Raw genomic sequence first — 57671 nt, 5'->3', positions numbered from 1 at the left:
AAGACATGATTCCCCTCGCATCCGAAATTAAGTTTGCCATTCAAAACTTTGGAGAAAAATTACGTGATCCAGATATCGAAAGCAAAGTTATCTATTGGCGTGATATCTGTAAAAAGGAAAACATCCGCTTTATTCTTGAAGGAATAGAAGACGAAAAAGATGATGCCCTAGCTGATAAGTTAGAGATAGATTTACGTCAGGGGTATTATTACGGAAAGCCTAGACTGTTGAAGTTAAAAGCCGATGACGATGAATTCTAAAGGGCAAAGTAACTCATTTCCACTATTCAACATAGAACTATAGTTATTAAACAAAAATTCAATGGTTATCAATATCAGACAACCAAACCAAAAAAGGAGATGCCAACAAAAATTGGCATCTCCTATTATTATTTCAAAAAAATTATTTTGCTTTACGTTCCTTAGCCACAGCCATTTGAGCGACCAAGTTCAAATAGTTAAATGGATTATCATAATTAGGTTGGAACAACATATCCATAAAGGCCAAATCATCAATCGTATTCTTATTTTGAATACATACTGACAAAGTATTAGCCGATTGGGCAACTTCGTGCTTACTGAACAACTGACCACCCAAAATCAAGCGTGTGTCCTTATCATAAACTAATCTGATAGTTAACATTTCAGTCGTTGGCATATAATCTGGACGATAGTAGTCATGGTATTCAACTACATCAGCATTCAAACCGTGCTCTAAGGCATGTCCTAATGTTAAACCTGTGGAAGCAATAGTGTAACCAAACAATTCCATGGCTGAAGTTGCTTGTGTACCCATGTACTTCTGAATATTGCCAAATACGTTGATACCAGCTAAAGCACCTTGTCTAATAGCATTAGTTGCTAAAGGCATATAGGCATGCTCATGCGTAGGATTAAAGTAAACTGTACATGCATCTCCCGCAGCATAAATATCAGGATTAGATGTCTGAGTATAATCATTGATAATAATGGCTCCACGACGGTCCATATCCACTTGTCCGCGAAGTAAATCAGTATTAGCTACAAAACCTGTGCAGACAATTACTAAATCGGCTTTATGATCTTCTTTATTCGTTTCAATAACAACATTGTCATCATCATCACGATTGAAACCAGTAACATTTTCATTTAAATAAACATTAACATTATGTTCCTTTAATAAATCAACCACTTTATCAGACATATCAGGATCAATATAGTGATTCAATACTTGGTCTCTTGATTGAATCAAAGAAACTTCATGATCAGTGTTAGCATAACTTTCAGCTAATTCCACTCCAATATAACCACCACCAACAATAGCAATATTCTTGTATTCCTTAGCTGTATCATGAATTGCTCTTGCTTGTGCATAACTCTTGCACATCAAAATTCTTGAATCAGAGATTCCCATAATAGGTGGTACTACTACAGTTGAGCCAGTTGTCATAATTAACTTGTCGTAAGTATCATTAATTATTTCATGTGTTTCCATATTTTCGCACATCAACGTCTTTTTCTCTGAATCAATCTTTAAGACATCATGTTTCATTTTAATTGTGGCACCGAGTTTCTCCAAATCCTTAGGACTAGCATAAAACATATCTTCTAGACGTTTTACTCTGCCTCCTAAGTACAAAGCAATCCCACATGATAGAAATGAGATGTTGTCATCACGTTCATATACGGTAACTTCTGTATCGGGATGTTCTTGAAGAATCTGTTCTACTGCTGCTGTTCCAGCATGTGTACACCCTACAACTACTACTTTCATTCGATATTTCCCCTCTCAAAAATTGAGTAAAATTCATATTAAAAAACGAATAATCAAGCATAACTTTAAAAATATATGCTGTCTCACTCATCATTATAAACCTATAATATTATAAATAAATACGTGTATACTGATATGTAATATTGTTTAAACATTAAATAACTTATAATACTACAATATGATTCTATGAGCATCACTTTTCTTAATCGTTAAAAATAATTTGGAGGGGATAACTTTGAACATCCTAAAAGGGATCACCGATAACTATATTAATCTCACTTCAACCATTATTACTTTAGTCACAATTGGTCTGATTACCGTTATTACTATTATTACTTATGGTTTAGAAAGACGCCTTAATGACAAATCACCTTTTTATCTCAAACTTTTCACTCACTTAGTAGAAGGTGCGCTTTTAGCAGGTAGTATGATCATTCTTCAACAAACTTTTCATGTATTAAACAATGGAGCTGTTAACAACGGCTGGCTATATGCTAACGCCCAATTAACCATTCTGCTCTATGCCATGTACCTTCTACGAAATAAGATAACTCTACTGATTAATTTATTAATGCCTTTCGCTTACCACCACTCGAGTAACATTGAACGATTGGGGAGCAGTCGATGGCCCTTCTTTCTTATTTCATACATTTTTCTGGTGATTATCATCTTTTATATTTATTGGCAGACTAACAGTCTTAAAGACAGCACAATTAAGTATCTTACCTTACAAATTCTTTATGGAGCTGCATGGTGGATATTGCTCTGGGTCGATCATAGTTTTTCAATCTCCAATATTCTTAACATGCTAGTGGTCTTCGTTATCTATATGGCTATTATTAGATACTGTGAGCATAAGATGCAGTTGACCTTAAACGGCTATGACACACTTAAAAAAGCTGTCAATTATGATGAGTTAACCGGAATTAGAAATCGTTCTAATCTGGATAAAAATTCCCAAGAAATATATGAACAATATTCACACGAAGACAATGTTCCTTTATCTATGGCAATGTTTGATATCGACCACTTTAAACTCTTCAATGATCAATATGGTCACTCAACTGGTGATGAAGTTCTACGTCACGTTTCTCACACAATGGAACGTGAACTATATTTAAAAAAAACGCACGGACAAATTTTCCGCTTTGGTGGAGAAGAATTCATCATCATTTTTCGTGGTAAAAACGCTGATGAATGCAAACCAATCATTATTGATTTAAGAAATACCTTACTTCATTCACCACTCTTCTTTAACGGTAAAAAGCTGAACGTCAGTGTATCATTCGGTGTTTCTGAATTAAAACCAACTGACTCTGGCTTTGCAGATTTATTCAATCGAGTTGATAGTTACCTTTATAAATCTAAAAACGCTGGCCGCAATAAAATGACTATTGAAAATGTTACCTATAATTTTGATGAGACCACAAAATAAATATAGCATCTATTCAAATTTATTCCCCTTATGGCAAAGATACCTTTGTTAAGAATAAACCTGAATAGATGCTATTATTTTTTCTTATTGTTAACATAAAATCATTCACTAATTTAACCTGATAACATCGTCTCATCCGGCAAAAAGATACTACTTTTTATATTTTTGGACAAAAAAATAGTGAGAAATTAATCTCACCGTCGGGAAGGAATCAGTTGTTTTTAAATCTGGTAGTCCCTATATGTCATAGTAAACCATGTTTGCTCTGACCGCAATAGTATAAATTAATAATCTTAACTCTTTTTTTAATAACTTACATTATTTTTAAAATATCTTTTTATAACAATCAAAATGAATAATGATGTTTCAGTGATGGGACAACTATTTTATCCGAAATTCCAATAATGATACCCTGGCAGAACATTGCTAGAATAGTTCCGATTCCTACTGACAAGATATGTCCCGTTAATATGAAGCAAATTATCATGATGATCACTGGTGGTGTGTAGCTGACCAACTGGCCCCATCCAGCTGAACCATGTAAATATTTAAATCTCAAAAGATAGGCCATCTCATCATTGGGATGTTGAATCAAATTACATCTTTGATAGATCGAAGTTCCCATTGAAACAAAAATCAAACCCAATAGATCAACTAAAAAACGTGAATAAATAGGAAGATAATTTAAATTTAGTGGATTCAAAATGTCGCTGAAAAAACCAACTAAATAACTAAATGGTAATGAGAATAGCAAATTAGAAACGAAGATATGACCATCAAACTTTCCCAATAACAGTTGATTCACAATAGTTACAATAACAGCATATATAAATAATGTCGTCCCATAACTGGTGTGTAGTAATGTCGAAATATTAACCGCTGAAGCTGTCCACACAGCACTTCCCATGTTACTGTCAATCATTAAAGCGTTGGCAAAAGCATCCAACACAATTGCAAAAATCAAGAATCCTAAACGCTTCTTAAAGCTATTATCTTCCAATTTCCTATCCCCCAAAATAAAAATAGACAATGCCAACTTTGTAATTGGTATTGTCTATTTGTTTACAGCCTAATTACTAAGAATTAGTTTAAAGTAGACTGAAAACGTTGTCAATGAGACTTTATTTATTCTTTGGGTGATTCATTTCATCCATACTCAATAGATGGTATTTGTGTTCATGGTCAGGATCATAAGCTTCAATCTGTGCCATCATCCCTGTGTCTTCGTGTTCTAGAATATGACAGTGATACATGTAGACACCAAATTTAGTGAACTGAACAGCAATTCTAACTGTCTCACCAGCATTGACACCTACAGTATCTTTCCAACCATGTTCGTTAGGATATGGTTCTTTACCATTACGACTGATAACAAGGAATTGGCAACCGTGCATGTGGAATGGATGAATCATTCCGCCATCCATCTCATTGGTATTTACAACATCCCAAAGAACAGTATCACCAATCTTTTGACGGCGGTCGATTCTTTGCATATCAAAGAGTTTGCCATCAAGTCTAACTTGATCATCCATTCCTGACATAACTGTACGAGTGACAGGTAGTCCAGGTGTTACCTTTGGTGCATTGATTGTCGTTAGATGTTCTGGAAGCTTTGTATCATCTGGAGCATATTGACCAATCTTAAATTTCATAATTGGCATATCATCACTCATTAAAGTAACCACATCACCTGGCTTCTTGTCACCAAAGTCCAAGATCACTTCAGCACGTTCAGCACAAGTTAACATCAACTTAGTTAATTTAACTGGTTCTGGCAAAGTACCACCATCTGAAGCGATTTGAGTAAATTCATGATTATCATCAAAATGAAGACGCCATTCACGACGATCAGAACCATTCAAGATTCTTAAACGAACTCGTTGTGTTGTTACATCGAAAACACCGTTGATCGTACCATTAACTAAAGCGTATTTACCCAATGTACCATCGACATCATAATCTTTCTTGTAATCCAATTGATTGTCGTGATAACTTCTGTCCTGCAAAATAACTGGAATATCATCGACTCCATAATTGCGTGGGAAAGGTAATTTAGCTTCCTCATCATCAGTTACCACAACAGCTGCAGCCAGACCATTCCAGACTTGACGGGCTGTGTTTGGACATGGATGTGGATGAATCCAATCAGTTTGTGCGGGTTGATCCAAGGTAAAGTCAATATCACGACTACCACCTGGATAAACTGGAGCATGTGGACCACCATCAACAATAGGTCCTGTAACATTTAATCCATGCCAATGGAAAGTAGTAACTTCTGGTAATTCATTAACAAGATGTACATGATAATGAACTCCTTGCTTTAAAACAATTGTTTGACCTAACAATGAAGCATTGTAGCCCCATGTTTTGGTCTTGGCACCAGGCAAAATCTGAGTTTCACCCTCTTGTGCTGTAATTGTGTAATAAACATCATTTCCCTCTACCCTGTCTGGCTTCAAAGCAGCAGGGATATTCAACGGATGATCAGGCATATCCACTTTTTCTAGTGGTACATAACCCCCATCGTGCAAATCAAATACTGGTTCATCAAAGAAATAATCATTGTAAACTTTTGTTTCTGACATTCATAATCGCCACCCTATTTAGTTTTTGATTGAAACGTACAAACACAATTTACTAAAGCCTCAACAAACATACCGATACCCATCATATACATGGCTATCATGTTTTTATCAGCAAAGATAAAATACAATAAAATTGCATAAAAAATTAGCATGATTAATGAGAAAGCCTTAGAACCACTTGCCATATTTATCACCACCAAAAATTATTACAACTTCATTTTAGTACAGTTACCCTCTTATGAAAATGGATTTTTGGCTAACCTAAGAAAATTAATATTTATATATAATTAATTCACCATTAATGTAATTAGCCATATAAACTTCTGCCACATCCAAATGACGTTTCTTTAATTCTTCTTCAACCCAAGCTTCATCTTTACCCGAAGTTGACAATTCATCCATATCAATTTTGCCATCCAAAATCAAAGGATACTTGAAACTATCTTCATCTTTTAAAATAATGGTTAATTGTCCATTACGCTCAAAGACAGCTCGTTTAACATTTCTAATATCCAAGACCCCAGCCTGACGTAATTTAAAAGATAAATCATTAGCTGACAAGCCATTTTTCAAGGCCAAATTAACATCAATATGACCATTTTTTACAATTATTTGTGGAGTACCTTCAATGACCTTTTTAAAGAAGTTATTGTGATTAGTCAAAAATTTAGCAATAAAGACTACCAATGTCCAGATCAACAAAACTAAGGTAAATTGCAAAATTGTAATACTAGAATTGTAAATCATACCACCAACAATTCCACCAAGGACATAGTTTTGAAGTTGATCAATTGCACTTGTTGGAGCAATATTTCCACGTCCAAACAGATTGATCTGTAAGACCATGAATAAGAATCCTATAATAAATTTTAGAGTTAAATCGCCGTATTGTAATACCATTATGTCACCTATTTCTTAATCAATTGTATTTTTTGAGAGCTAATTATATTGGCCTTTGAAAGTGTATAACTGCTCAAATTATTATCAAAACTGACACGATAAATATCCTTACCCGCCTTGATCAACATTCCTTCTGTCAAACTGGAGCTGTTGGAATATAGCTTATTCTTCGAAACTTTTTTATCCTTAGCAACCGATTGCATTAAGCTCAAAGTCTGATTAGTTTTATTATTGATATCCAACTGTTGTTCATAATTATTGTAATTAATACCAATAAATAAAAAGATTCCCAATCCAAAGATAATCAACAAATCACGATATTTATTGTCAGATCGATTCTTAAAATACAAGTAACTAGTTACAAAAATAGCTGCTGCCAGTACTAGAATCCCTATAATGAATAAGAAATTCGGTTCATTATTATGTTTCACCAAATATTGATATGAATAAAAACTCATTTATATCCCCTCAACTATTTTTTTATTTACGATTAGTATAGCAAAAAGTTGTCGTCATAGATTTATCAAACAATTCATTAATAAAAATTATTTTCTTGCGCAAGCAATAGATTTGTTCCATAATACATAAAAGTTAATATCTAATGTTAGGGGTGACAAATATGAATCATACTTCAAATCTATGTACTTGGTTAAACATGAAACATTTCGAAAATGATGTTCAGATGGAATTGGAAAAAGTCTTAGCTAAATATGATTTATCACCCGTTGAATTCAGCTTCCTACACTATCTCTACGACCAATATGATTCCAAGGCTAGCTTGCTGGAAATTAAAGATTCTCTCAAATTAAGTGCAGCTGCTGTCTCACGAATGGCTGTACGTTTAGAAAATAAAGATTGCAAACCAATTATTCGTTATCATAGTGATGACAATCAAAAAGAAGTTTGCCTAAAGATCACTAAATCTGGTATTGAACATTTTAAAGAAGCTTCTGAGGTGGTCAATAACTCACTGAATAAATCCTTCTCAAGTCAAGATTTTCAGTCTTTGCGAGAGGAAATTTTAACTACAGAAACTAATTAAAGAATCCTCGTGGTTCTTTTTTCTTTGTCCAAAAAGGGGAAATCATGCATAATTACAAATTTCAAACTACAATTCTAGTACTATTATCATTCGTTCTTGGCAATAACGAATTCTTAGTCATGGGAGTTCTTTCTAATATTTCTAAAACCTACCATGTATCGATTGCTAACGTTGGCTTGCTGATTACCGCCTACGGATTAATTTATGCTATCAGCACTCCAATCATTACTTCATTGTTAGGAAATTTTAATCGTTATTATACTTTGATCGGTCTGACAGTAATCTTTATTCTAGGTAATACTCTGAGCGGATTTGCTAACAGTTATACTGTTTTAATCATTTCTCGTGTTATTGCTGCTTCCGTCGCTGGAGCAATTATTTCTCTATCAATGACTTTCTCAAATGTTATTGCTCCACGTTCTAAACAAGGGACCGTTGTATCATGGATTTTTTCTGGATTCAGTATTGCCTCAGTCTTCGGAGTTCCCTTCAGTACCGCCATTAGTACTGTCTTTGATTGGCGTATGACCTTTTTTATTATTTCACTAGTCAGCGTTATAACGCTTATTTTATTGATGATCTCTTTACCTAGAGAATTTGAACAAATCAATAGTCCTTTGAAAAGTCAATTTAAGTTGATTAAAGATCCCCGCATTTACGTTGGATTTTTCTTACCATTCTTTGCCATTGCAGCTATCTACGTTATCTATAACTTTACGGTACACTCGGCTTCTCAAAAACCAGTTTAAGTATTTTCCTAGCTGTCTTCGGACTTGCTTCTTTAGTAAGTAATCAATTATCCGGTCGAATTGCTGAACACGGTGGCCTCAAATTTATGCCCAAAGTCTATACAGTTGAATTTTTCATTCTCCTAGCTGTTCCTTTTCTGATTCACAATAAATATTCTGGCTTAGTTAATTTACTTATCATCGGTGTCGTCATGTACTTGATCAATGCCCCAATTCAAATTCATTTTCTAAATATTGCTGAAGAGTCCTATCCTCAAGCAGTTGCTTTGGCATCCTCATTAAACCCTATTGCTTCTAATCTAGGAATCTCATTAGGATCAGCTGTTGGCTCTTTAATTGTTGGTAATTTTGGACTCTATCAAGTTGGATTTGGTGGTGCCATTTTTGCTTTAGGTGCCCTATTGATTAATTTAAAATTAAATCAAATCATTTCCCAAGCATAAGAAAAGACGCAGATTATTATTCTGCGTCTTTTTTGGATTGCCATGGAAATTGCAAACTAATATTTTTATTAAATCCTTCTTGTGCCAACAACTTCTTAAAACGTTCACCTTGACGTTCATGGTAACCGCTACAAACATATTCAGCCTCTGCATTATCAGGAGCAATCCTTGGCAAAAAGATATCTTCATCCGTTACGACAAAAGTAGAAAAACAAGTCAATCCCAAGAAGCGTCTCCCCGTTTTCAAATGTTCACCAATAATCTTTGTAAACACTTCAATTGAACTTCTACCTACTCCGGAAACATAAGATTCCGTACACATTGAATCCTGTAACTTAAATGGCAAAATAAAATTAACTTGATCAATCGATGCTGTAACCGTTTCAATTCGAGCTATTCGTGAAGCTGAAATCGAAGAATTATCATCAATGGTCATTAAAGTTTTACCACCAAACACAGTCCCATGTTCATTTAAATCAGGTGAAAACACACGATGATTGCTAATAGATAAAGTATCACTACATTTAATCTCTCTCATAATTTAACCTCGTTATAATAATAAAAAACTCATATCTAATTCACTAGACATGAGTAATTCATTTATTTGTTCTAAAGAAATTCAAAAGCTCCGTTTTCTTTTCAGAAGATAGTTTTGTATAAGGAACCCCTTGAATGGCACCTTCCAGAGAGTACAACATTTGGATACAATAAAATCTATCTGGAGCCTTCAAAGACTTTAATTTTAAATAAACTTTTTGACTACCTAACTTTTTCAAAGTAACCACATCAGTTACATTAATTTTAGAAAGTTGTTCATTCAAAACCTTACCAATATTGGGCAAATCCGTTAACTTTTCGATATTAAATTCATCTCCAATATTTTTCATACACTTAAAACAATGATCCCTCCCGGGATCGAACCGGGGACCTACTGCTTAGGAGGCAGTTGCTCTATCCAACTGGGCCAAGGGACCAAGATCTAATTAACCAGCAAAAACGGCTATAAGAAAATTATATCTCACATACATAATTATTCAATACTGGAAAATGATAATAGAACCATTTACCCATTCAAAAAAAATAGTCCCTATTAAGTACTCAAGACATATACCATGTACTTGAATTTCTTAATAGAGACTGTTCTTATTTAATCAAACTTGCAAAAAAGCTTATTTATTATTATGACGTTTACCCTTATTCTTTTGATCACGTAAACGCTTCTTAGCCTTAGGTTTATCCTTATGACTGACCACAGCCTTTTTACGAGCAACAGGCTTATTAGATAGTGTTCCGTCACTCTTAAGATAAGCTTTATTTATTTCAACATTAGTAAATTCACGCATGTTCTTCAAATCATGACTATTACCAAAAGTAAGAACAACACCGCTCTTACCCATTCTACCGGTTCTACCAGAACGATGAATATATTCATTCTCATCCCTAGGAACCATGTAATTAACAATCGTTGTAATGTTATCAATATCCATTCCACGGGCAGCTACATCTGTTGTTAACAACAAATTAACTTTCTTAGTGGAAAAGAGTTTAATAGCCGACTTACGTTGTTGCGATGACATTTTACTATCCAAAGAAACGAAATTAGTCTTATTATGATTCAAATCACTGATAGCCTTATGCAGTGAACGGGAGTTATTGAAAAAGACAATTCCCAAGAATTTCTTGTTATGAGCTAACTCACGAACTAGTGCATTTTTGATAAATTCACTGTTAGCATCAATAAAGTAATGCTTAATACCTGCCGTATAGCTAGTATCATTACGTTGATCAATAACGTCGAAATCCTGTCCAAACCATTTATGCATGTCTTTAAAGATTTCATTACCAGTAGCTGAGAAGAAAGTCATTTGGACATCAGCTGGCATTTGAGCAATTGTCTGACGAACCGTTTCCAATTTTGATTCGTTCAACATTTCATCGGCTTCGTCCACAATAACAGTGTTCAACTTACCTAATTTCACCTTACGGGCTTGTGTTAATTCATTCAATCGTCCCAAGGTAGCAACAATGATTTCTGGCTTTTCTTTCAATTTTTTCAATTGACGTTGGGGATTAGCTCCACCAGTAATTGCTTGTACTTTACAGTCTACTAATTTAGCTAGAGGTTGAATAACGTCCCTAACTTGCATTGCTAATTCTTGGGAAGGTTCTAAGATCAGCACTTGCAAACCATCTTTTGGTACTAATGTTTCCAGCATTGGCATTACAAAACCCAGAGTTTTGCCGGAACCAGTTGGTGCCATAGCAACAAAGTCTTTACCTTCTTTAAAAGGTAAATAGACTGCCTCTTGAATCTTAGTTAACGCACTAAATTGATTTTGTTTAAAATAATCTTGATATAATTTTGGTATTTCCACTTTACTTATCCTCATCTGCTCCAAAAACAAGTCCTGCACTTGTTCGGGCTTGTTCTAGAATTCTATTTACAATTCTAGCGTACTTCAAGAGATTTTCATAAGTTTCTTGATCATTTTCATTCATAATTCGTGCAAATTCTTTTGCTTCGGAGTCCATTGGGTTCTCACTCTTAACAGTTGGAATCGTTGTTATATTCTTATTATCATCAGCTAATTGAACATGAGTAATGTCACCACCACTGTCCATCAACAAAGTTTTTTTATCAAAATAAATTTCTGAATCAGTGTATGAATTTTTAGTTTTACCGATCAAAATATTAACATCAAATTCAGGATACTTCAGAGTCAAACTTCCGCTTCCGTCGATGCCAGATGAAAGTATTTCGGCGACATATTTTACAGAATCAGGTTGTCCAAACAATACAACGGCGTCATAAACTGTGTAAACACCTAAATCATATAAGGCCCCACCTGAAAATTTAGGATTGAAGATGTTAGGCAAGTTTCCAGCCTTGAAATCGTCGTAACGGCTTGAGTATTTCATATAGGAAAATGTGGCTCCACTCAATTCATCACGATTATCTTCAACATAATTCTGAATTTTTTTGAAGATTGGTTCATGAATATGACGAGCAGCTTCGAATAAAAAGAGTCCCTTTTCATGTGCCAGATCATCTAATATTGTAAATTCTCTAACAGTTGAAGTACTAGGCTTTTCTACAATAACATTCTTCCCGTGTTCCAAGGCTAACTTGGCTTGTTGGAAGTGTAGTCCATTGGGAGAAGCAATATAAACTGTTTCAAAGTCATCGCTACTAAAGAACTTTTCCAAATCGGTGCTAATAGCAATATTCTTCTTTTGAAGATCCTCAATAAACTTATTTGCTTTAATTTCAGTTCTGGAATAGACATGTGTTAACGAAAAAGCTTTCGTCTCATCTGTCGCATTAACGAATTGTTCTGTGATCCAATTTGTTCCTATTATTCCTAAATTTATCATAAAATCACCTCGCCTTAATTTTACTTATATGTAAGCGCAATTACTACTAAAAAAGTACCTGAATTCTATCAATATGGTATATAATTGCAATTTAAGCCATTTGAGGGGGTAGTTTTGCTTTATGAACGAGGAAACAAATAAATTCAGTCTGAAAAGGGATCTTGGTTTCTTTTCAGCACTATCAACGGTAATGGGGCTCGTTATCGGTGGTGGAGTTTTTTTCAAAATTTCTAGTGTTACTGCAGCCACCGGGAGTGCTAGTTTAACCATTTTTGTTTGGTTACTTGCCGGTTTTATCACGATCAATGCCGGTTTAACTATCGCTGAATTAGCCTCAGCTATTCCGGTTGCTGGTGGTATTTATAAATACATCGAATATATTTATGGAAAAGTTCCAGCCTTTCTACTTGCTTGGGCACAGTCAGTTATCTATTACCCAGCAGGAATCTCTGCTCTATCAATCATCTTTGCCACACAAGTTATGAATCTATGCAATATTTCATCTGTTTGGCAAATACCGATTGCTATTTCATTGGCCGTCTTTCTTTATCTTGTTAATCTACTAGGGGCTAAAGTCGGTGGTACGATTCAAACAATCTCTTTAATTGCTAAATTGATTCCCATCGCTTTAATCATTATTGTAGGTATTTTTACACCTTCAAGTAATCCGATCACACTATTTCCAATTACTTCTGGTAGTCATGCTAACTTCTGGTCCTCGCTGGGTGGCGGGCTGTTAGCGACCATGTTTGCCTTTGACGGCTGGATGAATGTTGGTAGTTTAGCTGGTGAAATGAAACGTCCTGAAAAAGATTTAGCTAAATCAATTATCGTAGGATTATTCGCTATTACATTGATTTACGTTCTAATCAGTTTTGTATTTATCAAGGAATTACCATTCCATTTAATTCCAGGTAATCAAAATGCTGCTTCTGAATCTGCCGTTCGTATCTTCGGTGAAATTGGTGGAAAAATTGTTACCATTGGTATCCTTATTTCCGTTTTCGGATCAGTTAATGGCTATACCATGACTGGTGCCCGTGTCCCTTATGTTCTGGGAACTGATGATGAAATTGTTTTTTCAAAATTCTTTGGTAAATTAACTAAGAATACACGTGTTCCAGCTAATGCTGGCTTAGTACAAACAGTTATCGCTATTGCCATGATTTTTATGGGTAGCTTCGATTACTTAACCGATATGTTAGTTTTCGTTATGTGGATTTTTTCAGTAATGATGTTCATTGGTGTCTTTATTTTAAGAAAGAAAGAACCTGAACTAACACGTCCTTACAAAATTAACTTTTATCCAATTCCACCAATCATTTCCTTAGCTGGTGGTGCTTATATCATTATCTCCACTTTGTTCCGTCAACCAGGATTAGCTGCAATGGGAATTGGAATTGCCTTATTAGGTTTACCAGTTTACTATATTCATTATTTCAATAAAAAGAGGTCGCTATGATGGCGGCTTTTTTTATTTGCGTTATACTTTTCCTGATATATATAACGAGTCAATGCAGGTGTTCTTTATGAAAATTCAATTCAACAATAAACTTGAAAAACAATTAATTTTAGGAACTCTTAAACTTCAAAAATTTTTTATCTATCGTGTAATCCAACGTACATTACTTTTGATTTTTCCCTTTGCTCTATTTGGAAGTTTTGTCAAAATAATTCAAACCGTCGTTATTGGTAAGGAAGGCTTTTTAACCGATGTTTTCCCTGACTTGAGTAACGACTTTATTTATCGACAAATTGATAATATTGCCACCGGTTTATACAACTTGTCCTTAGGCTGGATCTCAGTAATTGCCATTTTCGGAGCCGCTAAATATACCGCTAAACACTTCAATCGTGATGACCAATTGGCCGGTATCACAGTCGTAAGTGCCCTATTGATCATTGATTATACTTATTCCAAAGTTCAAACTTTCTCCTTTCATCCTCAAATACTAGGGATGCGTGGCCTACTTTTAGCCATTATATTGGGAATATCCATTGGTTGGATTTTTAAGAAAACCAGTCGTCCCGTACCTGATTATGTAAAACTGGGCGGCGCACCAAGTGTTATTGAACGCTCCTTTATTTCTGCCAAACCAATTATCGTTTCACTTCTAATTGCAATGCTATTCAGTACCTTGATCAACGTCACCTACTATGCTGAAGCTCCTGGTAATTACATTAATACCCTAGCTTCGGAATATACCTCAAAGAGTCCTCTAGGCCAGTTACTTAAAACCTTTATTTTTTCTATTTATACTTTAATCATGTCATTCTTCGGCTGGTCCGGTACTTATTCATCTGCAGGTACTGAAAAAATGGACACTCTTTCAACTGTTAATTTAAATTACGCTCTAAATAAACACACTGCTTGGAACGCCCCTAATCCATTTACCAGTTCAGCTCTCTACCATGCTTTTGCTACTTTTGGTGGAACTGGTGCTGTTTTAGGTTTAATTATTGCTATTCTAATAGTCGCTAAGGATGAAGATTTTCAAACAGTAGCTCGCTGGGCTATTATTCCTAGTCTTTTCAATATTAGTAGCGGTCTCATGACCGGTATACCAATTCTTTTCAACATTATCTTTCTAATTCCTTTTATATTGGCACCTATTGCTAATATGACCATGGCCGCCTTAGCTATTCAATTGCATTTAATGCCCCCTAGTGTCTATCCTGTGCCAATTGGAACCCCAGGTCCACTAATTGCCTTCATTGGGACAAATGGTAGCTGGCAGGCTCTAATATTCTCTATTTTAGCTATCATAATTTCCGTCTATATTTATATTCCCTTTGTTAAAATGGCCATTAAAGTTAAGGACCTTGATAATCTAAGTCTTGAAGAAGGTGCTAACTGATGCGCACACGTACTTTAAGAAAGAACAAAAATTTTAAATATTTAATTGCTATGTTGCTATTCTTTATTATTTTAGGAATCCCATCTTACATTTGGACTCGAAAGAATGTTACAACTTTAGCTGGTCGCTACAATTCACCAATGACTCCTATCATCATGATTCCTGGTAGTAGTGCCTCTGCCAACCGTTTCGATGATTTAGTTAAAACCGTCAATAATAAATACGGCGAACACCACAGTCTTTTAAAACTGACCGTTCACACCGATGATTCAATTACATATAGCGGTAAAATTCGAGCCAATGACACACAACCTTTTTTCGTTGTCGGTTTCCAAAATAACGAAGATGGTTATTCCAATATTAAAAAACAAGCTCGCTGGTTCAATATCGCATTTAATGCGATTAAAAAGCGTTACCGTTTCAACAGTTTTAATGCCTTAGGCCATTCTAATGGTGGTTTGATTTGGACAATGTTTCTAGAAAATGATTTCAACGACTCTAATTTAAGTATCAATCAATTACTAACGGTCGGAACACCTTATAATTTTGAAGAAAAGAACACTTCTAACCACACTCAAATGCTTAATGATTTAATCAAAAAGCGTGATAATATTCCTCACAATATGACTTATTACTCAATTGCTGGAACTCAACTCTATTCTGATGATGGAATCGTTCCACTAGGCAGTGTTGATGCTGGTAAATATATTTATGAGGGTCAGGCAAAACATTACACGTTAATTACTTTAACTGGTAACAAAGCTCAACACTCTGATATGATTGCCAGCAACCAATTTATCACCATCTTCCATCAATATATAATTGGTAATGGTGTCAACAACCCTAATTCACCTGACAGTAAACAAAGTGCCATCGCCTCGCAATAAACCTTGTGCTAGTCCGTTTTTTTAAATACAATGAGTCTATGGTATATATAGACTGGCAACTCGAATGGATTGCAAACTTTTTCATGCTGTTCGCAATTTTACAATTAAAACATTATTTTATTAGAAAATTTTCTTTCAAATTTTTTCTTGCCGATATAGCCTTAGCTTTAATCTTTGGTTATATCGGTTTATTTTTTGATGAACTTTTTGTGCTCTTTTTTATTGGCGCTATTCTGATCTTTAATTGGTGTGTCAAAAAATATCGAGCCAATATACAAAATTCAATTGCTCTGATCATGGCAGCCAATATTGAATTGGTTCTATTTAGTTTGGGAACTTACTCAGCTAGGATTCTCTTCTTCATTGCTTATAACCAGTGGCGTCTAACACTTTTGGAAACATACCAAGAATACTTTATTCCAATTTCTCTAGTCATCAATTTGCTCTATTTACTTATTATCGTCTTAGTTTTTGAACGTTTTCGTTATCAAACCATCAAATTATGGCTTCAGATTGAAAAATATCATTTGGGAAAACGTGTTTTAGTTTTATCATTGGGAATCTTTATTTCATTCATGGTTATTATGATCATTAGTGATCTCCAATCCGTGACAGCTACTATTCAAGCTAGCTTAATTATAATTTTCTCAATCCTCTTGATTTTCGCCTATTATCAATTGACTGTCTTTGTTCATGCAATTGCGATTCAGAATGAGGCTCAGGAAAAGTTAACCTACAATAAGCAATTGAATGAATATCTAACCAGTGTGCAACAACAATACACTGAACTTCGAAAGTTTAAACATGACTTTCAAAATATCATGTTGGCTATTAAACCAATCGTTGATCAAAGTGATTCTCAAGAACTAAAGGATTATTATCGTGACATCACCAAAGAAAAAAACGAAATGTCATTGGTCAGTCGAGGGAATATTTCTCAAGCCCAAGCTATCGATAACGATCTAATTCGTGGTCTTATTATTCAGAAATTCTTTATTGCCAAAAGTCGCCAAATCGATTTTCATCTAGAATTGAGTCAAAAGCATTACCAATTTGAAAGTGAAGTTTTAATCATTGTCCGTATTCTGGGTATTCTGATTGATAATGCATTTGAGTATGCTGAGGAACTTGCTGATAAAGAAGTTACTTGCGCTATCACTCAAACTGAAAACACTACTGAGATTACAATTGATAATCCCTTGAATGAAAATATCAGTCTGAAAGATATTTTTCAAAGTGGCTATTCTACTAAAAGAAATCACTCAGGTTTCGGTTTAGCCAATGTCAGAAAATTGATCAATGAATCCGAAAATCTTTACCTAGAAACAAAAATAGTTCATAGTCATTTCATGATGACACTAATCATTGTTGGGGGGTGATTGAATGTATCCCATTTACTTACTAGAAGACAACAAACTACAACGAAATAAATATGCCGAATTCATTCATAATGGTATTTTAATTAACGACGCTAATATGACTTTAGAAGTAGTTGCTGGAACCGTTGATGATTTTTTCAAGCAATATGATTCCAAAAAACAGGCACTTTACTTCTTAGATATGGAAATACTGGACGATAAAATTGCCGGTTTAAAGATAGCCGAAAAAGTTCGACAGAATTCTCCACTTTCTCAAATAGTTTTCATAACAACTCATGACGAATTATCCTTAACAACGCTGGAACGAAAAATTGCTCCAATGGATTACATTTTAAAAGATAACGGTTTGGAAAATATCAAACAGAGTATCACTGACGATATTGAAAAAACTCAACAAGAATTGCGAGAATATAATCATTTATCGAAGAATGTACTAGATTATAAAATTGGCAGCCGTTATTTCTCCATCTTAATGGACGACGTCATTATGCTTTACACCAATAAGGATGTACCCGGAAGAATTTTCATTGTTACTAAATATCAACTAGCTGAGTTCAATGGTTCATTAAATACTTTCGAAAAGGATTATCCTAATCTCTTTCGTTGCAATCGAGGGTTCTTAGTTAATGTCGACAACGCCATCAATTATGATAGTAAGACCAGAATATTATCTTTTATTGACGGCTCAACCTGTGAAGTTTCATTCAGAAAAAATAAAGAACTAATCAAATTAATGTCTAAAAATGATTAAAGCCTCCCATTCAGAGTATTTACAAACTCTAAATGAGAGGCTTATTTAATTACTATTTTAATTTTTGAAGTAATGTTATCTACCAACCAAAGTATCTAAACTAACTCCATAAACATCGGCAAACCGCATCATCATATAGATATCGGGAGTTCTAGTATTATGTTCATATTTAGATATGGTCGTAATATCTACATGCAACATTTTTGATACTTCACGTTCTGATAAATTACGTTGCTTACGACATTCTCTTAAATTATCACCTAAAAAAATCTTATTACGATCCAATATAAATTCTTTCATAATGTTCCCTCGATTCTTGATCATGAAAACATTATATTTCAGAAATAATAAGTGAAACATAAAATACTTATGAACGTAGCAATTCTACCGATTAACGTTAATGAAAGAGTCGAAGAATACCAAAAACAATGGCAAAAGCTCCAAAAAGCATACTAAAAATTACCGCAATCAATGAAAATATCATTGGTGCTGATTGTTTTTTCATATTATCGAAATATTGCTTAGAAACTATCAACTGCCAAATACCTAAAGCTATGGCACCGATGCCAATTATATAATTCATCTTATCATCCCTAATTCAAGAATTTCCTCAATCAAATACTACACGATTTTTACCCTTTTATGAATAAATTTGCTGAGGAAATATGCCGTCCTCCACAACAAGTTCGATTGGTCTTGTTGTTCCGGACTAGTGAACTGTTCTATTCCCTATTTCTTCTTCTCAATTTTGAAACAAATAAAAAAAAGTGTTTATATTAACTCGTTTAAACAATTCCTATTCAAATTTGGTTAAAGTATGTTTAATACGTAATTTTGCAAAACGCTTTAGTCTAGTAAGACAAAAACGGCTTCTATTAAGAGATTCAAGTAAAGGATATCTTGAATACTTAATAAAAGTCGTTCTTTTGATTTAAAATTCCTATATTCATAAATATACTAAAACACCAGATAGTATTAGAACCAACGAACCAGTCGGTAGTAAAAAGTCCCCACGTTCCAGCGGCCCACAAATTTTTTACGGACGACGGCATATTTCAACTATATTAGTTGGTATTTAGTCTGGAGTAAGAATTGGAAGTTTAAACACTTTCACACTCTATTTCTTTGTTAAAGCAACAACACTTTCAATATGATTTGTCATTGGGAACATATCAACTGGTGTTACATCACCAATATTATATGTATCACTTAACAATGAAAGATCACGTGCTAGAGTTGCTGGATTACAGCTAATATAAACGATCTTCTTTGGTTTGATATTCTTCAATGAGTCCATCAATGAATTTGCCAAACCTTTACGTGGAGGATCAACCATCAAGACATCAACTGACATCTTGTTTTTAGCCCACTCATCCAAAACATCTTCTGTCTTACCAACAACAAAGTCAGCATTTTCAATACCATTTAATTTAGCATTTTGATCAGCATCTTTAACGGCATCTTCAATTACTTCGATACCAGTAACATGTTTAGCTTTGTTAGCTAACGAAAGTCCGATTGTACCAATACCTGAATAGGCATCGACTACTTCTTCTTTGCCGGTCAATTCAGCTTTATCAATGGCTAATTGGTAAAGATTTTGTGTTTGAACTGGATTTACTTGGTAGAAAGATCTTGGGGAAATGCGATACTTGTGTCCTAAAATCTTATCATCAATATACTTCTTACCAGCTAATAAAGTCATTTCTTGACCGAAGATAACATTGGTATTCTTTGAATTAACATTCAAGTACAATGACTTAACTTCTGGATTATCCATGATTTCTTTAGCAATATCTTTGTAATGTGAAATATCACGAGTTCTTGAAACTAGAACTACCATCATTTCATTAGTAAAGTAAGCACGGCGAACCATGATTGTTCTAATTTGGCCTTTTTGGTTTTGTTCATCATAACCACGAACCTTGTATTTACGAAGAATGTCACGTACTTTAATAATTTCTTCGTCAATCTTAGTATCTTGAATCAAGAAGTTTTCCATTGGCACTAGGTCATGTGAACGACGACGATAGAAACCGGTAGTCAATTTACCATTAACTTGGCGAACAGGCACTTGAGCTTTATTACGATAATTGAATGGTGATTCCATACCTAAAGTTGGATTAACTGTAATGTCTTTTAAGCCCATTTTGCTGAAATCAGTTACAACCTGATTACGTTTGAATTCAAGTTGCTTATCGTACTTCAAATGGCTTAATGGGGCAATCCCTGTTTGTGCATAAACAGCATCAATATCGTGAACACGGTCAGGAGACTCTTTCAAGACACTCAAAGTTCTCGCAAAGCCGAAATTCTTATTGATTCTAGTTATCACAGCATTAACTGTTTCACCTGGCAAGGCATTATCAACAAAGAGTGTAAAGTCGTCAACCTTAGCAACACCCTTACCTTCATACGATAAGTCTTGAATATCTAAATCTAATTTTTGATTCTTTTTTAAGTTTGGTTTTTCCATTTTTCACCTATACATAGAAAAAAGAAGTGTTCAAAACTGATACACTCCCAATTTCTTTTTTATTTCTTATTTTTATTCTTATTGTCAAGATTTCGTTCTTCTTCGATAATCTTCTCGCCAGCATCTTTTTCACTAAGCGTTGGAGTATCACGTGCTTTAAGCGGAATTGAATCAACGTTAGCATAAATATTCAAATGATTATGCAAGTTGATAAATTCCATTGGTGCATCCCCACCGTACTCACCATCAAGGTTAACCATCAAACGACTTTCATCATTCGCATGAACAGAAATTCGCTTAGTTTTAGTATAAATAACCTTAGGATTGTAAACGTGACGACCACCGTTTAGAACTAAAGCAATTAAATGAACTAAATCTCTTAAATTAGTTTCCTTAACAATAATCAAAGAGAAAGTTCCATCACCAATAACTGAATTAGGGGCAATTTGTTCCATACCACCAATTGAATTAGTTAAACCAATTAGAAACATTGTGGCTTTGCCATCAAAAACACCATCGTCATATTCAATGTGCATGTCAACTGGACTAACTCGAGGTAACATTTCTGCACCTTTAACCAAGTAAGCCAAGTAACCCAAAATAGATTTATAGGCTGATGGTACTTCATAGGTTAACTCAGTCATTGAGCCACCACCGGCAATATTAATAAAGTACTTCTTACCCGCTTGACCAATATCAACTGGTAATTTTTGACCTTTTAAAATAACCTTGGCAGCTTCGACAACATCATCTCGTGGAATCTTTAAGGCACGAGCATAGTCATTAGTTGTTCCGGCAGGAATAATAGCCAATTCTGGACGTTGTTCCAAATCAGCAATACCATTAACAACTTCGTTAATAGTTCCATCACCACCAGCAGCAACGACTAAATCGAAACCTTCCTTTGCTACTCTTCTGGCCTCATTTTTGGCTGAGTTCTTTTTTGGTGTAGTTCGGTAAGCACTAGCCTCATAACCAGCTTTTTCAATAATATTCAAAATGTCTCCAACATTACTGTTCATGGTCTCGTGACCTGAAGTTGGATTATAAATAAGTCTAGCACGACGCATATCTTTCCCTCACTAACGACTCTTTAACTCTTCCATCAATAGCTTATTAGCAACCTTTGGATTAGCTTGTCCATGTGTTTGTTTCATGATTTGTCCAATCAAGAAACCAACGGCACGATCTTTACCATTCTTGAAGTCATCAATTGATTGTTGATTGTTATCAAGAATTTCCAAAATCATTGGCTTCAATACGGCTGGATCAGATTCCTGGACAAGTCCCTTAGACTTAACCCATTCCTCAGGTTCAGTACCATTACTAATTGTTTCTTGGAATACCTTTTTGGCAATCTTAGAAGAAATTGTACCATTTGAAATCAAATTAATCATCTTAGCCAAGTGTTCCGGTGTCAACTTAGTATCAAGCAAACCGATTCTCTTATCATTCAAGTATCCATTAACTTCACCCATTAACCAGTTAGAAACTAGTTTTGGATTAGCTTTATATGAAACGGCTTCGTCAAAGAAATCTGACATTTCCTTAGTATCTGTAAGAACGCCAGCATCATATTCAGGAATACCTAATTCGTTAATATAACGTTCACGTCTCTTAGTAGCTGTTTCAGGCAAGTTAGCCTTGATTTCTGAAACCCATTCTGGTGAAATTTCAAAATCTGGTAGATCTGGTTCTGGGAAGTAACGATAATCATCCGCACCAGACTTAACACGCATTAAGAATGTTTCGCCAGTCTTTTCATCAAAACGTCTTGTTTCTTGACCAATGTGTCCACCTTGCTTCAAAATAGCAGCTTGACGTTGTTCTTCATAGGCAAGACCTAACTTAACATGGTTAAATGAGTTCAAGTTTTTCAACTCAACCTTAGTACCATAGTCTTTTGATCCTACAGGACGGATAGAAATATTGGTATCAACACGCATTGAACCTTCTTCCATCTTAACATCAGAAGCACCAGTAAATTGAACAATCTTACGTAGATTTTCAAGATATTGATAAGCTTCTTCTGGTGAATGCATATCAGGTTTTGAAACAATTTCAATCAAAGGTGTACCCTGACGGTTCAAATCAACATAAGAATAACCATTATTACCGTGAGTATTCTTACCAGCATCTTCTTCGACGTGAAGTTCTTCAACACCGATTTTCTTCTTTTTACCATCAATTTCAATCTCGATGTAACCATCATGACCTAATGGTTTATCTTGTTGTGTAATTTGGTAAGCCTTGGGATTATCTGGATAGAAATAGTTCTTACGATCAAAATGAGTATGATGTTCAATTTCAGCATTTAAAGCTAAAGCTACCATGACACCTAAACGATAGCCATTTTTATTTACAGTTGGTAATGTTCCTGGAAAACCAAAGTCAATAACGTTGGTATTGATATTAGATTCAGCACCATAAGCAACTGGTGAAGGACTGTACATCTTGGACTTTGTCTTTAACTCAACGTGGACTTCTAGTCCGATAGTTGTTTCAAAATTCATTAGTCTTCCCCCTTGAGTGCAGTTGGTATTTTTTCATAGAATTTATTTTCTTCTTGCAATGCATAAGCAGCATTGAAGACAGATTGTTCATCAAATGGACGACCGATAATTTGTAGACCAACAGGTAGTCCGTCAGCAAGCCCTGCAGGAACAGAAGCAGCTGGAAGGCCAGCCAAGTTAGCAGGAATTGTCAAAATATCGTTCATATACATTGCCAATGGATCGTCAACTTTTTCACCAATCTTGAATGCAGGTGTTGTTGTTGAAGGTCCCATGATCAAGTCATAGTCTTTGAGAACATCGTTCATTTCATTAATGAAGAGTGTTCTAACTTCAGCAGCTTTCTTAAAGTAAGCATCATAAGCACCAGCTGATAGAGCGAAAGTACCAAGCATGATACGACGTTTTACTTCATCACCAAAACCTTCTGATCTTGATTTAACAAATAAATCTTTGATGTTCTTAACATCTTTAGCACGGAAACCATATCTAACACCATCATATCTTTGAAGATTAGATGAGGCTTCACTAGAAGCTAGAACATAGTAAACTTCAACGGCATGCTTCAATGAAGGAAGACTAACTTCGTCCACAGTAGCACCCATCTTCTTATATGCATCTAATGCTTTATTAACATTTTCTAGAACTTCTGGATGAGTACCTTCATGCCAGAATTCCTTAGGAACAGCAATTTTAACGCCGCTCATATCTTTACTCAAGTCTGCACGATAATCGGGAACTGGTTTTTCAGAACTTGTTGAATCATGATCATCATGACCAGCCATTGCTGAAAGAACAGTTGCTGAGTCTTCAACGCGTTTTGAAAGTACACCGACTTGATCCAAACTTGAAGCAAAGGCGATAACACCCCAACGTGAAACACGACCATAAGTTGGTTTGATACCAAAAATACCATTAAAGGCAGCAGGTTGTCTGATTGAACCACCAGTATCTGTACCTAAAGCAGCCACAACTTCACCAGCAGCAACAGCGGCAGCAGAACCACCTGAAGAACCACCAGGAACACGACTTAGATCCCAAGGGTTAACTGTAGTATCAAAATATGATGTTTCAGTAGATGAACCCATGGCAAACTCATCAAGGTTAGTCTTACCAATATCAACTGCACCAGCAGCTTCTAGTTTTTCTAGGACTGTAGCACTATAAACAGGCATGAAGTTATATAAGATCTTACTTGCAGCAGTAGTCTTAATGCCGTTAGTTACAATATTATCCTTAAATGCAATCGGAATACCTGACAAAGGTCCTTTAATACCATCTTCGTCAATTTTTTTAGCAGCTTCGGGAGCCTTATCATTTACCGTAATAAATGTATTAAGTTTCTTTTCATTAGCATTGATCTTGTTGATTGCATCATTAGCTAATTCTTCAGCAGTTACATCCTTATTGACCAACTTGTCATGTAAAGAAGCAATTGTTTCTTTTTTGATGTCCACTATTCATCGTCCTCCTTGTCAACAATTGTTGGAACCTTGATAAGGTTGTTATCAGTTTCCGGAACATTTTCAAGCATTTGTTCTCTAGTTTGAGTACGAATACCCTTATCTTCACGGAAGACAGTATTAGTGTCACCCATATTATATGTTGGTTCAACACCTGTTGTATCAACACTAGATAGCTTACTTTCCATGTTAACGATTTTGTCCAACTGACTAACAAAACTATCAACTTCACTATCTTCAAATTTCAAGTTAGCCAATGCGGCAACGTGCAAAATTTCATCTTTTGAAATCATAAGTTTCTCCTTTTTAATCTGCATTATAAACGTGTGAATTGAACTTACCATTAGTACGAGTTACAACGGCTTGTTGCGCATCAACTGTTTGAATATTAATATCTAAGTCAGCTCCAGATGGTAAGTACTTCGAAGCACTTTGTTGCACAAATTGTGTAAAACTAGTAATTTGAGCTAAACCATCAAATTGAGTATTGATAGTTACATCCATCGACTTCAAATTAGTACCATCATAATGTGCTTGAGCTGTTACACCTGATAAGTTAGGGAAATAATCTTGAATGTTGTCTTTAAAATTGGTAAAGGCATCTGAATCACTACTATTAATAGCATTTTCACCATTAACAGTTGGTAACATTTGATTCTTATACCCCAACGTAGACCAATTACCTAAAGAACTACTCTTGCTTACAGCATATTGGAAATATGTTCCACCTACTAATGTATCCTCTGGAGCAACAGAATACAAACCAACAACAATTGGAATATTACCAACTTGCTTATTAGCTCTTAGACGTTTAACGACTTCTTGAGCAATACGTTGACCCTGTTCCTTTTGTTGTTCAGTACTAATGGTTGTCTTGTAAGTAGCACCGTATTGCTTCTTTTGGTAATAGTCGACTTTGTTCATTGCAATACCAATCGACATCCCGGCCAATTTGTATTTGCCATCCTGTTTAGTGAGGTAATCTTCTTCCAACATTTGTTGGAAATACATTGGTGCACGTTTAGTTTCATCAGTTGAACCATTTGATGCAGGATTCAAACCAGATGAATTCTTTTTAGACTTTCTTGCTAACCAATTAGTTACTGTACTAGCGGATAATACTTGACCTTCTTGGAAAACATACGAGTTAGTTGAAAACTGTTTCTTCGACAAACTCATCAAGCCACTTTCGAAACTTCTACTATTAAATTGATTAGAATTATCAGCAGCAGTAAGTCCTGAAATAGGGCTAGTTTTATATTTTCCACCACTTAACAAAACATCGTAACTACTTGAGTCAGATGAAGATGTCGTCTGAACCGTACTCTTACCTGTATCTCCACCACCTGATGACAAACTCGAATTTTGTAAGTTACCACAGGCAGATAAAAGCAGTGCACACATCAGCAATAACGATGTAGTTTTTAAGAATTTTTTCAAAACTGTTCTCCTACTCTTTGTCATTATCCAAATAATCAGATAATGTTGTTTCATCAATAATCTCTGTTCCCAATTTTTGAGCTTTGGTCAATTTACTGCCGGCTTTTTCACCTGCAATTAAAATATCAGTCTTCTTAGTAACTGAACTCGTAACATTAGCACCAAGATTCTCCAAAAGCTCTGACAATTGTGAACGTTTATAATTTTTTAAGGTTCCGGTTATAACAATTATTTTATCAGTAAAATGACTATTTGTTTCATTAGAATTAGAACTACCAATAAAATTCATATTAACATTTACTGATTTTAGTTCATTTATCAACTTTTTAACATCATCATTTTCAAAATAGGTTGAAATACTATTAGCAATTATCTCACCCATAGTATTAACTTCAAGAATTTCTTCAGACGAAGCTTTCATTATACTATCTAAATCACCAAAATGCTCAGATAAAATTCTTGCTGCCTTAGCACCAACATGACGAATACCTAAACCAAACAGTAACCTTTCAACCGAATTAGCTTTGGAATTATCAATAGCCGTCAATAAATTATTAATTGATTTTTCTTTGAAACCGTCTAAAGTGGCTAAATCATCTGCTGTCAATTTGTATAAATCGGCAACATCTTTGATTAGTTCTTTCGTATATAACTGCTCAACAATCTTAGGTCCTAAACCGTCAATATTCATCGCATTTCTAGAAGCAAAATGTGTTAACTGTTCCTTAACCTGAGCTGGACACTTGGGATTAATGCAACGCAAGGCCACTTCATCTTCTAGATGAATCAACTCTGAATTACAATAAGGACAGTGGGTAGGAATTTCAGCAGGAACGGAATCCTTTGGTCGTTTGCTCAATACAACTTGTGAAACTTCAGGGATAATATCACCGGCTTTATGTAGTAAAACAGTATCACCGATACGAATATCCTTTTGACGAATCATATCTTCATTGTGTAATGTTGCACGCGAAACAGTTGTCCCTGCAAGACTTACCGGATCCATCACTGCAGTTGGTGTTAAAACACCTGTCCGACCAATGGTCCAAGTAATATCATGAACAATAGACTCGGCCTGCTCTGGTGGAAACTTATATGCAATTTCCCAACGGGGAACCTTAACAGTATTGCCTAGTTCACGTTGCAAAGCTAAATCATTAACCTTTAACACGACACCATCAATTCCGTAATCAAGATCATCTCTAATTTCACCATAATGTTCAATAAAATCTTTAACGCCTTTCAAACCGGTAGTAACTTGAGCTGTGGGGTTAACATTAAAGCCTAATTCCTTCAATGTTTCTAGAGCCTGATGTTGCGTTGTAACTTCTAGACCGTCAAACGTAACAATCGTATACATGAATGTATCCAATTTTCTAGAAGCCGTAATCTTTGGATCCAACTGACGAAGACTTCCAGCAGCAGCATTTCTAGGATTAGCAAAAACTTGATGACCCTGACTTTCACGCTCCTGATTCAAACGTAAGAATTCTTTTTTCGACATGAAACATTCACCACGAACTTCAAATGACAACGGACGACTTAACTTTTGAGGAATATCCTTAATTGTCTTAACATTCTCCGTTACATTTTCACCAATTGTTCCATTACCACGAGTTGAACCTTGGACCAAGATACCATTTTCATAAATTAATGAAAGAGATAAGCCATCAATTTTTAATTCAACATTATAATCTACTTCATGTCCAACATTTTTTTCAATTCGATCATTAAACTCTGCTAGTTCGGCCTCGGAAAAAACATCTCCCATTGAAAGCATGGGAATATCATGCGTTACTTTATTGAAATCTGGTAAAGTCTGATCCCCAACTTGCTGTGAGGGTGAATCAGGTGTGACCAATTCAGGATACATTTTTTCTAATTCTAGCAAACGATTATAAAGCTTATCATAGACATTATCTTCAACTACAGGAGCATCTTTTGTGTAATAAGCATCACGCCAACTGTTCAGTTGAGGACGAATTTCATCTAATTCTTGACTAGCTTGAGATTTAGTTATTTCAGCCATGCTCTCACCTCTTATTAATCAGTTACTTTTTTAATTGGTGCATATTCAGCTAACAGACGCTTGATTCCTTGACTATCAAAGGCCACATCCAATTCAGCATTCTTACCTTCACCGTTAACTTTAACAACCGTTCCTTGACCCCACTTCTTGTGTTCAACTTTGTCGCCCACATTCCAACTCAATTTTTCGGCACCTTGGGCACCTTTAGCTTTTAGAGTTGGTGAAGTAAAGGTTGCTGCTGTAGCGGCACGATGACGACGTTGACGATAGTTTGGTTTACTACCACCAAGATTACCTGCATTAGGGTTAACCTGTTCCAATGCGTCCTCATTGATTTCTTCAACGAAACGAGATGTTGGATTGTTCTGTGTACGTCCATAAAGTGTGCGACTATAAGCATTAGTTAAGTATAATCTCTTTTCAGCACGAGTGATACCAACGTATGCCAAACGACGTTCCTCTTCCAAATCATCTTCTTTAAGAAGTGAACGACCTAGTGGGAAAATACCTTCTTCTAGACCAACTAAGAAGACAACTGGAAATTCTAGTCCTTTAGCCGCATGCAAAGTCATTAATGTAACTTCGGTCTGTTCTTCCTCAATATCATCTTGATCACTGACCAATGATAATTCCGTCAAGAAAGTTGTTAAACGATTTTCATCAACTTCAGGGTCTGGTTCGTAAGCTTGATCAAATTGAGTTGTAACTGTTAAAAGTTCCTCAATATTTTCCACACGAGCCTGTGATTCCAAATTATTTTGCTGCTTCAAGTCGTCAACGTAACCTGAATCTTCCAATAAATGATTCATCAGAATAGTCATTGACTCTGTTTCAGCCAATTTCGTTAAATCATCCATTACCTTAGCAAAATGGCCGATTGTCTTTCTAGGCTTAGCTGCTAATGGTGATAGTTCAATATTTTCAGCAGCTTCAAGTAATGACCAGCCATGCTCATCAGCGTAATTTTGTAATTTTTCAATCGTACCAGGGCCAATACCACGTTTAGGACTGTTGATAACACGTTGAAAACTCATTGAATCATCATGATTAGCAATTAGACGTAAGTAAGCCAAAACATCTTTGATTTCCTTACGATCATAGAACTTATGACCACCAATAATTTTATAAGGCATGTTAGCTTGCATAAGTTTCTCTTCAAAAGTACGTGATTGGGCATTAGTACGATAAAGAACTGCAAAGTCACCATAATTAAAACCTTGTAACAATAAACTCTTGATTTGGTCGACGACGTATAAAGCTTCATCTGACTCATTTTGACCACGGTAGAATTTGATCTTCTCACCGTCATTATTATCGGTCCACAATTCTTTAGGGTTACGATTGGAATTATGATTAATAACCTCATTAGCAGCCTTCAAAATAGTCTTTGTTGAACGATAATTTTGTTCCAGTTTGATTGTTGTTGCTTCAGGATAATCTTTTTCAAAATTCATAATATTTTGAATATTAGCACCACGCCAACCGTAGATACTCTGATCAGCATCACCAACGACACAAACATTACGATATTTGGCGCCCAATTGTTTAACCAATTTATATTGAGCTTCATTAGTATCCTGATATTCATCAACGTGAATATATTGGAATTTTTCTTGATACTTTTCCAACACATCAGGATTCTCATCGAATAATTGACTAGTTGTCATGATCAAGTCGTCAAAATCAAGTGAGTTATTGCGATCCATAGCCTTAGCGTAAGCATCATAAACACTAGCTACTGTTTGTTCATAAGGACTAGCAGCTACTTGTGCATATTGCTCTGGGGTCTGTAATTCATTCTTAGCATTACTAATCGTTCCCAAAAGAGCTCGAGGATCATAACGCTTAGGATCTAAATTCATCTTAGTTAAGATTTGTTTCATCAAAGTTCTTTGTTCACTCGGATCAGCAATCGTGAATGTCTTAGGCTTGCCCATCTTATCAATATCTCTTCTTAAAATTCTTACACAAAGAGAGTGGAAAGTTGAAACCCACACATCACTAGCAGATTCATCCAGTAATTTGCCAATTCTTTCTTTCATTTCCTTGGCAGCCTTATTAGTAAAAGTAATGGCCAAAACGTGCCATGGCATAACATTTTTTTCTTCAATTAAGTACGCCACACGATGAGTTAGAACACGAGTTTTACCTGAACCCGCACCCGCCATAATCAATAGTGGTCCTTCAGTAGCCTTAACCGCATCCTGTTGCTCAGGGTTAAGACCTTTTAACATAGTATCGTCCAATTTATAAATCCCTCAAATCTTTGTGTAAAAAATTTAGTTTAACTTAAAATAGCTGTTTATATTGTAGCAAATTTTTGTGTCTAGAGCGAAAAACTACGGTCGAATTTAGAACGTATGTTTCTAAAATTTTGTAAGAATAGAAATATGCTTGGATTTTTCTGTCCTCCACAAAAACTGGGAATGCCTTGGAACGCTGCAGGCACGTTTTGAAACTAATTATTAAATTCCAATATTACCCGTTAAAGAGCGGTATTACTATGCTCTTTTTTATTCAAGAATGGATCTACACATGAGTACTACAACATTTCTATAATCAGAACAGTTAATTAGCCGGAATAAAAAAGCTGATTGGCTCAGTAGTGAAATTATCCTTAGCAATTTATTGCTTAGGATAAGGTCGAACTTGGAGATCCATAATTTTTCATAAAATGAAAAATTATTAGCTTCAAGTCGACCCACTACGTTCCAGCCAAATCAGCTTTTTTATGGAGGGTGGCAATCAATCACTAACCACTCATCCAAAAGAACTTTAATTTAATTTTTTATTCTAATCCAACACGTTTGAAAATTTCATCAACATTACGTAAGTGCCAGTGATAATCGAAAGCATCATCCAAATCTTTTTCAGATAACTTATCAGTTACACGAGGATCAGCTTCTAGCATAGTACGGAAGTCTTTCTTTTCATCCCACGCCTTAGCGGTCATTGGTTGCACAATATCGTAAGCTTGTTCACGAGCATAGCCTGCTTCAACTAATTTAAGCAAAACACGTTGTGAGTAAATCAAACCGTGAGTGATATTCATGTCTTCTAACATCTTGTCAGGGAAAACTGTAAGGTCTTTAGTAATTTTAGTAAACCTTCTTAAGATGTAATCCAATAACTCAGTCGTATCAGGAATGATTACACGTTCAGCAGAAGAATGTGAAATATCACGTTCATGCCACAATGGAACATCTTCTAGGGCTGTGAATGCATGACCTCTGATAACACGTGCCAAACCAGTTACATTTTCTGAACCGATTGGATTACGTTTATGAGGCATAGCACTAGAACCCTTTTGTCCAGCAGCAAAATATTCTTCAGCTTCTCTAACTTCAGTTCTTTGAAGATGACGTACTTCAAGTGCAAATCTTTCAATTGATGTAGCAATCAAAGCCATTGTCTGAATGTATTCTGCATGAAGATCACGTGGCAATACTTGTGTTGAAATCTCTTGAGCACGAATACCTAATTTATCACAAACAAATTTTTCAACACTAGTAGGCACATTGGCATAACTACCAACAGCACCACTGATTTTACCTGCTTCAACACCCTTAGCGGCATGATCGAAACGTTCAATATCACGTTTAATTTCAGAATACCAGTTTGCTAAAACTAACCCAAAAGTAGTTGGTTCAGCATGCACACCATGAGTTCTACCAATCATAACTGTATCTTTATATTCAAGAGCTTTTTGTCTAACTACTTCGAGAAATTCATTTAGATCTTCACGAATAATATCGTTGGCTTGCTTCATCAAATATCCATAAGCTGTATCCACAACGTCTGTGGAAGTAAGTCCGAAATGAACCCATTTTCTTTCAGGTCCCAAATAACGTGAAACATCTCTGGTAAAAGCAACTACATCATGCTTTGTTTGTTTTTCAATCTCAGCAATTTCAGCTACATCAAACTTAGCATTTTGAGCAATTAACTTAGCATCTTCAGCAGGAATTTCGCCTTCTTTACTCCATCCTTCGACGGCAGCGATTTCTACTTCAAGCCAAGCTTGAAATCTGTTTTGGTCAGTCCAAATTGGTTTCATTTGTTCAGTTACATATCTATCAATCATGAATTATTCTACTCTCCAAATATTAGTTGTTAAGATATCATTTTTTAATTCTTCTATATCATCGGAAAAAATTGAAATATAACCAACATCCCTGTCAGCTTGATTCTTAGCTTTAAAACCTGTGTAATAGTTAAATTTCCATTGTGCCTTTTCCTGAAGTAAATCCAAACTCTGTGGCAAAATTCCTTCAATAATCTTCAAGGTTGCCGCATTGACCATTGGAAAAATTTCAGGAATTGGCCAATCACAAATAGCTCTGATATGTAATTCGAACTGAGAGATGCCGGTAGCCTCTTGATAAACATTAGCAGAATAATTAATTCCAGGGAATATTCGTTTAACGTACAAAACGCCTGAATCAGATAAGATAAAGCCAATTCCAAAGATCCCGACATAATTAATATTCTGTGCTATCAATAAAGCTACTCGCTGCATTTCCGCTTCAATTTCTGGATCGTTCTTTTTATATATGAAAGAACTCATCAGATGTTCGCCATCATAAATCTCTTGAATCATTGGAAAAGTATGGATTTTTTGATCCTTACTCTTACTTACCATAATGGAATACTCAGTCTTCGTTTCAATCCAAGCTTCCAGAATATAAGTTCCATCCTTCAACAGTTTTTGCACACGTTCAACATCTTCATAATTGTAAATAATATGACGTTTCAACACTTTTTGATTCTTCTGAATTGGCTTTAAAATACAAGGGAATCCAATTTCATCAATTGCATGTTTAATATCATCAACCGTCACAATTGAGAAAAATGGTGGAACGTTTATATTTAAATCATTTAAAAAGGTTCTTTCTATATAACGATCTTGAACAATTTCTAGTAGATCCGAACCCTGTGCAACATTAAAGTTTTTCGAAAGTTCCTTTAGGACACTACTATCAAAGTTCTCATCCATATACAAAAGAATGTCACTTCTATGGCCCAATTCACTTAGATTTTTACTGTCTTCTAATGTACCGACTAAATAACTGTCCGCCGCCTGTGTAGCAATATCCTTTTCTTCGGACGTCAAAAGCATGGTCCTAAAGCCCATTCTTTTAGCCTCTAATTCAAAAAGATACGTTTCACTGCCGCCACCAATTATTCCTAATGTTTTACCGGGCGCAATAAAAGTCATAATTCCACCTTCTTAATTTCTAATCGTCTTCTTCGCCGAAGACCACTTGTCCATTCTCAAAAGCTGTAATTCTAGCTAATGAATAAATTGGAGTACCTGACTTGTCAATCATTTGTCTCCCCTTTTGGAAAGATTTTTCAATCACAATACCGATACCTGCCAAATGTGCACCAGCTGCATCAATGATTGTATTCAAACCATTTACAGCTTGACCATTAGCCAAGAAATCATCAATAATCAAAACTTTATCACTACTTGAAAGATACTTCTTAGCAATACTAATGTGGTTAGAAGTCTTCTTTGTAAATGAGTAAACCTCTGATGAATAAAGATCGTCGCTCAATGTTACAGATTTGTGCTTTCTAGCAAAAACAACTGGTACTTGGAACTTCAAACCAGTCATAACAGCTGGAGCAATACCTGAAGATTCAACTGTCAAAATTTTGTTGATACCTTCATTTTTAAAATGTTCGTAAAATTCTTCGCCCATTTTTTCCATTAACATTGGGTCAATCTGATGGTTTAAAAAACTATCAACTTTAAGCACGTCTTTACCAATAACGCGACCATCTTTTTTGATTCTTTCTTCTAATTCCTTCATTACGTTCTCCCTTATTTAATAGAATAATTAGAGTCTATCATACTTTGTTTTTCACTTGATACCTTCATCGTACTTTTTAAGATTATATTTTTGTATAATCCGAATAATTTTACTTGTATAGCCCGGATCGGTCGCATATCCATCTGCTTGTAATGCCACCGCTGCATCAATATAATCCTTCGATTGTAGAACTTGCTTGTATTGTTGCGAATTCCACGACGTACCATTCACTAAAAGCTTCGTATGATCCCTCATTGACTCACGAAAATCCGAATAAACTCGGAAACGTCCGTTGATTGTTACCCACTGGCCGTCAGTATATTCCTTTGTCTGTAAAACTTTTGTATTCGAAGGATCATCACCTTTGATACCAAAGTAATTATTATACTGACTAGCTAGAGTACTGGAACCCCAGTCACTTTCCAAAATAGCCTGAGCAATTGTAATGCTAGGTAAGACTCCATAAGTCTGGCCTAATTCGACCGCATATGGCGAAATCTTTTTTATGAAAGCTGTGTGACTTTGCTGAACCATCTCAACTTGTGTTTCTCTCTTGTACTGGACATATCGCCTGTATCCAAAGAAACTGATAACAAATACAGCAACAATTGCTAATAAAATTAAGGTCGTATTATTATTTTTTTTACTACGTTTGCGCCGATAATTTCGGTGTACTGTGTATCTTCTCTTTTGTGGCAATTGATCTATCCCTTTTAAGTTTATTAACTCTAATTATAGCTGATAACTTTGAAAATTTTGTGATTTGAAAAATAATTTTAAAAATCATTTAGGTTCTCAATTTTTTTATTTAAATTGACGCTGTTTTGAATAGATCAACCAAGCTATCAAAGCCAGAATTTCAATAACTGCAGAGAATAGGAAAATACTCTTATATCCAAAACCAGTCGCTATCACAGCTGCCAACATCGGACCTAGGACATTTCCCATTGCCTGTGCTGATTGATTATAACTGAAAATTCGTCCAAAAATAGAATTAGGGACATTTTGTATGGTTAGAACTTGAATCGAGGGTATCAATGCAGCATCAGAAATCCCTAAAATGAACCGTAGTACTACCAATTCCCAAATATTTTGAACCATACTTGTTAAAATTAAACAAATAATTGCTGACGTTAAAAATATCAGCATACTTTTTAAGGCTCCCAATTTGTCAATTAATCGTCCCACTAAACCGGCCATAACAATTGTTGCTAATCCTGGTGCCGCCGAAACCACTCCTGTAATAATCACCAAATTATTGCTACCAGGATCAATCTCTCTGACTAATAAACTGATCATTGGTGTAATTGCATTAGTCGTCGCTTGAACTGCTAAGAGAGACCCAAACAAGGCTAAAAAGAATTGCCAACCTATCTTCTTCATAATAGGCAAAACCGGTTGTAATTCTTTTTTAGTAATAGGTACAAAGTCTTCTTTCACCCCAAACAGTGTAGTTAAAAAAACTATTGCCATCAAAAAACTGGTAACAAAGAAAGCTCCTCGATAACCAACACCTGTGGCTAAAAAACTACCTATTAAGGGCCCAATCAATAATCCGGTGATATCACCAGTAATCAATTTACTCATCACTCGACCACGAATTTCTACCGGAGCTGAAACCGACATTAATGCATTGGCGTTATTAATATATCCGGAAAAGGCTCCTTGCATTGCCCGGAAAAATAATAGAAACCAAACATTCGGAGATAAACCGACCATTAGAATAGTAAAAGTCATAACGCCTGATGCTCGCAAACACATTAATTTTCTACCTTTAAGATCGGCCAGTTTACCCCAAAGTGGTGAAACTAGAGCTTTACTTAGGTAGGTTAATGAGAAAGCCGCTGCTCCTAAAAGATTTAATTCTACTTTATTAAAATCACCAAGTGTTTCGATGAATAGAACAATAAAAGGCAAAGTCATTGCATTTCCTAAACCAGTTATCAAACTACCAAGCCAAAGTATTCTAAAATTTCTCTTCCAAGTTACCTGCATTACTCATCATCCTTAATTTTTAAATATTAATGATAGACTAGCAATGTATAAATACTGTAAATAATAAGTAAAGATTTTAAAATTATGTAAAAAAAAAGCTAACCCGTTGGGTTAGCTTAAAAGTTCAAAGTTTATTAAAGTTTTATTTAATTAGTCCTTAACAACGTTTGAAGCTTGTGGTCCGCGATCGCTATCTTCGATATCGAAAGTAACTGCTTGGCCTTCTTCAAGGGTCTTGTAACCGTCGCCTTGAATAGCTGAGAAGTGAACAAATACGTCACTACCGTCTTCGCGAGTAATAAAACCATAGCCTTTTTCTGCGTTAAACCATTTAACTGTTCCGTGTTCCATAAGAGAATCCTCCTGAAAATAAATAATATATTAGTTGTGCATAATATCGTGGTACATTATGGAAGAAAGTCTAAAGTACGAAACATTCAAACCATCCGAACCATTCACCATTCAAAAATACAACTACTATAGTAACATGATTAACAACTTATTACAATCAAGTATATATAAAGTTTCCCCTATAAACGTTTAAATTTTTACATCATCAACGTAAGGAATTGAATTCTGTGCACCTTTTACTTGAACTGCCATTGACGAAGCCTTACTAGCAAACCTCATTGCTTCAACCATATTAGCTAAATTGGAATCCAACTTAGCGGCCAAATAACCAATGAAAGTATCGCCAGCTGCGGTTGTGTCAACCGTAGAAACTTTGTAAGCGTCCACAAAAGATTCTTTACCATCAGTGTAATAAAGCGATCCCCTGCTACCAACAGTTATTATAACACGCTTTACACCTAATTTATTCAATTTTACTGCAGAATTTATAATTGATTTTCTATCAACTGCCCTTACGCCTGTTATAGCCTCTGCTTCGGTTTCATTTGGAATAATAATATCGGTAAGCGATAACAATTTTTGAGGAATATCGGTTTTTGCTGGTGCTGGATTCAATATTGTCACAACATTATTTTTCTTTGCAATTTGAAAGGCAGCTAGTGTTGCGTCCAAGGGTGTTTCAAATTGAGAAATTAAACAATCGGCATTTTCAATTGCATCTCGAGCGTTTTCTACATCGTTCACTGTAATAGTCTGATTGGCACCACCGTAAATTAAAATACTATTTTGACCATTTTCATCTAGTAAAATATAAGCTTTACCTGTACCAGCCTCTGGATCGACTGTAATATGTTCCATTTTTAGACCATCTTTTTTAAAAGTATCCAACATGAAATCTGCCGAATGATCTTGTCCCACTTTAGCTATAAAGGTAGTTTCTGCACCAGCACGAACCGCAGCAATCGCTTGATTTGCACCTTTTCCGCCGCCAGCCGTGGATTGATCACCCATTGCCATAGTCTCACCCGGTAAAGGCAATCGTGGAATATTTAAAATAGTATCCACATTAATCGAACCTAGTACAACAATCTTTTTCATAATTCCATCCACCTTTTTATTTTTAATAATTTTATCAATATGAGGTTATTTACCGCAAGTAGTGATTCATATCTTCGCGAACCATGATAGAATATATCTTTAGTAAAAGAAACTTTAAAGGATGTATTATGACAAGAACAGTTAAACTTAGTTTTTACTTCATATTATTTATCATCTTCGGTCTAATTGGACTCTGGATGCCACTCCTTGGTGACGATTTACACTGGGGAACCTATTTTGGAAGCAACTACTTCCCACATGGGATCTTTACTTATTATGATGGTCGTTATCTAGGAGATCTTTTAGTTATCAGTATGACTAAAATCAAGCCTGTTGCTTTTATGGCTTATGGTATCTTCCCTACAACTATCGTCTACTTGATCCAAAAGATTCGTGAACAAATCACACCAGAAAAGAATATCGGTTTGGTTTCATCAGCTTTAGCGGCTGCACTTATTCTTTTAAGTCCAGTTATGATTTTTAAACAAATTTTGGGTTGGCATGCAGGGTTTGCTAACTATTTACCTTCAGCAATCTTCCCATTATTTTTACTTTACTTAGTTCTAAAAAATTACGACAACAAGAATGTTCACTATTATCGAACAAGTATGATTCTTATTTTCTTAGCTTCAGTAGCTACACAATTCTTTGCTGAACATATCACCCTATTAAACTGTTTCAACGTTATTCTAGTGTGGATTTTCTTTAGAAAACACTTTGGTGAACACTTCAAGAAAGTCTTGAATCTTATCTTAGCTGGTAATATTCTTGGTGCTATCTTAATGTTCATCAATGGAGCTTACATAAAAATTCTCTTAGGTTCAGATGCCTACCGTTCTGTAAGCAATGGTTCTAAGGACACCCTCTTCAATTACTTAAAGATTACTTATACACCAAAACATTTGATTGTCGTTGGTACATTTGTATTAATATTTACCATCTTCATGATTTTTTACAGTCTTAAGATTAACAACACTAAACAAAAGATTGCTAACTTTGCCTTACTACTATCAACTTACGTAGCTATTGCCCCATTCATCGTCGTATCGCCATTCGGTTCAAGATGTATGTTTGCCAGTTACGTCTTCTTAGTTACAATTTTTACCGTCAACTTAGATATCTTCTTCAATAATTATGAAAAGATTCTTCTACCAATATTTGCTTTATTGACACTTTGTTTGGGTGTCCGTATGGATTACTTATCACACGATTACGGCAAAACCTTTGATATGCAAATTCAATATTCACAATATCAAAATACAATTACTCGTGACGACCAATACTTCTTACAATATAGAAGCGATAAGTACATTTGGTTAACAGCTCCAATTCAAAATGATAATAACTTCTCTGAGTTATACGTTAAGAATAAAGATCGTAACATGATCCCAATCAACTATTGGGATTGGACCGACGCCATGCGCAAATTAAAGGGTAAGAAATTTAAGACCCATGACGATTACATGCGTGCTTTTGATAAACAAATTCTAAAAAAAGTTAAGTTGATTCAAGCGAAAACTAATAAGTAAAAAACAATTTGTATGGTCAATCTACAAATATAGAAATTTTAAACCAAAAAACGGCCTCCATTAAGTATTCAAGATATATCCTTTACTTGAATCTCTTAATAGAGGTCGTTTTTATTTTACAAAATTACATATTAAACATACTTGTCTCAAAAAAAATAATTGAAGTATTATTTAGCCTAGAGTAAGAACCACTATTGAGTTAAATCAGCTTTTTTCGTTCTGAATTATTCTTTAACAAATTCATTTGTCGCAACGCGAATATACTTGTGACCACCAATTGTTACAATTTTATCGTATCTCCATGAACTATTCATTGGAAGGAATACGTCCAGAAGTTCACCTTTACTGTCATAAAGCGATGTATTTACCGCTACAGAAACCACATTTTTTCCTACAGTGTAAGGTTGTAAATCTTTGAAACTAACAAATTCATTATTTCCAACACGGTACATCATTTGACCACCGATATTCTCATAACCATCTATTGATAAAATACTGCCAGCAGGTACTGTCTTATTTAAAGCTGCACCTCTTTCATCGTAGAGATGTGCTTCCTTAGATACATGAACTTTTGCTTCAATTGTAGAAATGAATACTCCCATGCTACTGGATGTATCTGTCGTATAATCCATAATATATTCATTAACACCAACACGATAAAATCTAGAACCATTAATATAAACAATTCTATCTACTTTCCAAGATGTTTTGGGACTAAGCATCTCCATAGTCATTTGACCATCCCTATTGTAAATGTAGGTTGAATAAATATTATGGTACGTAAACTTTGCTGATTGATAGGTATTTACAGATTGGGCATCGACCCATTCATTAGTACCAACATGATACATTGATATACCACCAATAACAGCCATGCCATCAGTTTTCCAGTCACTGCTGCTTGGTAAAACCTTGCCTACTTTTTCACCCTTAGAATTATAAATTACCGCAGCATCTCTAACTGTCAAATTCAAGTCACTAGCCGGTATAAATGACAAACTCTTATCGACCGCTAAGAAATTATCGGTTCCAACTTCGTAATACTTATTACCCTTGATTTCAACGACCTTATCGTATTTCCAAGAAGTACTAGGTCCCAACGTCAAATCAATTGTTTTACCCGTAGAATCAACTAATGAAGTATAAGATTCATCAAATGTCTTCGCTATACCATCATCAGTCGTATAAGGATTGAATTCATCAGCCAAGACCCATTCATCAGGTCCAATCTTATAATACAAGTCACCACCTATCTCAGCTGACTCTTTAATAGTAGTATCTGTCAAAATGACTTCTTTACTGGTTGGCTTTCCAGTTGAATCATAAATATAAACTGGCTTACTAGAAATAGCTAAGACATTCAAATTAACATCACCCCTAGTAATGGAGATGGGTTTAGCTGTTGTAGTTGCGGATACAGTTGCTGGTGGTGTAACTATTGGATTAGCTCTAAACTTCAGATCAATGACTTGTGGATCTTGTGAGTAGTTTCCCCTCAATACATAAGGATCACCCATAAAAGTGTAACCTGCTAAATTTGCGTCTGCAGTAAGATCATAAGGGTCACCTATTGTCGTTCCATCAACCACTTTGGTTAAATCAGATCCGTTAACAGTTATTGGTGAGCCGTCCTCATTTTCGTAGTTGAGTGTTACATTAGGGTGAGCTTGCCAGATAATTGGACGAGCCATCGTACCAGCATAAATGAAACTAACATTGCCGTAGGTTGTATGAATATAAGAATCAGGTTTCGAATAATCATTTAAATAGCCATAGACTAAATCCTTTGCAGAATTATCAGCATCAACTAATTTATATTCATCTCCACCGACATGTTCCAAATCCCCATCAGCCAAATCCTCTGCTGGAACAGAACTCGAATAATTGTATCCTGATGACAAATCGGCGCCATAAAGACCGGTAATATGTTCAGCCGTGAAACTGATTGGTTGCTTAGCCACTGCATAAACAGGACTTGGATCATAAACATTATTGATTATATTCAAATAGGCCGGTTTGGTTTTATCAATCCCATTCAACGGTGAAAAATCAGTAATCGAAGAATTACCCAGATAAATAGCCCCACCTTTGTTGGCAATTTCTACAAGAGTTGGTGCCATCACTTTCAATTCTTGATTATTAATCCCATCATTGATAGCAATACTGCCAGTACCATGAAGTCCTAACTCGTCTACCTCACTAATATTCAGCTTGGTCAATTGACTGAGTGAAATCTCCTTATAAGCTGGATCACTATAATTGCCAAATAAATCAAGTGATTCAAATTTCAGACCATTCATCGGAGTCAAATCAAGATTAGAAGTTGGGGCTGAAGAAACGTTAACTGACAAAGCAACATCTGTTCCTGCTGGCAAATAATTTAAATATTGCATCCCATCAAAACTTGTTACATAGGTACTTGTAACCGTACTAGGCATATCACCGTAATAAAAATCGCCCACTAAATTTAATATATTGCCATCAAAATTTTTAACATCACTTACTGTCAGAGAATCAGTCGATTTCAATCCAAACTCACTTTTGACCATATAATTTAAAAACGGATCAGTAAAATTAACCACTGTACTGTCGGAAACATCGCTTGGTAAGGCGTAAGGATTTGTTGGAACTGTAGTACTAGGACTGGTCGTTGATTTAGTTGTAACTATTGGCGAACTTGATACTGTTGTCGCAGCCTCACTGTTTAAATTAATAGTAGAAGTCGAAGTTGTTGTGGGAGCAGTAGTCATTTCAGTAGTCTTATTACTTGTCAAAGTGGATCCTGATACTGGAGTGCTTGCTTCGGTAGTAGATGTAGCTGGCTTATTTACAGTTGTATCATTTCCTATAGTAGGTGTTACTGTCGAGATTGTAGTAGATTTCGGTGTAACCAAAGTAGCGCTAACTGGTTTTATTCCAGAGGTTGTGGGATTAGCCACAGTAACTCGGCTTGTACTTGAAGCCGTTGTACTAACTGGATCAGTGACTGAAGTAATCTTATTGGACGTTGTGCTAGAATTACCAGTAGTCGAGGCACTATCGTCTGTCGCCTCGGCCTTTACCGTCTGGTTTGACAATGACGCTAAGATCACTGCTGAAAATAATGAAGCTCCTAAATATACACATTTTTTATTTAATAACATATCTTCATCACTCTTTTCCATATTTCACGACAGATATTAAGACATAATCTATCCATATACCAAAGATATGAATCGCTATATATTTAGTAAGAAAGTGTTTATAAGCCAATGATAATAAGGCCTTACTGGAGCATATATATTGAATAGACCATTCGTCTAAATTGCAAACCTACATAACTATTTTTATATCATGAAAGTTTTTAACGATACGAAGTACATAATAATTTGCATTATTAATTAATTTCTACCAATGTTTTCAAAAATTAGTCATAATGCTCAAAAAAGTAAAAAGTCCCCACTGGAATATACCAATTAACCATAGTTAAGGGTATTATTACAGTAAGGACTAGACCATTACATCCGTTTATAATTTATTTAATTGTATTTAATGCTTTTTATTTATGATTCTTAATTTTATTCCACTTCAGGAAAAAGCTTTTTACAAAAAGTGAATCCAAACGGAAGTGAATCGATAGTACACTATCTCTTGTAATAAGGAAACACCTCATATATCTAATAAAAGTTAAACGTACATATGGCAGTGTACATAAGATTGATATATAAAATAAAAAAAGATGTAAGTGGTCGGCATACCACAAACACCTTGAATTAATGAATTCACACACAGAAAATTAAAATTAATTGATGGAAGCTTTATATTGTTGTTCAGTAACGTCAAACATGGCGACGTACATATTTGTAGCAACTCTTAAAAAAGGCATCCCTTGAGACGTATAAATTGCAGAATCGGAGTACCATTTAGTTCCGGATGCAAGTGATACGTCTGTTCTTTGTTTCAAATTATGATCGTAAACACGTACTGTATCTTTATCGTCAGATGATTGAACCTTAATAGTCATCTGGCGTTTTTTGTATGCAAAACTATCCTTAGTACTCAAAAATTGATTAGGAGCAACTTGGAAATAATCATTTCCATTGATTTTTTGTAGTTTGTTTACCTTCCATGTACTATCTTTTTGAACGGAAGTATCGGTCTTATTACCATTTTGATCATACATATTAGTAGTTTGTGTAACTTCTGCATAGTTCCCCTTAGTTACTGAATCAGCGTTAACATCTGTCATTGCAGTTGTTGCAGCGATACTACTTCCTAATAATGCACATACTAAAAAGGCGATTGTTTTCTTCATGATATTTTTCCTCACTATATCTAATAAAATAATTTCCCCGCTATTTTTTGGCATAAAAATAGCATACATAAGATTGATTCTTGTATATAAAATAAATCTATATTAAATTCACACGTTTACCCATATTTTTTATTGGCATTTTATAGGCAACTTAATAGTACAAGGATTCGGCAAAATTTTCAACATATATTTACCTCTAATGACATATACTTTTATGAATTTTTTTATATAAGCGATATTCCAGGTTGGTCTAAAGGCATTATTAAAATATAAGATTTTTTTATAAAAAAAAGGATGTTCCGTTAATAAAAATGGGCATCCTTTTCCTTTGATTTTAGATTCTTTGGACAAATTTTTGTTGAACGACGTACCACATCCCAACGTATTCATCCGTTGCCACCCGAACGAACGGCATTCCACCTGACGCATAAATAACACGGTCTGAATACCAAGATGTTCCAGGCGCTAATGCAGCGCTAGTACTCTCAACTAGTTTGCTATTATAAACCGGCACATCAGAATCCTCAGTTAAAGTAATAACTTCCGGTCTATTGTGATAGACATAGCTATCATCTTCACTCAAATACTCATCCGTAGCTACTTGATAAAAATCCTTCCCAGAAATTTCAATGGTTTTACCAAGGTACCAATCACTATTCTTTGGTTCATAAATACCAAGTTTTCGGCCTAATGAATTATAAAGCTCAGCCTTACTTGTATCCACCTCAACATAGCTACCACTAGTTATAGATTCAGCCTTGACACTTTGGATAGATAAAATTGAAAAGGCAAAGCTCATTAGTGCAGCTACAACGCTCACTAACACTTTTCTTCTCATAATTTATACTTCCTTAGTCTCCTTAGACCAAGTTTAGTATAATTTGTTTAAACATTTTTTGCAAAAATATATATCCATCTACAATTTAAAAAAATACCAGAAAAAAATAAACCATTAAGAATATCCTTAGTGGTTTATAACAGTTAATAAGGCTTCATTATGATTAGCTTTCGCCAGATAGTAAGCAAGATTGAGGTAATCCTCATATTCTTCCGACTTAACATCATTATCTTTTACAGCCAAGGCCGCATCATAATTCAACTCGTCAAGAAAATAAGAAATATGCTTTTCTTGAGCATAATTCAGCCCACAACGGCTAAATTGGTATGCCTTTTTATAAAGTTTCATAGCATTATAAGAATTAGCAAGTGTTTTACAGACAAAAAGTACTTCTAATTCATTGGCATTTTGAATATCAGTACTCTCCTTTAAAGCATCGCTGATCATTTGAAAATAATATTGTGCTCGATCAATATGATCTTGACTCAAATAACCCAACCCTTTAAACAAATAGGCTAATAATGTGTAAACATCATCATCCGCAGATTTAGTTAGTTGCAAAACTTTATCTAAAGTGAAAAGTGAATTATCGATATGATTTTTTTGATAATCTACAACACCAGTAATCAACTCATATTGCTTCATATCATTATTAGTCAATTTTCCTTGCAAAGCAGACAACTTGTTGTCAATATCTGTTAGTTCACCCATTAAAGCATCCTTTTCAATCTTATCTAAGATGCTTTCACCTTGATCTGAATTCTTATCAGCAAAATCACTGAACACATCGTTTAATGACAAATTTAATTTGAGACATATCTTAATTAAAATGTTAACCGTTGGTGCTATGTTGTGTTTCTCAATTTTACTAATAGTGTTTTGAGTGCAAATATCGTTGGCAAGCTCTATTTGCGTCAAATTCATTTCTCGTCTTTTATTATAAATAATAGATCCAAGAAACAAGAACAACACTCCCATCTATCTAATATTGATATTTATCAATATTACTATAACACCTCATTAATAAATATATTCATTTGTTAAAAATAAATATATTAAGTTCTAAACAAATTTTAATATAGATTTCGATTAAAACCCATAAAGCATAAGACTTTCAGTGCTCCTTTTGTAAAATTTTGTCGAATTAATTTTTTATTTATAATAATTGGTCTACAGGCCAGTATCAATCAAGTTTAGATATTAGCGTCCTAAATCAGAAACTAGTATCATAAGTATATTGTGATTTTAATAAGGAGGAACCAATCGTGACAAAAACATTTTGGTCACAAATAGCTAATCAAGCTAAAGAAGAAAAACGTCCTTTCTTCTCAATGGCACCGATGGAAGCAGTTAGTAATACCGTTTTCAGACAAGTCATTGCTCATGCCAGTGCACCGGACACTTTTTTCAGTGAATTTGTCTATGCTAAAGGAATCACTGACCCTACTACTAAATTTCCAGTTGACGGTCGTTTGTATATTGATCCTCGTGAAAAAACCTATCCCGTAGTTCAACTTTGGGGTGATGTTCCTGAAGACTTTGAAAGTGCTGCTCTTGCTTTAAAAGATAAAGGTTTTAAAGCTATCGATATTAATACCGGTTGCCCTGATAAAACAGTCATTAAGAATCATGGAGGTACTTTCTTGATTCGTAACCCTGAAAAAGTCGATGGTATCGTCACGGCAGCCAAAAACTCCGGATTGTCTGTCAGCATTAAAACCCGCTTAGGCTATAGTAAACTAACAGAATATAAAGAATGGATTCCCCATCTACTTGATCAACACGTTGAGCTTTTGACCGTTCATTTAAGAACAAAGATGGAAATGAGTAAAGTTCCGGCTCATTTTGAGGTTATTGATGATTTGATAAAAATGCGTGATGAAATTTCACCTGACACCCTATTACAAGTCAATGGTGATATTCCAGATTTTCAAGCAGGCGTCGATTTGGCCAAAAAACATCCTGGACTCGATGGAATAATGATTGGTCGTGGTGTTTTTGCTAATCCATTTGCCTTTGAAAAAAATCCACAAGAACATTCTCTAGACGAATTATTAAATCTTCTTCGTTTACAGTTAAATCTTTTTGATGATTTTTCTCAACATTACGATCTACCACGTTTTCCATCATTGAAACGTTTCTTTAAGATTTATGCTCGTCCAGAATTAGGAGCTACTAATTTACGTAATGAAATGATGAATGCTAAATCAACTGATGAGGTTCGTCAAATTTTAGATGACTTTCAAAATAAATAAAAAAACATCTGACCATTTTAATTATCTGGCCAGATATTTTTTTGCACACTTTTTGCACCGAAGAAACAAAAAAAGCAGCCGGACAATCGTCCAACTACTTTAGTAGTGCGGGTAAGAAGATTCGAACTTCCACGGAGATAATTCTCCACAAGATCCTTAGTCTTGCGCGTCTGCCAATTCCGCCATACCCGCATGCAACAGAGAATATTATACATATAATCAAAAAAATTATCAAGATTATTATTTAATATCTCTTAAATACTCAAGTCTCCCATGGCATTTACCACAAACAAACCTCTTAGTATCGATTCTTCTGACACGGATATATTGCGTCTGACATTTAACGCACTGATAAAGGTGATAAGTCTTCTTCTTCGCTTGGCTTTGAATAGGTGAATATCTCAATCCATCAACTTGTTTTAAAAGGATTTTGAAACTACGATCACGATGCTGAGCTGGCAATCCATCATTATAAAGATGATAGTGACACAACTCATGCTTAATAACGCCAACCAAAGTGTCGTACCCAAATTGCTGGTAAATTTTAGGATTAATATCGATGTTTCGATCTTTCAAGTGAAAACGTCCACCCGTTGTTTTGAGACGACTATTAAAATATGCTCGATGAATAAAAGGTTTCCCAAAGTATTCTTGGGAAACCTTTTTTACTAATTCATTTAAATCTGAATTATTCATATTAAGCCAAATTAGTTAACTTTTGAATTAATTTTGAAAATTTATCCATAGCTTCGTCTTGGCCTTTTTCTGATTCATCAAACTTATGACGATCGATGTTCTTATCATCACCAATACTTTCAGTCATATCAGCACAAGCTTCAACATATTTTCTAAAGGCTGAAACCAAAGTAATATGTGTTCCCATCAATCTTGCAGGAGCTTTACCCTTTTCTAATTTAGCCAAAGTTTCTTGATACTTCTTTGTACCATCAGCAAAATTCTTTTGAATCTTAGTATATTCAACACTATCCAATTGATCGACTTTACTACGATCTAATGCACCACGGATCTTTTCGAACTCTGGATTCAACTTATCTTGTTCTTCTTGAATTGTATTAACAGTATTATTAATTAAATTACCATATTGCATGGCTCTTTTTTGTGCGGCATTCATAGGCGTTACCTCTTATTTTCTTCTTGTGTTTTTTCAGTATAAATATCTCTTTCAATGGTAAATCTTGGACGTTGTTTAACTTCACTGAAAATTTTACCAACATATTCACCGATCACACTAATACTAATCAATTGTACACCACCAAGTGCCCAAATAGATATCATTAGTGAAGACCAACCATTGACCACGTTGCCATTGATTTTTTGAACCAAACTATAAATCAATAGTACGATACTAATCAATACGATGAAGAAACCTAGACCCATGATCATCTTAATTGGAACAATTGAAAATGAAGTAATTCCATCCATAGCGAACTTAATCATTTTCTTTAACGGATACTTAGATTCACCAGCAAAACGTTCCTTACGAGCATAATAAACTTTAGCCGATTTGAATCCAACCAACGGAACAATTCCACGTAAAAACAAGTTTCGTTCTCGATAACTCAATAGAACTTGACAGGCACGTTGACTCATCAAACGATAATCGGCTGAATCAGGCACCAAATTAACACCCAAGAAGCCCATGAAACGATAAAACATTTCTGCTGTTCCACGCTTAAAAGCAGTATCGGTATCACGATTATTTCTCACTCCATAAACAACTTCGGCACCATTCAAGTACTCATCAACCATCTTTGGAATAGCATTAACATCATCTTGCAAATCAGCATCTATCGTTATGACGGCATCAGAATCTTTCGAAGCTGTCGTTACGCCAGCCAATAACGCACCTTGGTGTCCAAAATTACGACTCAACTTAACACCTGAAACGAAAGAATGTTCTTTAGAAAACTCGGAAATCAAAGACCAAGTCTTATCTTTACTACCATCGTCTACGAAAACAATTTTACTATCTTTAGAAATTTTATTATCAGTCACTAAACTTTGGAGAATAGCAGTTAATTCTTTAGTAGTTTCATGCAAAACTTCTTCTTCGTTATAACATGGAACGACGATACTTAATTTAAATACATCAGACATCTAATTCTTCTCCCGTCTCGATTTGATCCAATCAAAGCAGCTATACAAACCAACTCCAGCCAAGATGGCTATTACTGGCAAGAACTCAAGTCGATATCTACCTTGAACTTCAATTAATAATTGTACAACGGCATAGGCCATCAATGGTAATAAAATCAAGAAAACTTTATTATCAGTCTTTTGTTTAAATAGACTCAATGAGCCAATCCAAGAGAAAATTATCAATATGACACTACCCATGTACCCTAGTAACTTCACTAAATTATCCATTCTTAATGAATGAATCTTACCAAATTCTGTAAAATCAATTGCCATCGAGCGCCCAGCCCAAAGCGTACGGTTTTTAGCCCAGAACAACCGTAACCAACCATGAGAAGCATTAAGATTATTGATATTTTCGTGGATAATCTTATGTTCTTTAGCGCTCATCTTGGCGCGACTCTCCTGCAAGTCAAAACGATCTACCATCTTTTGATCATATGATCCACCTGAATAGGCATCTAACCCAACCACGAATTTCCACTCTGAATCACGATTAGTTAATCCATAAGAATTCAAACCGGAACTTTTTATTGCTAAACTGGCTCCAGAAAAGATAATTTGATAAATAATCAAAGTCATCACTATTTTTCCAAGTCCAGACCAAGAAAGTCTATTATTGGCGATGAACATATACAACAAGCCGTAAACTAAAATACCGGCAATAATTACTGGTCCAATTGGGCGAACGATACTACCAATTGCTAAAGTTAATCCTGCTAAAGCATAGGTCCAATACTTGTTCTGCATGATCAAATAGAACGTCAACATGAACAAGAGCATCCCAATATATTGATTATCGGATTGACTATTTAAGGCAAACCAATCCAAATCAATCATCAATAGAAAGACTGTTAGCCGTGCCATTTTAACTTTATTAAAGATTTGCATTGAAATTAAATAAGCCAAATACAAAATCAATACTTGATAAATTACATTCAATAATTGAATAGCAATAACGTGTTGGCCAAAAATTTTAACGACCGTCATAACGTAGACTAAGAAACCTGTTTGATAGGCCCACTTGGCAAAATAATCGTTATCATAACTAAATATTTTGTCTCCAGCCAATGCTCTAGGAGCCGTATTCCAAAACTCACCGAAATCACTGATCTGCGTCTTGGGAACTACTTTTAACCAAATTATCGCTACCACAAAGAAAATAGCTAACATGCTGAGTAAAATCAGTCTATTCAAATTCTTATCGTCATCACGAACGCGATAAAGCAGATAGCCTACTCCAGCAACGAAAATAATTGCACAAAGAAAAACCAGTATTGCTAGTACTGGTTCTGGTTTTAAATAATTTAGTGTAAAGAACTCACCCATTTGTACAAAAACTACAGTGGTAAAGATCCCCACGCAAATAAGCACTAATTTGCTAATAATACCCTTAAACTTGCTTAACATACTTTTCCTCTAAACTATCGTTTTTTTCCAAAGTTAAAAAATCCTCTAACTTGGATAAACATTGGTCAATATCTTCCATACTTGCAGCATAGCTGAATCTCAAATGATTCTCTCCACCGATTCCAAAGAAACTACCTGGTAAAATAGCTAAATGTTCTTTATCAAGTAAATCATTTGCAAACTTCACATCGTCCTGAACGTATTGTTCAGGTATCTTGGCGAATAAGTAAAAGGCACCATTTGGTGTGGGACATTCAAGTCCAAGCTTATTCAAGCCCGCCAATAACTTGTCACGTCTTGCTTGATACTCTTCACGCATTGGAATTGGATCATCATAACCATTCTTATAAGCTTCTAGAGCTGCAAATTGAGTAATTGAGGTAATTGAAGTTGTTGCCAACTCATGAATCTTGTTAATTTGCGCAACTACTTCAGCTGGACCACAAACCACACCAAAACGCCAACCAGTCATGGCATGAGATTTAGATAAACCATTTAACAAAATCGTCTGCTCAGGAAGAATATTACCAAATGAAATATGCTTAAAATTATAAGTCAATTCACTATAAATTTCGTCACTTATTACGAAAATATTATGTTTTTTAATAACTTCAGCCAAGGCAACTAATTCATCCTCAGTGTAACTAACACCAGTAGGATTGCTTGGATAGTTGAATAAGAAAATTTTAATACGTGGATTAGTTCTTAAGACTTCACTCAATACTTCAGGAGTTACCTTGAAATTAGTCTCTGAAGTATCAATATAAACTGGTGAAGCCCCATTGAAATTAGCATCAGGCCCATAAATAGTAAAAGCCGGCGATGGGATTAAAACTTCATCCCCTGGTTGCAAAATAGCATTGAAGGCTGAAAAGACACCTTCAGTTACACCTGTCGTAGCCACGATTTGGGTTTTAGGATCATAATTTAAACCATATTTATCATGCAAATAGTTAGCTACAGCATTCAAAAGCTCATGATTACCTTCAGGAACTGTGTAATGAGTTTGATCATCATTAATAGCCTTGATGGCAGCTTGTTTAATATGCTCTGGGGTATGGAAATTAGGTTCTCCAACAGTCATATTAACCGCACCCGGAATACTTTTGGCGCGCGCATTGAATTTAAAAATTTCCTGTTGCTTGATTGCAACAACAGATGGTTTCATAAGGGAAACTAAATTATTGTTCACTGTTAAACACCTCTTCGTAAAATATACATATAATACATCTTAATTCTAACACATAGAATTGCTTACAAGAAAAGGCATTCAAAGAATTGAATGCCCCCAAATTTAATTCATTTTATTATTACTATATTAATCAAAAACAGTATATGGTAAACGGCGTTTGTGTGCCGTTTTCTTATACCAATTCTCAATAACTTCAGCGTTCTTAGGATCGATTTCCTTACCCTCAAGGTAATCGTCAATATCTTTATAAGATACTCCCAAAGCCTTCTCATCTGGTAAACTAGGACGATCTTCCTCAAGATCAGCCGTTGGTACCTTTTCGTAAAGATTTTTTGGAGCGTCAAGTTTTTCCAACAATGACTTACCCTGACGCTTATCCAAACGGAACAACGGCGTGACGTCGGCAGCCCCATCACCATACTTAGTATAAAAACCGGTAATATTCTCGGCAGCATGGTCTGTTCCAACCACAACCCCTTTATTATCACCAGCAATCGCATATTGAGCAATCATTCTAGTTCTAGCTTTGATGTTACCTTTGTTAAAATCAGAAATATTTAAACCATTAGCTTCAACTGCTTTAACCATTGCGTCAACGCTATCCTTAATATTAACCCGAACGACCTTGTCAGCCTTCATCCATTCAATAGCTTGCATAGCATCTGATTCATCAGCTTGTTCCCCATAAGGTAGACGTACAGCGATAAATTGATAACTGTCGTCGCCTGTTTCCTCACGAAGTTCAGTCATAGCTATCTCTGATAATTTACCAGCTAAGGTTGAATCTTGTCCTCCAGAAATACCCAGAACTAACGTCTTCAAAAAACTACGCTCTTTTACATAATTCTTCAAGAAATCAACTGAACGTCTTATTTCTGTTTCAGGGTCGATTTCAGGTTTTGTATGTTCAAATTCAATAATTTCTTTTTGCAATGGTCTCATTTTTAGTCACCTAATCTAATATTGTTTACGTCATTACGAATCTTTTCGATGTATTTCATCTTATGACTGTATAATTTTGAAGATAAATCGACTGGATAAACTTGTGGATTCAAGATACGTTTGTATTCATCCCAAAGTGAATCTAAGTTGGACATACAATACTTTTTAATATCTTTAACATTGGGTAGATCATAAACCAATTTACCATCGACAAAAATATCATGTAACAATGGTTTAGCTTGGAAGTCTTCAACAGTCTTATTGATATAAGTGTATTGTGGGTGGAACATGTAAAGTGAACTATGTTCTCTAGGATCTTCATTCCAGAATGTTACATAGTCACCTTCTGATTTATCATTCTTACGGTTATTAGTAATACGCCATACTTGTTTCTTACCAGGGGTTGAAATCTTAGCTGCATTGCTTGATAGTTTCAAAGTATCCATCATGTTACCACGATTATCCTCGATACTTACTAACTTATAAACAGCACCCAAGGCAGGTTGATCAAAGGCTGTAATAACTTTTGTACCAATGCCCCAAACATCGATCTTTGCATCTTGCATCTTCAAGTTAAGCACAGTCTTCTCATCCAAGTCATTTGATGCATAAATCTTAGCATTTGGAAAACCAGCTTCATCAAGTTGTTTTCTAACGCGCTTTGAAATATAAGCCATATCACCAGAATCGATTCTGACACCTAAGAAGTTAATCTTGTCGCCCATTTCTTTGGCTACTTTGATGGCACTTGGTACACCACTCTTCAAGGTATCGTAAGTATCAACTAAGAAAACACAATCCTTATGTGTTGTAGCGTAAGCTTTGAAAGCATCATATTCATTACGATATGTTTGAACCAATGCATGAGCATGAGTTCCTGAAATAGGAATACCAAATAACTTACCAGCTAAAACATTACTTGTAGCATCAAAACCAGCAATATAAGCTGCACGTGTTCCCCAAATAGCTGCGTCAACTTCTTGTGCACGACGTGAGCCAAATTCCATGACCGGATCATCACCACAAACAGTCTTAATACGAGCTGCTTTAGTGGCAATCAAAGTTTGGAAATTGACCATATTTAAAATAGCTGTTTCAATCAATTGACATTGTGCTAATGGACCTTCTACTTGAAGGATTGGTTCTTCATTGAAAACCAAGTCTCCTTCTAGAGCTGAACGGACGGTACAACTAAATTGCATGTCCTTTAACCAGCGCAAAAATTCTTCGTCATATTCCCCATATTCACGTAAGTATTCAATATCTGAATCAGAAAAGCTAAGATTCTTCAAGTAATCTACGACATGTTCCAAACCTGCAAATACTGCAAAGCCGTTGTCGAAGGGTAAACTTCTGAAGTAAACTTCAAAAACTGCACGACGATTGTGCAAACCTTTCTTCCAGTATGTATACATCATATTTAATTCGTAATAATCAGTATGCAATGTTAAATCTTCATCTTGAAATTGAGTCATGATTACTCCCTTATTTATTTGATATCACGGTCTTATTTTACTCTAATTAGCCTTCAAAGTCGCTTCATACCCATCATTTACTTTCTCAGCTAATTTCTCAATTGAGTAGTTATCTCTTACATCTTGATACAAAGCCATCCCCTTTTGACTTAAATTACCATCTTTCCAATAAGAGTGGGCATCGTTTAGAGCTTCGACTAGTTGTTCTTCATTACCTGATTCAACTAACCAGCCATTTTCGTTATTAATGACCTTATTCGTAGCACCAACATCTGTTGCAATAACCGGTTTTCCATTGGCGGCTGATTCTAGATAAACAGCAGGCATACTTTCGGATTTTGAGGTTAGAATTGACACGTCACAATCTTGATAAAAATCGCCAGTATTTTCTTTAAAACCAACAAAATCAACTTTATCGGCGATTCCCAAATCAACAGTTAGTTTTCTTAGCTCCTCCATCAATGGACCATCACCGACTAAAGTCAAACGATAGTTAAATTTAACTTTGCTCAAAGCATTCAATAAAAATCGATGATTCTTAACCTCAACCAGTCGTGCAACTTCTAAAATATTGAATGTTGAATGACGATTAAACTTAGGATTGGCATTAGAAAAATCAACCGCATTAAATACTTCAAAAGTATTTTTAGAATCTATCTTCAAAGATTCAAAGTATTCTTCCAAATCAGGATTTACGTAAAACAGCAAATCTGCTCGTTTTAAGGCATGTAAATTTAATCTAAGCATAACTTGACCTCTCACACCGGAAAAGTCGATACGAGGGTCAGAATGGACTGTAATTACCCATTTGGCATGAACCTTATTACGAATTAACGAAAAAATATAGTTAGCACGTGGTCCATGCGTATGCACAATATCAAAGCCATTATTATTGATATATTTTACTAGTGGTTTCAAAATGGAAAGGTCAAAACGTTGTTTCTGGGGCATGACCGCAACATTTAAATCATTTTCACGAGCCATCTTAGAAACAGGACCTTCTTGAAAAGTCAATAAGGCACTTTTCTCACCTATTATTTTTTGACCTTTCATTAAACTAACGATGTATGTACGAGCTCCGCCGTCTTCATTGCCGGCATTGATATGTAGAATACGCATTTTGACACCTCTCAAATTAATCTTTCTCGTGTATAATAATACATTAAAGGAGAATGCTATGCACAAAAATAGAGTAGATATTTTAGGTACAGAATTTGATAATTTTACCGAAAAACAATTTCACAAATATTTAGACTACGATTTGGACACTAAAGCAAACAAGTTTATCGTAACAGCTAATCCTGAAATTGTCCTTTCAGCTAGAAAAGACAGCAAATTTTTAAAAATTATTAATAACGCTGACTATGTAATTCCTGATGGAATCGGCATTATCAAGGGAGCTAAAAGCCTAGGCACTCCTCTACATGAACGTATCACTGGTTTTGATACGTTAAAATATTTAATTGAAACAGCGGACCGCAAACAATTAAAAGTTTACTTGTTGGGTGCTAAACCGGAAGTAATCAAGGCCACTGCCGACAAAATTGAAAAGGATTATCCTCAAGTTGACCTAGTTGGCTATCATGATGGCTATTTCAAAGATGATGCTCCAATCGTTGACGAAATTGCCGAAAAGAAACCTAATGTTATTTTGGTAGCCTTAGGATATCCTAAGCAAGAATACTTCATCGAAAAGTATCGTCAAAAGGCAGATGCTATCTGGATCGGTGTCGGCGGCAGTTTTGATGTTTTCTCCGGTACTAAGAAACGTGCTCCTAAGGTATTCCAAAAACTCAGTCTAGAATGGTTCTACCGCTTGATCACTGAACCAACGAGATTTGGAAGAATGCTGGCTATTCCTAAATATATGAAATTAATTAAACAAGAAAAAAATCGTAAATAAAAAACAGGTTGTCAACTGACAGCCTGTTTTTTATTTACGATTCAACATCGATTGTATACGGATCTTCATTAGTTCTTAAGAAAATTTTGGCGTTAAGCATTGCATAAGCTAGTACGGAAACAAAATAGATGCTTACTGATGGTGCTTCAATAACATGCCCCGTCATTAAAGCCATTCCGAATCCTAACGCTACAGATGCTACCAACATAGCCCATTTATAAGACCACATGTACTTGAATTTTCTGAGGAATGCTCCTATTAAGTAAATCAAACAATATAATAATGGCACCATATAAACAATTGTACCAATCAAACCAAATTGGAAGAAGATGTCAACATAGTCCATCTCAACCAACTTAGCATCTCTTTCATGCTTGAAACTAGTTGCATAACCCATTCCGAAAATCTTCTGTGCTGGCGTTGCTTTACTAAAGTTATGTGCCGCATTTTCAAAATAAACGGTACGACCACTGAAGAGATAAGAAACAGTTTTATTAGTTTGAACATATTTCTTTTGATCTTTTGTGATACCCTTTTTAGTTTTAGCCTTTTGCTTCTTATCCTTGATCATTTCAGTATGTAATTCAGATGTCTTAGAAACCGCCATAGCTGGATAAGCAACGACAATACCACCTAAAGTGATGACTAACATTGCGAAAATTCCGACGAAATACTTACGACTATCTTTGTACATAAAGAATTGCACGATTGTTGCCAAAATTCCCATACAGATACTGAACAAGAGAGCCAATAGTGAACCTTTTGTTCCGATCAATAAATCTGCGTAAATGGCAATTATAATCGTTATCCAATAATAAATACGTGACCAAGTGTTGATTTTTTTCAAAGCATACCAAATCATAATTGGGAACGTAATCGAAACAATTGCGCTCAATTCATTGGCAGCAAAGAACCAACCACTCTCACCTAACTTGTAGTATGAGTAAGAACTGAAACTTGTATTAGTAAAGTGAGCAACGATCATAATAATACTGATAATATTTACAGCAAAGAAAATGACCTTAGGAAAGAAACGATTAATAATTCGATCCTCTGCTAGTTCTTCAAAAGCGTACAAGTAAGCCAACAACATGATTGGATAGTATAAACTCTTTGCTAGAGTCGTAACTTCCAAAGTCGTGACAAATAATACTTTAGTTTTGTAATTTATAAACAAACTGATAGCTGAAACAACGGCCAACAAGACAAAATAACCAATCATCATGAAACCATGCCTATTGTCCCGATTTAGAATCAGAAATATCAGCAAATAGAAAACCGTAACAGCCATAACGGCCATACGAATCAATACCCCAAACGAAACGTTCATATGTGCTTGAGTCATCAATCCAGTAACAGCATCTAGTACTGGTTGAAAAACAATATATAGCATCAAGAAGATACTGTACTTTTTAATAAAACTTTGCATATGTGGTGACTCCCAGTTAAAGATTTAAAAACATATCAAACAATATATTACTCTAAACTTTTTGCGAAAGATAATGATTATCGCTCTAAATAAAACTCGAATCTGTCTCCGGCATATTGTGAACGAACATATTCAAATGGACGTTCATCATCCAGAGTAGTAACTTGTCTTACTCGTAAGATAGCAGAACCACGCTTAACATTCAAAAAGTTAGCTATCTTCTCAGATGCAAGAATCGCTGATACGGTTTGCGTAGCATTGCCTAATTTAAGGCCCGCTTTAGTTTCCAAAGCCTTGTAAAGAGAAGACGTAATGTCTTCCTTATCAAGTGATTTTACAATATCAACGGGAATTGTGGCAACTTCAAAGCAAATTGGTTGATTATCAGCATAACGAATTCTTTCCATTCGTAAAACTTGATTGCCTTCTTTTAATTTTAGCTTCTCCATTTCACTGATTGAAGGATCAGCAACATGATAAGAAACCGTCTTACTTGAAGGTTTCTTACCTTGGCTTTCAGTTATCTCAGTAAAACTAGTCGTTCCTGACATCTTTTCTTGAACCTTACTACTAGCAACATAAGTTCCAGAACCTACTTGCCTTTGCAAAATCCCTTCATCTACAAGCGTTTGGATAGCTTGTCGTAATGTCATTCTGCTAACGTCAAAATCTTGTGAAAGCTGTCTTTCAGATGGAATACGTTCACCAACGCTCCATTTGCCAGATTCAATTTCTTTTCTTATCTGATTGTGAATTTGTATATATACTGGTACCTTCATTTTTGGCACTCCTTTATGCGCATTACTTCCATCAATTATACAGTATTTCGACTAAAAATTAATAACTGGTCGAAAATTAGAAAAATAAAAAGGCAAAATTCATATTCAGAATTTTGCCTTTTTTCATT

Annotated in this window: 54 protein-coding genes and 2 tRNA genes (1 of these 56 cut by a window edge); 13 read left to right on the top strand and 43 right to left on the bottom strand. The window is 35.1% G+C overall.

All coding sequences use genetic code 11. The annotated features are described in order from the left end of the window. Positions 1-260: the end of an EAL domain-containing protein gene (locus tag FC97_RS09955; RefSeq protein ID WP_054643187.1), read on the top strand. The gene continues 424 nt to the left of window position 1, outside the view; only the last 260 of its 684 coding nucleotides appear in the window; its start codon lies off the left edge, out of view; it ends in the stop codon at positions 258-260. A 142-nt stretch (positions 261-402) separates the two neighbouring features. Here FC97_RS09955 and FC97_RS09950 read toward each other — a convergent pair whose 3' ends face one another. After that, positions 403-1752 carry an FAD-dependent oxidoreductase gene (locus FC97_RS09950; RefSeq protein WP_054643186.1) on the bottom strand — a complete coding sequence of 450 codons (1350 nt, stop codon included), beginning with the start codon at positions 1750-1752 and terminating at the stop codon, positions 403-405. Positions 1753-1987: 235 nt separating this feature from the next. Here FC97_RS09950 and FC97_RS09945 point away from each other — a divergent pair, with 235 nt between their 5' ends. Continuing rightward, the gene (locus FC97_RS09945; RefSeq protein WP_054643185.1) at positions 1988-3187 is read left to right on the top strand and encodes a GGDEF domain-containing protein; all 1200 of its coding nucleotides are present in this window, start codon (positions 1988-1990) and stop codon (positions 3185-3187) included. A gap of 346 nt (positions 3188-3533) precedes the next feature. On the opposite strand, the gene FC97_RS09940 is transcribed toward FC97_RS09945, so the two are convergent. From FC97_RS09940 to FC97_RS09925, 5 genes are all read right to left on the bottom strand, one after another. After that, on the bottom strand, positions 3534-4187 hold the full coding sequence (locus FC97_RS09940; protein WP_025084850.1) for a YczE/YyaS/YitT family protein: 654 nt from the start codon (positions 4185-4187) through the stop codon (positions 3534-3536). A gap of 121 nt (positions 4188-4308) precedes the next feature. Next, positions 4309-5772, bottom strand: a complete 1464-nt coding sequence (locus FC97_RS09935; protein WP_056968171.1) for a multicopper oxidase family protein — start codon at positions 5770-5772, stop codon at positions 4309-4311. A 14-nt stretch (positions 5773-5786) separates the two neighbouring features. Continuing rightward, positions 5787-5957, bottom strand: a complete 171-nt coding sequence (locus FC97_RS13535; protein ID WP_087882347.1) for a nitroreductase family protein — start codon at positions 5955-5957, stop codon at positions 5787-5789. 85 nt (positions 5958-6042) lie between these two features. After that, on the bottom strand, positions 6043-6672 hold the full coding sequence (locus FC97_RS09930) for a DUF421 domain-containing protein (protein WP_054643184.1): 630 nt from the start codon (positions 6670-6672) through the stop codon (positions 6043-6045). Between the two features lie 8 nt (positions 6673-6680). After that, a complete protein-coding gene (locus FC97_RS09925) occupies positions 6681-7130 on the bottom strand; it encodes a DUF3290 domain-containing protein (RefSeq protein ID WP_054643183.1) in 450 nt (149 codons plus the stop codon). 161 nt (positions 7131-7291) lie between these two features. Here FC97_RS09925 and FC97_RS09920 point away from each other — a divergent pair, with 161 nt between their 5' ends. The 3 genes from FC97_RS09920 to FC97_RS13710 all read left to right on the top strand — a co-directional run bounded on the left by FC97_RS09920 (position 7292) and on the right by FC97_RS13710 (position 8906). Then, positions 7292-7714: a helix-turn-helix domain-containing protein gene (locus FC97_RS09920; RefSeq protein WP_054643182.1), complete on the top strand. Its 423-nt coding sequence runs from the start codon at positions 7292-7294 to the stop codon at positions 7712-7714. A 44-nt stretch (positions 7715-7758) separates the two neighbouring features. After that, complete coding sequence (locus FC97_RS13715) at positions 7759-8463, top strand: MFS transporter (RefSeq protein ID WP_225868747.1); 705 nt, start codon at positions 7759-7761, stop codon at positions 8461-8463. A gap of 86 nt (positions 8464-8549) precedes the next feature. Beyond that, positions 8550-8906, top strand: coding sequence for an MFS transporter (locus FC97_RS13710; RefSeq protein WP_225868746.1), 357 nt, complete (start codon positions 8550-8552; stop codon positions 8904-8906). A 16-nt stretch (positions 8907-8922) separates the two neighbouring features. On the opposite strand, the gene FC97_RS09910 is transcribed toward FC97_RS13710, so the two are convergent. The 5 genes from FC97_RS09910 to FC97_RS09890 all read right to left on the bottom strand — a co-directional run bounded on the left by FC97_RS09910 (position 8923) and on the right by FC97_RS09890 (position 12281). Further along, entirely contained in the window at positions 8923-9444 is a 522-nt protein-coding gene (locus tag FC97_RS09910; RefSeq protein ID WP_054643181.1) for an acyl-CoA thioesterase, read from the bottom strand. Positions 9445-9502: 58 nt separating this feature from the next. Then, a complete protein-coding gene (locus FC97_RS09905; protein WP_054643180.1) occupies positions 9503-9793 on the bottom strand; it encodes a TfoX/Sxy family protein in 291 nt (96 codons plus the stop codon). Between the two features lie 13 nt (positions 9794-9806). Further along, positions 9807-9880, bottom strand: a tRNA-Arg gene (locus FC97_RS09900). 195 nt (positions 9881-10075) lie between these two features. Next, a complete protein-coding gene (locus tag FC97_RS09895) occupies positions 10076-11281 on the bottom strand; it encodes a DEAD/DEAH box helicase (protein WP_054643179.1) in 1206 nt (401 codons plus the stop codon). A 1-nt stretch (position 11282) separates the two neighbouring features. After that, the gene (locus FC97_RS09890; RefSeq protein ID WP_054643178.1) at positions 11283-12281 is read right to left on the bottom strand and encodes a Gfo/Idh/MocA family protein; all 999 of its coding nucleotides are present in this window, start codon (positions 12279-12281) and stop codon (positions 11283-11285) included. A 121-nt stretch (positions 12282-12402) separates the two neighbouring features. Here FC97_RS09890 and FC97_RS09885 point away from each other — a divergent pair, with 121 nt between their 5' ends. The 5 genes from FC97_RS09885 (at position 12403) to FC97_RS09865 (ending at position 18156) form a co-directional block, all read left to right on the top strand. Further along, complete coding sequence (locus FC97_RS09885; RefSeq protein WP_054643177.1) at positions 12403-13743, top strand: APC family permease; 1341 nt, start codon at positions 12403-12405, stop codon at positions 13741-13743. A 67-nt stretch (positions 13744-13810) separates the two neighbouring features. After that, entirely contained in the window at positions 13811-15139 is a 1329-nt protein-coding gene (locus tag FC97_RS09880) for a PTS transporter subunit EIIC (protein ID WP_054643176.1), read from the top strand. After that, positions 15139-16026, top strand: coding sequence for an alpha/beta hydrolase (locus FC97_RS09875; protein ID WP_054643175.1), 888 nt, complete (start codon positions 15139-15141; stop codon positions 16024-16026). Before FC97_RS09880 ends, FC97_RS09875 begins: the two co-directional genes overlap by 1 nt. 83 nt (positions 16027-16109) lie before the next feature. Next, complete coding sequence (locus FC97_RS09870; protein ID WP_200958248.1) at positions 16110-17405, top strand: sensor histidine kinase; 1296 nt, start codon at positions 16110-16112, stop codon at positions 17403-17405. 4 nt (positions 17406-17409) lie between these two features. Beyond that, the gene (locus FC97_RS09865) at positions 17410-18156 is read left to right on the top strand and encodes a response regulator transcription factor (protein WP_054643173.1); all 747 of its coding nucleotides are present in this window, start codon (positions 17410-17412) and stop codon (positions 18154-18156) included. 75 nt (positions 18157-18231) lie between these two features. On the opposite strand, the gene FC97_RS09860 is transcribed toward FC97_RS09865, so the two are convergent. The 17 genes from FC97_RS09860 to rbsK form a co-directional block, all read right to left on the bottom strand. Next, positions 18232-18456 carry a helix-turn-helix domain-containing protein gene (locus FC97_RS09860; RefSeq protein ID WP_056968169.1) on the bottom strand — a complete coding sequence of 75 codons (225 nt, stop codon included), beginning with the start codon at positions 18454-18456 and terminating at the stop codon, positions 18232-18234. Between the two features lie 97 nt (positions 18457-18553). After that, positions 18554-18739, bottom strand: coding sequence for a hypothetical protein (locus tag FC97_RS09855; protein WP_054643172.1), 186 nt, complete (start codon positions 18737-18739; stop codon positions 18554-18556). A 534-nt stretch (positions 18740-19273) separates the two neighbouring features. Beyond that, the gene (gene rlmD / locus FC97_RS09850) at positions 19274-20632 is read right to left on the bottom strand and encodes a 23S rRNA (uracil(1939)-C(5))-methyltransferase RlmD (RefSeq protein ID WP_054643171.1); all 1359 of its coding nucleotides are present in this window, start codon (positions 20630-20632) and stop codon (positions 19274-19276) included. Positions 20633-20691: 59 nt separating this feature from the next. Beyond that, positions 20692-21702, bottom strand: coding sequence for a diacylglycerol kinase (locus tag FC97_RS09845; RefSeq protein ID WP_025084865.1), 1011 nt, complete (start codon positions 21700-21702; stop codon positions 20692-20694). Positions 21703-21714: 12 nt separating this feature from the next. Next, a complete protein-coding gene (gene gatB, locus FC97_RS09840) occupies positions 21715-23145 on the bottom strand; it encodes an Asp-tRNA(Asn)/Glu-tRNA(Gln) amidotransferase subunit GatB (protein ID WP_056968167.1) in 1431 nt (476 codons plus the stop codon). Then, a complete protein-coding gene (gene gatA / locus FC97_RS09835; protein WP_056968165.1) occupies positions 23145-24602 on the bottom strand; it encodes an Asp-tRNA(Asn)/Glu-tRNA(Gln) amidotransferase subunit GatA in 1458 nt (485 codons plus the stop codon). Before gatA ends, gatB begins: the two co-directional genes overlap by 1 nt. Further along, positions 24602-24901 carry an Asp-tRNA(Asn)/Glu-tRNA(Gln) amidotransferase subunit GatC gene (gatC, locus tag FC97_RS09830; RefSeq protein ID WP_025084868.1) on the bottom strand — a complete coding sequence of 100 codons (300 nt, stop codon included), beginning with the start codon at positions 24899-24901 and terminating at the stop codon, positions 24602-24604. Before gatC ends, gatA begins: the two co-directional genes overlap by 1 nt. A 13-nt stretch (positions 24902-24914) precedes the next feature. Then, positions 24915-26048, bottom strand: coding sequence for a CamS family sex pheromone protein (locus FC97_RS09825; RefSeq protein WP_025084869.1), 1134 nt, complete (start codon positions 26046-26048; stop codon positions 24915-24917). Between the two features lie 10 nt (positions 26049-26058). Further along, complete coding sequence (gene ligA, locus FC97_RS09820) at positions 26059-28077, bottom strand: NAD-dependent DNA ligase LigA (protein WP_054643170.1); 2019 nt, start codon at positions 28075-28077, stop codon at positions 26059-26061. 14 nt (positions 28078-28091) lie between these two features. Further along, entirely contained in the window at positions 28092-30311 is a 2220-nt protein-coding gene (pcrA, locus tag FC97_RS09815) for a DNA helicase PcrA (protein ID WP_054643229.1), read from the bottom strand. Positions 30312-30865: 554 nt separating this feature from the next. Beyond that, positions 30866-32161 (bottom strand): adenylosuccinate lyase, encoded by a 1296-nt coding sequence (gene purB / locus FC97_RS09810; protein ID WP_054643169.1) that lies wholly within the window; start codon positions 32159-32161, stop codon positions 30866-30868. Positions 32162-32164: 3 nt separating this feature from the next. Next, the gene (locus FC97_RS09805; protein WP_025084873.1) at positions 32165-33295 is read right to left on the bottom strand and encodes an ATP-grasp domain-containing protein; all 1131 of its coding nucleotides are present in this window, start codon (positions 33293-33295) and stop codon (positions 32165-32167) included. Positions 33296-33314: 19 nt separating this feature from the next. Continuing rightward, positions 33315-33896, bottom strand: a complete 582-nt coding sequence (locus FC97_RS09800; RefSeq protein ID WP_025084874.1) for a xanthine phosphoribosyltransferase — start codon at positions 33894-33896, stop codon at positions 33315-33317. Between the two features lie 51 nt (positions 33897-33947). After that, positions 33948-34595: a glycoside hydrolase family 73 protein gene (locus tag FC97_RS09795; RefSeq protein ID WP_054643168.1), complete on the bottom strand. Its 648-nt coding sequence runs from the start codon at positions 34593-34595 to the stop codon at positions 33948-33950. A gap of 105 nt (positions 34596-34700) precedes the next feature. Continuing rightward, positions 34701-35891: an MFS transporter gene (locus tag FC97_RS09790; RefSeq protein ID WP_054643167.1), complete on the bottom strand. Its 1191-nt coding sequence runs from the start codon at positions 35889-35891 to the stop codon at positions 34701-34703. Between the two features lie 150 nt (positions 35892-36041). Then, on the bottom strand, positions 36042-36242 hold the full coding sequence (locus FC97_RS09785; protein WP_010020786.1) for a cold-shock protein: 201 nt from the start codon (positions 36240-36242) through the stop codon (positions 36042-36044). Between the two features lie 189 nt (positions 36243-36431). Then, positions 36432-37340: a ribokinase gene (gene rbsK / locus FC97_RS09780; protein ID WP_054643166.1), complete on the bottom strand. Its 909-nt coding sequence runs from the start codon at positions 37338-37340 to the stop codon at positions 36432-36434. Positions 37341-37468: 128 nt separating this feature from the next. Between rbsK and FC97_RS09775 the strand changes: the two genes are divergently transcribed. Further along, the gene (locus FC97_RS09775) at positions 37469-38869 is read left to right on the top strand and encodes a hypothetical protein (RefSeq protein WP_054643165.1); all 1401 of its coding nucleotides are present in this window, start codon (positions 37469-37471) and stop codon (positions 38867-38869) included. Positions 38870-39093: 224 nt separating this feature from the next. On the opposite strand, the gene FC97_RS09770 is transcribed toward FC97_RS09775, so the two are convergent. The 4 genes from FC97_RS09770 to FC97_RS09755 form a co-directional block, all read right to left on the bottom strand. Continuing rightward, positions 39094-42033 (bottom strand): SLAP domain-containing protein, encoded by a 2940-nt coding sequence (locus FC97_RS09770; protein WP_082397551.1) that lies wholly within the window; start codon positions 42031-42033, stop codon positions 39094-39096. A 617-nt stretch (positions 42034-42650) separates the two neighbouring features. Next, on the bottom strand, positions 42651-43163 hold the full coding sequence (locus FC97_RS09765; protein WP_054643163.1) for an SLAP domain-containing protein: 513 nt from the start codon (positions 43161-43163) through the stop codon (positions 42651-42653). Positions 43164-43497: 334 nt separating this feature from the next. Further along, positions 43498-44001 (bottom strand): SLAP domain-containing protein, encoded by a 504-nt coding sequence (locus FC97_RS09760; RefSeq protein WP_054643162.1) that lies wholly within the window; start codon positions 43999-44001, stop codon positions 43498-43500. 126 nt (positions 44002-44127) lie between these two features. After that, positions 44128-44979, bottom strand: coding sequence for a helix-turn-helix domain-containing protein (locus FC97_RS09755; protein ID WP_082397550.1), 852 nt, complete (start codon positions 44977-44979; stop codon positions 44128-44130). A 284-nt stretch (positions 44980-45263) separates the two neighbouring features. On the opposite strand from FC97_RS09755, the gene FC97_RS09750 reads away from it, so the two are divergent. Next, the gene (locus tag FC97_RS09750; protein ID WP_056968163.1) at positions 45264-46256 is read left to right on the top strand and encodes a tRNA-dihydrouridine synthase family protein; all 993 of its coding nucleotides are present in this window, start codon (positions 45264-45266) and stop codon (positions 46254-46256) included. A 106-nt stretch (positions 46257-46362) separates the two neighbouring features. Here FC97_RS09750 and FC97_RS09745 read toward each other — a convergent pair. The 9 genes from FC97_RS09745 to FC97_RS09705 form a co-directional block, all read right to left on the bottom strand. Then, a tRNA-Leu gene (locus FC97_RS09745) sits at positions 46363-46448 on the bottom strand. A 48-nt stretch (positions 46449-46496) separates the two neighbouring features. Continuing rightward, complete coding sequence (locus FC97_RS09740) at positions 46497-46952, bottom strand: SprT family protein (protein WP_054643160.1); 456 nt, start codon at positions 46950-46952, stop codon at positions 46497-46499. A gap of 1 nt (position 46953) precedes the next feature. Next, on the bottom strand, positions 46954-47388 hold the full coding sequence (locus FC97_RS09735) for a hypothetical protein (protein WP_054643159.1): 435 nt from the start codon (positions 47386-47388) through the stop codon (positions 46954-46956). Positions 47389-47393: 5 nt separating this feature from the next. Next, complete coding sequence (locus tag FC97_RS09730; protein WP_054643158.1) at positions 47394-48374, bottom strand: glycosyltransferase family 2 protein; 981 nt, start codon at positions 48372-48374, stop codon at positions 47394-47396. Further along, complete coding sequence (locus tag FC97_RS09725; protein ID WP_054643157.1) at positions 48375-49823, bottom strand: hypothetical protein; 1449 nt, start codon at positions 49821-49823, stop codon at positions 48375-48377. It lies immediately after the preceding gene. Then, positions 49807-51015, bottom strand: a complete 1209-nt coding sequence (locus FC97_RS09720) for an aminotransferase class I/II-fold pyridoxal phosphate-dependent enzyme (RefSeq protein ID WP_225868745.1) — start codon at positions 51013-51015, stop codon at positions 49807-49809. The genes FC97_RS09725 and FC97_RS09720 overlap by 17 nt, the downstream gene beginning before the upstream one ends. 126 nt (positions 51016-51141) lie before the next feature. After that, positions 51142-51957, bottom strand: a complete 816-nt coding sequence (gene nadE, locus FC97_RS09715; protein WP_054643156.1) for an ammonia-dependent NAD(+) synthetase — start codon at positions 51955-51957, stop codon at positions 51142-51144. 2 nt (positions 51958-51959) lie between these two features. Next, entirely contained in the window at positions 51960-53432 is a 1473-nt protein-coding gene (locus FC97_RS09710) for a nicotinate phosphoribosyltransferase (protein WP_054643155.1), read from the bottom strand. A 42-nt stretch (positions 53433-53474) separates the two neighbouring features. Beyond that, the gene (locus tag FC97_RS09705; RefSeq protein WP_054643154.1) at positions 53475-54551 is read right to left on the bottom strand and encodes a glycosyltransferase; all 1077 of its coding nucleotides are present in this window, start codon (positions 54549-54551) and stop codon (positions 53475-53477) included. 58 nt (positions 54552-54609) lie between these two features. Here FC97_RS09705 and FC97_RS09700 point away from each other — a divergent pair, with 58 nt between their 5' ends. Continuing rightward, complete coding sequence (locus FC97_RS09700) at positions 54610-55335, top strand: WecB/TagA/CpsF family glycosyltransferase (protein WP_054643153.1); 726 nt, start codon at positions 54610-54612, stop codon at positions 55333-55335. Positions 55336-55369: 34 nt separating this feature from the next. On the opposite strand, the gene FC97_RS09695 is transcribed toward FC97_RS09700, so the two are convergent. Together FC97_RS09695 and FC97_RS09690 are read right to left on the bottom strand one after the other, a co-directional pair. Beyond that, on the bottom strand, positions 55370-56764 hold the full coding sequence (locus FC97_RS09695; protein WP_054643152.1) for an O-antigen ligase family protein: 1395 nt from the start codon (positions 56762-56764) through the stop codon (positions 55370-55372). A gap of 77 nt (positions 56765-56841) precedes the next feature. Next, entirely contained in the window at positions 56842-57543 is a 702-nt protein-coding gene (locus FC97_RS09690; RefSeq protein ID WP_054643151.1) for a GntR family transcriptional regulator, read from the bottom strand. Positions 57544-57671 lie beyond the last annotated feature (128 nt).

It is taken from the genome of Companilactobacillus kimchii DSM 13961 = JCM 10707, assembly GCF_001435445.1.
GTDB lineage: Bacteria > Bacillota > Bacilli > Lactobacillales > Lactobacillaceae > Companilactobacillus > Companilactobacillus kimchii.
The sequence above is the reverse complement of the archived record's forward strand: the minus strand, read 5'-3'. Positions and strand labels throughout refer to the sequence as shown.

Bases quoted from the DNA above. Each gene is read 5' to 3' on its own strand.
- FC97_RS09950 (WP_054643186.1), bottom strand. From the start codon at position 1,752: ATGAAAGTAGTAGTTGTAGGGTGTACACATGCTGGAACAGCAGCAGTA.
- FC97_RS09935 (WP_056968171.1), bottom strand. From the start codon at position 5,772: ATGTCAGAAACAAAAGTTTACAATGATTATTTCTTTGATGAACCAGTA.
- FC97_RS13535 (WP_087882347.1), bottom strand. From the start codon at position 5,957: ATGGCAAGTGGTTCTAAGGCTTTCTCATTAATCATGCTAATTTTTTAT.
- FC97_RS09930 (WP_054643184.1), bottom strand. From the start codon at position 6,672: ATGGTATTACAATACGGCGATTTAACTCTAAAATTTATTATAGGATTC.
- FC97_RS09925 (WP_054643183.1), bottom strand. From the start codon at position 7,130: ATGAGTTTTTATTCATATCAATATTTGGTGAAACATAATAATGAACCG.
- FC97_RS09920 (WP_054643182.1), top strand. From the start codon at position 7,292: ATGAATCATACTTCAAATCTATGTACTTGGTTAAACATGAAACATTTC.
- FC97_RS13715 (WP_225868747.1), top strand. From the start codon at position 7,759: ATGCATAATTACAAATTTCAAACTACAATTCTAGTACTATTATCATTC.
- FC97_RS13710 (WP_225868746.1), top strand. From the start codon at position 8,550: ATGCCCAAAGTCTATACAGTTGAATTTTTCATTCTCCTAGCTGTTCCT.
- FC97_RS09910 (WP_054643181.1), bottom strand. From the start codon at position 9,444: ATGAGAGAGATTAAATGTAGTGATACTTTATCTATTAGCAATCATCGT.
- FC97_RS09905 (WP_054643180.1), bottom strand. From the start codon at position 9,793: ATGAAAAATATTGGAGATGAATTTAATATCGAAAAGTTAACGGATTTG.
- FC97_RS09890 (WP_054643178.1), bottom strand. From the start codon at position 12,281: ATGATAAATTTAGGAATAATAGGAACAAATTGGATCACAGAACAATTC.
- FC97_RS09885 (WP_054643177.1), top strand. From the start codon at position 12,403: ATGAACGAGGAAACAAATAAATTCAGTCTGAAAAGGGATCTTGGTTTC.
- FC97_RS09880 (WP_054643176.1), top strand. From the start codon at position 13,811: ATGAAAATTCAATTCAACAATAAACTTGAAAAACAATTAATTTTAGGA.
- FC97_RS09875 (WP_054643175.1), top strand. From the start codon at position 15,139: ATGCGCACACGTACTTTAAGAAAGAACAAAAATTTTAAATATTTAATT.
- FC97_RS09870 (WP_200958248.1), top strand. From the start codon at position 16,110: ATGCTGTTCGCAATTTTACAATTAAAACATTATTTTATTAGAAAATTT.
- FC97_RS09865 (WP_054643173.1), top strand. From the start codon at position 17,410: ATGTATCCCATTTACTTACTAGAAGACAACAAACTACAACGAAATAAA.
- FC97_RS09860 (WP_056968169.1), bottom strand. From the start codon at position 18,456: ATGAAAGAATTTATATTGGATCGTAATAAGATTTTTTTAGGTGATAAT.
- FC97_RS09855 (WP_054643172.1), bottom strand. From the start codon at position 18,739: ATGAATTATATAATTGGCATCGGTGCCATAGCTTTAGGTATTTGGCAG.
- rlmD (WP_054643171.1), bottom strand. From the start codon at position 20,632: ATGGAAAAACCAAACTTAAAAAAGAATCAAAAATTAGATTTAGATATT.
- FC97_RS09845 (WP_025084865.1), bottom strand. From the start codon at position 21,702: ATGCGTCGTGCTAGACTTATTTATAATCCAACTTCAGGTCACGAGACC.
- gatB (WP_056968167.1), bottom strand. From the start codon at position 23,145: ATGAATTTTGAAACAACTATCGGACTAGAAGTCCACGTTGAGTTAAAG.
- gatC (WP_025084868.1), bottom strand. From the start codon at position 24,901: ATGATTTCAAAAGATGAAATTTTGCACGTTGCCGCATTGGCTAACTTG.
- ligA (WP_054643170.1), bottom strand. From the start codon at position 28,077: ATGGCTGAAATAACTAAATCTCAAGCTAGTCAAGAATTAGATGAAATT.
- pcrA (WP_054643229.1), bottom strand. From the start codon at position 30,311: ATGTTAAAAGGTCTTAACCCTGAGCAACAGGATGCGGTTAAGGCTACT.
- purB (WP_054643169.1), bottom strand. From the start codon at position 32,161: ATGATTGATAGATATGTAACTGAACAAATGAAACCAATTTGGACTGAC.
- FC97_RS09805 (WP_025084873.1), bottom strand. From the start codon at position 33,295: ATGACTTTTATTGCGCCCGGTAAAACATTAGGAATAATTGGTGGCGGC.
- FC97_RS09800 (WP_025084874.1), bottom strand. From the start codon at position 33,896: ATGAAGGAATTAGAAGAAAGAATCAAAAAAGATGGTCGCGTTATTGGT.
- FC97_RS09790 (WP_054643167.1), bottom strand. From the start codon at position 35,891: ATGCAGGTAACTTGGAAGAGAAATTTTAGAATACTTTGGCTTGGTAGT.
- FC97_RS09785 (WP_010020786.1), bottom strand. From the start codon at position 36,242: ATGGAACACGGAACAGTTAAATGGTTTAACGCAGAAAAAGGCTATGGT.
- rbsK (WP_054643166.1), bottom strand. From the start codon at position 37,340: ATGAAAAAGATTGTTGTACTAGGTTCGATTAATGTGGATACTATTTTA.
- FC97_RS09775 (WP_054643165.1), top strand. From the start codon at position 37,469: ATGACAAGAACAGTTAAACTTAGTTTTTACTTCATATTATTTATCATC.
- FC97_RS09770 (WP_082397551.1), bottom strand. From the start codon at position 42,033: ATGGAAAAGAGTGATGAAGATATGTTATTAAATAAAAAATGTGTATAT.
- FC97_RS09765 (WP_054643163.1), bottom strand. From the start codon at position 43,163: ATGAAGAAAACAATCGCCTTTTTAGTATGTGCATTATTAGGAAGTAGT.
- FC97_RS09760 (WP_054643162.1), bottom strand. From the start codon at position 44,001: ATGAGAAGAAAAGTGTTAGTGAGCGTTGTAGCTGCACTAATGAGCTTT.
- FC97_RS09755 (WP_082397550.1), bottom strand. From the start codon at position 44,979: ATGGGAGTGTTGTTCTTGTTTCTTGGATCTATTATTTATAATAAAAGA.
- FC97_RS09740 (WP_054643160.1), bottom strand. From the start codon at position 46,952: ATGAATAATTCAGATTTAAATGAATTAGTAAAAAAGGTTTCCCAAGAA.
- FC97_RS09735 (WP_054643159.1), bottom strand. From the start codon at position 47,388: ATGAATGCCGCACAAAAAAGAGCCATGCAATATGGTAATTTAATTAAT.
- FC97_RS09730 (WP_054643158.1), bottom strand. From the start codon at position 48,374: ATGTCTGATGTATTTAAATTAAGTATCGTCGTTCCATGTTATAACGAA.
- FC97_RS09725 (WP_054643157.1), bottom strand. From the start codon at position 49,823: ATGTTAAGCAAGTTTAAGGGTATTATTAGCAAATTAGTGCTTATTTGC.
- nadE (WP_054643156.1), bottom strand. From the start codon at position 51,957: ATGAGACCATTGCAAAAAGAAATTATTGAATTTGAACATACAAAACCT.
- FC97_RS09710 (WP_054643155.1), bottom strand. From the start codon at position 53,432: ATGACTCAATTTCAAGATGAAGATTTAACATTGCATACTGATTATTAC.
- FC97_RS09705 (WP_054643154.1), bottom strand. From the start codon at position 54,551: ATGCGTATTCTACATATCAATGCCGGCAATGAAGACGGCGGAGCTCGT.
- FC97_RS09700 (WP_054643153.1), top strand. From the start codon at position 54,610: ATGCACAAAAATAGAGTAGATATTTTAGGTACAGAATTTGATAATTTT.
- FC97_RS09695 (WP_054643152.1), bottom strand. From the start codon at position 56,764: ATGCAAAGTTTTATTAAAAAGTACAGTATCTTCTTGATGCTATATATT.
- FC97_RS09690 (WP_054643151.1), bottom strand. From the start codon at position 57,543: ATGAAGGTACCAGTATATATACAAATTCACAATCAGATAAGAAAAGAA.